Annotated in this window: 39 protein-coding genes; 29 read left to right on the top strand and 10 right to left on the bottom strand. The window is 70.7% G+C overall.

Annotation, left to right across the window (positions count from 1 at the left end; translation table 11 throughout):
- From ABZT87_RS30830 to ABZT87_RS30800, 7 genes are all read left to right on the top strand, one after another.
- The coding region (locus tag ABZT87_RS30830) for a non-reducing end alpha-L-arabinofuranosidase family hydrolase (protein ID WP_355139926.1) at positions 1-165 on the top strand (165 nt) is incomplete at its 5' end.
- A gap of 134 nt (positions 166-299) precedes the next feature.
- Entirely contained in the window at positions 300-659 is a 360-nt protein-coding gene (locus ABZT87_RS30825) for a VOC family protein (RefSeq protein ID WP_355139920.1), read from the top strand.
- 285 nt (positions 660-944) lie between these two features.
- A complete protein-coding gene (locus ABZT87_RS30820; protein ID WP_354856230.1) occupies positions 945-2,765 on the top strand; it encodes an ABC transporter ATP-binding protein in 1,821 nt (606 codons plus the stop codon).
- Positions 2,766-2,770: 5 nt separating this feature from the next.
- On the top strand, positions 2,771-4,543 hold the full coding sequence (locus ABZT87_RS30815) for an ABC transporter ATP-binding protein (RefSeq protein ID WP_355139924.1): 1,773 nt from the start codon (positions 2,771-2,773) through the stop codon (positions 4,541-4,543).
- A 23-nt stretch (positions 4,544-4,566) separates the two neighbouring features.
- Positions 4,567-5,802 carry a glycosyltransferase gene (locus ABZT87_RS30810; RefSeq protein ID WP_354856229.1) on the top strand — a complete coding sequence of 412 codons (1,236 nt, stop codon included), beginning with the start codon at positions 4,567-4,569 and terminating at the stop codon, positions 5,800-5,802.
- A gap of 48 nt (positions 5,803-5,850) precedes the next feature.
- Positions 5,851-7,128: a glycosyltransferase gene (locus ABZT87_RS30805; protein ID WP_355139918.1), complete on the top strand. Its 1,278-nt coding sequence runs from the start codon at positions 5,851-5,853 to the stop codon at positions 7,126-7,128.
- Positions 7,125-7,946: a PIG-L family deacetylase gene (locus tag ABZT87_RS30800; protein ID WP_355139916.1), complete on the top strand. Its 822-nt coding sequence runs from the start codon at positions 7,125-7,127 to the stop codon at positions 7,944-7,946. Before ABZT87_RS30805 ends, ABZT87_RS30800 begins: the two co-directional genes overlap by 4 nt.
- Here the strand turns inward: ABZT87_RS30800 and ABZT87_RS30795 are convergent.
- The 3 genes from ABZT87_RS30795 to ABZT87_RS30785 form a co-directional block, all read right to left on the bottom strand.
- Entirely contained in the window at positions 7,909-9,141 is a 1,233-nt protein-coding gene (locus ABZT87_RS30795; protein WP_355139914.1) for a sigma-70 family RNA polymerase sigma factor, read from the bottom strand. The two genes, ABZT87_RS30800 and ABZT87_RS30795, sit on opposite strands and share 38 nt — an antisense overlap.
- A gap of 16 nt (positions 9,142-9,157) precedes the next feature.
- Positions 9,158-9,514 (bottom strand): YciI family protein, encoded by a 357-nt coding sequence (locus ABZT87_RS30790; RefSeq protein ID WP_354856225.1) that lies wholly within the window; start codon positions 9,512-9,514, stop codon positions 9,158-9,160.
- Positions 9,515-9,660: 146 nt separating this feature from the next.
- Positions 9,661-10,419, bottom strand: coding sequence for an LLM class F420-dependent oxidoreductase (locus tag ABZT87_RS30785; RefSeq protein ID WP_354856224.1), 759 nt, complete (start codon positions 10,417-10,419; stop codon positions 9,661-9,663).
- Between the two features lie 235 nt (positions 10,420-10,654).
- Between ABZT87_RS30785 and ABZT87_RS30780 the strand changes: the two genes are divergently transcribed.
- The gene (locus ABZT87_RS30780; protein ID WP_355139912.1) at positions 10,655-11,893 is read left to right on the top strand and encodes a cytochrome P450; all 1,239 of its coding nucleotides are present in this window, start codon (positions 10,655-10,657) and stop codon (positions 11,891-11,893) included.
- A 91-nt stretch (positions 11,894-11,984) separates the two neighbouring features.
- On the opposite strand, the gene ABZT87_RS30775 is transcribed toward ABZT87_RS30780, so the two are convergent.
- Positions 11,985-12,725: an SDR family oxidoreductase gene (locus ABZT87_RS30775; RefSeq protein WP_355139910.1), complete on the bottom strand. Its 741-nt coding sequence runs from the start codon at positions 12,723-12,725 to the stop codon at positions 11,985-11,987.
- A gap of 248 nt (positions 12,726-12,973) precedes the next feature.
- Between ABZT87_RS30775 and ABZT87_RS30770 the strand changes: the two genes are divergently transcribed.
- Complete coding sequence (locus tag ABZT87_RS30770; RefSeq protein ID WP_355139908.1) at positions 12,974-14,155, top strand: acyl-CoA dehydrogenase; 1,182 nt, start codon at positions 12,974-12,976, stop codon at positions 14,153-14,155.
- A gap of 248 nt (positions 14,156-14,403) precedes the next feature.
- Positions 14,404-14,826 (top strand): SgcJ/EcaC family oxidoreductase, encoded by a 423-nt coding sequence (locus ABZT87_RS30765; RefSeq protein WP_354856220.1) that lies wholly within the window; start codon positions 14,404-14,406, stop codon positions 14,824-14,826.
- A gap of 181 nt (positions 14,827-15,007) precedes the next feature.
- On the opposite strand, the gene ABZT87_RS30760 is transcribed toward ABZT87_RS30765, so the two are convergent.
- Complete coding sequence (locus ABZT87_RS30760; protein WP_354856219.1) at positions 15,008-15,673, bottom strand: MerR family transcriptional regulator; 666 nt, start codon at positions 15,671-15,673, stop codon at positions 15,008-15,010.
- Positions 15,674-16,561: 888 nt separating this feature from the next.
- Between ABZT87_RS30760 and ABZT87_RS30755 the strand changes: the two genes are divergently transcribed.
- The 4 genes from ABZT87_RS30755 to ABZT87_RS30740 all read left to right on the top strand — a co-directional run bounded on the left by ABZT87_RS30755 (position 16,562) and on the right by ABZT87_RS30740 (position 19,847).
- Positions 16,562-17,401, top strand: coding sequence for a helix-turn-helix transcriptional regulator (locus tag ABZT87_RS30755; RefSeq protein WP_355068990.1), 840 nt, complete (start codon positions 16,562-16,564; stop codon positions 17,399-17,401).
- Positions 17,402-17,528: 127 nt separating this feature from the next.
- A complete protein-coding gene (locus ABZT87_RS30750) occupies positions 17,529-18,644 on the top strand; it encodes a carboxymuconolactone decarboxylase family protein (protein ID WP_355139906.1) in 1,116 nt (371 codons plus the stop codon).
- 109 nt (positions 18,645-18,753) lie between these two features.
- Positions 18,754-19,311 (top strand): hypothetical protein, encoded by a 558-nt coding sequence (locus tag ABZT87_RS30745; RefSeq protein WP_354856217.1) that lies wholly within the window; start codon positions 18,754-18,756, stop codon positions 19,309-19,311.
- A gap of 2 nt (positions 19,312-19,313) precedes the next feature.
- Positions 19,314-19,847 carry a copper resistance CopC family protein gene (locus ABZT87_RS30740; protein ID WP_355068975.1) on the top strand — a complete coding sequence of 178 codons (534 nt, stop codon included), beginning with the start codon at positions 19,314-19,316 and terminating at the stop codon, positions 19,845-19,847.
- Positions 19,848-19,915: 68 nt separating this feature from the next.
- On the opposite strand, the gene ABZT87_RS30735 is transcribed toward ABZT87_RS30740, so the two are convergent.
- Complete coding sequence (locus tag ABZT87_RS30735; RefSeq protein WP_355139904.1) at positions 19,916-21,076, bottom strand: epoxide hydrolase family protein; 1,161 nt, start codon at positions 21,074-21,076, stop codon at positions 19,916-19,918.
- A 218-nt stretch (positions 21,077-21,294) separates the two neighbouring features.
- Here ABZT87_RS30735 and ABZT87_RS30730 point away from each other — a divergent pair, with 218 nt between their 5' ends.
- The 5 genes from ABZT87_RS30730 to ABZT87_RS30710 all read left to right on the top strand — a co-directional run bounded on the left by ABZT87_RS30730 (position 21,295) and on the right by ABZT87_RS30710 (position 26,596).
- On the top strand, positions 21,295-22,620 hold the full coding sequence (locus tag ABZT87_RS30730) for an FAD-binding monooxygenase (RefSeq protein WP_355139902.1): 1,326 nt from the start codon (positions 21,295-21,297) through the stop codon (positions 22,618-22,620).
- Between the two features lie 33 nt (positions 22,621-22,653).
- Positions 22,654-24,090, top strand: a complete 1,437-nt coding sequence (locus ABZT87_RS30725) for an MFS transporter (protein WP_355139900.1) — start codon at positions 22,654-22,656, stop codon at positions 24,088-24,090.
- A gap of 40 nt (positions 24,091-24,130) precedes the next feature.
- On the top strand, positions 24,131-24,931 hold the full coding sequence (locus tag ABZT87_RS30720; RefSeq protein ID WP_354856212.1) for a TIGR03084 family metal-binding protein: 801 nt from the start codon (positions 24,131-24,133) through the stop codon (positions 24,929-24,931).
- 195 nt (positions 24,932-25,126) lie between these two features.
- Complete coding sequence (locus tag ABZT87_RS30715; protein ID WP_355139898.1) at positions 25,127-26,110, top strand: DUF1702 family protein; 984 nt, start codon at positions 25,127-25,129, stop codon at positions 26,108-26,110.
- Positions 26,111-26,146: 36 nt separating this feature from the next.
- Complete coding sequence (locus tag ABZT87_RS30710; RefSeq protein ID WP_355139896.1) at positions 26,147-26,596, top strand: SCP2 sterol-binding domain-containing protein; 450 nt, start codon at positions 26,147-26,149, stop codon at positions 26,594-26,596.
- Between the two features lie 57 nt (positions 26,597-26,653).
- On the opposite strand, the gene ABZT87_RS30705 is transcribed toward ABZT87_RS30710, so the two are convergent.
- The 3 genes from ABZT87_RS30705 to ABZT87_RS30695 are packed head-to-tail and all read right to left on the bottom strand — an operon-like array spanning position 26,654 to position 29,804.
- Positions 26,654-27,643: a carboxymuconolactone decarboxylase family protein gene (locus ABZT87_RS30705; RefSeq protein ID WP_355068032.1), complete on the bottom strand. Its 990-nt coding sequence runs from the start codon at positions 27,641-27,643 to the stop codon at positions 26,654-26,656.
- On the bottom strand, positions 27,640-29,277 hold the full coding sequence (locus ABZT87_RS30700) for a GMC family oxidoreductase (RefSeq protein ID WP_355139894.1): 1,638 nt from the start codon (positions 29,275-29,277) through the stop codon (positions 27,640-27,642). Before ABZT87_RS30700 ends, ABZT87_RS30705 begins: the two co-directional genes overlap by 4 nt.
- Positions 29,274-29,804, bottom strand: a complete 531-nt coding sequence (locus ABZT87_RS30695) for a DUF5987 family protein (RefSeq protein WP_355139922.1) — start codon at positions 29,802-29,804, stop codon at positions 29,274-29,276. Before ABZT87_RS30695 ends, ABZT87_RS30700 begins: the two co-directional genes overlap by 4 nt.
- Before the next feature lie 323 nt (positions 29,805-30,127).
- Between ABZT87_RS30695 and ABZT87_RS30690 the strand changes: the two genes are divergently transcribed.
- From ABZT87_RS30690 to ABZT87_RS30655, 8 genes are all read left to right on the top strand, one after another.
- Positions 30,128-31,111, top strand: coding sequence for a DUF1702 family protein (locus ABZT87_RS30690; protein WP_354856207.1), 984 nt, complete (start codon positions 30,128-30,130; stop codon positions 31,109-31,111).
- The gene (locus ABZT87_RS30685; protein WP_355139892.1) at positions 31,108-36,894 is read left to right on the top strand and encodes a type I polyketide synthase; all 5,787 of its coding nucleotides are present in this window, start codon (positions 31,108-31,110) and stop codon (positions 36,892-36,894) included. Before ABZT87_RS30690 ends, ABZT87_RS30685 begins: the two co-directional genes overlap by 4 nt.
- Positions 36,895-36,896: 2 nt before the next feature.
- Positions 36,897-37,337, top strand: a complete 441-nt coding sequence (locus ABZT87_RS30680; protein ID WP_039905788.1) for an acyl-CoA thioesterase — start codon at positions 36,897-36,899, stop codon at positions 37,335-37,337.
- Complete coding sequence (locus ABZT87_RS30675; RefSeq protein WP_355068024.1) at positions 37,334-37,873, top strand: flavin reductase family protein; 540 nt, start codon at positions 37,334-37,336, stop codon at positions 37,871-37,873. Before ABZT87_RS30680 ends, ABZT87_RS30675 begins: the two co-directional genes overlap by 4 nt.
- Positions 37,870-39,228 (top strand): cytochrome P450, encoded by a 1,359-nt coding sequence (locus tag ABZT87_RS30670; RefSeq protein WP_355139890.1) that lies wholly within the window; start codon positions 37,870-37,872, stop codon positions 39,226-39,228. The genes ABZT87_RS30675 and ABZT87_RS30670 overlap by 4 nt, the downstream gene beginning before the upstream one ends.
- 94 nt (positions 39,229-39,322) lie before the next feature.
- Positions 39,323-41,293 (top strand): CRTAC1 family protein, encoded by a 1,971-nt coding sequence (locus tag ABZT87_RS30665; protein WP_355139888.1) that lies wholly within the window; start codon positions 39,323-39,325, stop codon positions 41,291-41,293.
- Positions 41,290-42,345 carry an enediyne biosynthesis protein gene (locus tag ABZT87_RS30660; protein WP_355139886.1) on the top strand — a complete coding sequence of 352 codons (1,056 nt, stop codon included), beginning with the start codon at positions 41,290-41,292 and terminating at the stop codon, positions 42,343-42,345. Before ABZT87_RS30665 ends, ABZT87_RS30660 begins: the two co-directional genes overlap by 4 nt.
- 132 nt (positions 42,346-42,477) lie before the next feature.
- Positions 42,478-43,419 (top strand): hypothetical protein, encoded by a 942-nt coding sequence (locus ABZT87_RS30655; protein ID WP_354856201.1) that lies wholly within the window; start codon positions 42,478-42,480, stop codon positions 43,417-43,419.
- Here the strand turns inward: ABZT87_RS30655 and rph are convergent.
- A complete protein-coding gene (rph, locus tag ABZT87_RS30650; protein WP_355139884.1) occupies positions 43,410-46,040 on the bottom strand; it encodes a rifamycin-inactivating phosphotransferase in 2,631 nt (876 codons plus the stop codon). The two genes, ABZT87_RS30655 and rph, sit on opposite strands and share 10 nt — an antisense overlap.
- A 339-nt stretch (positions 46,041-46,379) precedes the next feature.
- Here rph and ABZT87_RS30645 point away from each other — a divergent pair, with 339 nt between their 5' ends.
- Together ABZT87_RS30645 and ABZT87_RS30640 are read left to right on the top strand one after the other, a co-directional pair.
- Positions 46,380-46,943, top strand: coding sequence for an alpha/beta fold hydrolase (locus ABZT87_RS30645; RefSeq protein ID WP_355139882.1), 564 nt, complete (start codon positions 46,380-46,382; stop codon positions 46,941-46,943).
- A gap of 47 nt (positions 46,944-46,990) precedes the next feature.
- Positions 46,991-47,827, top strand: coding sequence for an alpha/beta hydrolase (locus ABZT87_RS30640; protein ID WP_355139880.1), 837 nt, complete (start codon positions 46,991-46,993; stop codon positions 47,825-47,827).
- Positions 47,828-47,935 lie beyond the last annotated feature (108 nt).

Genomic DNA, 47,935 nt, shown 5'->3' with positions numbered 1-47,935 from the left:
ACCAACGACATCAGCCACGGCGAACTGATCCGCACCACCGCCGACCAAACCTTCACCATCGACCCCTGCAACCTCCAACTCCTCTACCAAGGCCGATCCCCCAACTCCGGCGGCGACTACGGCCTCCTGCCCTACCGCCCCGGCCTACTCACCCTGCAACGCTGACCCTCCACCACCTGACGACCCGGGGCGGGCTCGGCACCACGCCGAGCCCGCCCCGCGTCGCGTGCCAGGGCCGCCCGTCCGTGCCAGGGTGGGTCATGCCATTGAATGCACACCACCTGAGAACATCGGTCGCCGTGTCCGACATCGCGAGGGCCGTCGCGTTCTACGAAGGCAAGCTGGGCCTGGTGGCGTTGTGGTCCGCGCCCAGCGCCACCATCGCCGACGGCAGCCGCATCTACGCCTCCGGTGGCGCTCCGGCCCTCAACGTGTACCAGTCGGTCACCGCCGGGAAGACCCAGGCGACGCTGGCGACGTGGTACGTCGACGACATCGACGAGATCGTCGACGAGCTGACCACGTCCGGCGTCGAGTTCGCCCGCTACGAGCAGATCGAACACGACTCGAAGGGGATCACCGAGCGGGCCGGCGGTGGTCGTATCGCGTGGTTCCAGGACCCGGACGGCAACACCTTCGCCATCGAGGCCGACGTCTGACCGACCGCGGGGTGCCGCCGCGCGGGGATCCGGCCCGCTGAACTCTGCCGGGGCGCAGAGGGCGACGGATCGACATGCCGCGAGCTCTTCTCCCACATTGCCGCGTTGTTGCCGGGTCGGTGCGATCCGACCATCTTCCGCGAGGGAATTCGGCCCTCGTGTCGATCTCGACCGCTCGACGTTCGTCGGAGCAGTGACAGCACCGGCGGTCGAGTAGGGAGATCGATGACCATGCGCAGCAGCCTGTGGGGACTGATATCCGCGCGTGCGAGCATCCTCCGCCTGATGCCCAGAGCGGGCTTCGGCCTCCTCGGCGCGCTCCTCCTGCTCAACCTGCTCCTCGCCGCGCTGCCCATCGCGTTCGTCATCACGTCCAGCGTGGTGCTCGGCAAGGTGCCGGGGGCGGTGGACGGCGGCCTCGATTCGACGGCCTGGCGGGAGCTGGTGCCGGTCTTCGCGGCGGCGGCCGGCATCTTCGTGTTGCAACAGGTGTTGGCTCCGGCCCAGCTCTCGCTGGGCGAGCTGCTGGCGCGGCGGATCGACGGCACCGTGGTGGACGACGTGATGCGGGCGTCCACGCGCAGCACCGGGGTCGGGCCGATGGAGGACCAGTCCGTCCTCGCCGACCTGCGCTACGCCGCCCGCGAGCTGGAACACGGCCTGCAGATGTGGGGGCCGGGCAGCGCCTGCGCCGGCACTCTCGCGCTGATCGCGCGGTACGGCCAACTGGTCGGCTACACGGCCATCATCGGCGTCGTCTATTCCTGGTGGGCGGCCCTGGCGGTGGCCGTGACCGTGCTGTGGTTCCGCAACGTGCAGCGCGGCGGCCTGCGCCGCTACGCCCACGCCCGCTTCAGCCTCATGCCCCAGCAGAACAAGGTGGAGTACGTCCGCAACCTAGCCGTGCAGGCGCCGGCGGGCAAGGAGATCCGGGTCTTCGGGCTGGCGAACTGGATGGACGGCGAGATGCGCTCGTCCTACCGCGCGTGGTTCACACCGCTGTGGGCGGCGCGGCGGCGCGTCTACCTGTGGCCCGGTGTGTGGTCCACCGGGTTCAGCCTGCTCGCCTGCGGAGCGATCTTCGCGACGATCGGCGCCACCGCGATCAGCACGCTGACGCTTACGGAGTTCGTCCTGATCATGCAGGCGGCACTGGGCGCCATCCGGCTGTCGGTGTTCTACCCGGAAGCCGACCTGGAGACCGCGATCGGCACCGAGACCCACCGGGCGGTGCGACGGTTCTCCGATCACATCGACCGGTACACCGTGCTGGAGCCGACCGGCTCCGGGAGCCCGGCACCCGAGCCGGTCAGTGAGATCCACTTCGACGACGTGTCGTTCCACTATCCCGGTCAGGACCGGCCGGTGCTCGACGGCCTGGACCTGCGAATCCCGGTCGGCAGCTGCACCGCGATCGTCGGGCTCAACGGCGCGGGCAAGACCACCCTGGTGAAGCTGCTCGCACGGCTCTACGAGCCCGACCGCGGCGCCGTACGTCTCGACGGGGTCGACATCCGCACGTTCGAGCTGTCGCAGTGGCGGGCCCGGCTCGCCGTGATCTTCCAGGACTATCTGCGCTACGAGTTCTCCGCCGCGGACAACGTGGCGTTCGGCGCGGTGGGCTCGGCGGACGATCGGGACGGCGTCCGGGAGGCCGTGGCCGCGATGGGCCTGACCGACGTGCTGAACTCGCTGCCCCGCGGCCTGGACACGCCGCTGGCCGCGCATGTCACCGGCGGCGCCGAGCTGTCGGGCGGCCAGTGGCAGCGGCTGGCGCTGGCGCGGGCCTTGTTCGCGCTGCGCCACGGCGCGTCGGTCGTCGTGCTCGACGAACCGACAGCGAGCCTCGACGTACGCGCCGAGGCGCAGTTCTTCGATCAGTTCGCGGCGCTCACCCAGGGTGCCACCACGCTGCTCATCTCCCATCGTTTCTCGACGGTCCGGCACGCCGACAAGATCGTGGTGCTGCACGACGGCCGGGTCAGCGAGGAGGGCTCACACGACCAGCTGCTGGCCCGCAACGGGCGCTACGCCGAGCTGTTCAGGTTGCAGGCCAACCGCTTCGCCGACAACACCGACTCGGACCGGGACGAGGTGCTGCTGTGAGGGAGATGTTCTCCGGCGTCGGCAAGCTGCTGTCCGCGGCATGGCGGACCGACGCGCGCAAGACCGTGGTCGCCACCTTCCTCATGCTGGCCCTGGCCGCGTCGGCCGCCCTGCTCGCCGTCGCGCTCGGCATGATGACCGACGCGGTCATCGGCGGGGACGCGACCGAGGCCGCCGTGTTGGGCGCGGTGGTGGCCCTGCTCGCCATCCTGGCGCAGTCCTCCGGCCAGTTCGCCATGGTCGCGTACTTCGAGCTGTCCGAACTGATCGAGCTGGACCTGCACCGGGAGTTGCTGGCGGTCTCCAACGGATCTGAGGGGATCGGCCATCACGAGCGCCCCGAACAGGCCGACGAGCTCACCGTCCTGGTCCAGGACAGCGGGCAGTTCCGCAGCAGCATGGAGTCGCTGTTCCAGGCGGCGACGATGGTGCTGGCGGTCGTCCTGGGCGCGGCGATCCTGGCGTGGCAGAGCCCGTTGCTGCTGTTGCTCCCGGTGGCCGCGGCCGTGCCGTTGTTCACCGGTCGGCTGGCGGAGAGCGCCCTGGAGCGGGCCAAGACGGCGGTCGCCGAGCCGACCCGTGTCGCGCTCAACCTCTTCCAGGCCACGACCACCGCCCGCTACGCCGGCGAGCTGCGGGTGTTCGGCGTGGAGAAGGAACTCCGGCAGCGGTACGCGAGCCTGTGGCGAACCGCCACCCGTGGTCTCTACGGCGCGCACCTCAAGGCCATGGCGCTACGCGCGGCGGGTCAGGTCGTCTTCGGCCTCGCGTACGTCGGAGCGGTGTTGCTCGTCGTGCGCAACGCGATAGTCGGGCAGCAGAGCGTCGGCGAGGTGGTCCTGGTCATCGTGCTGGCCACCCAGGTCAACCAGCAGGTGACCGGCGCCGTCACGCAGCTGCAACAACTGCAACGTCTCGCCAACACCTATCTACGGCTGGATCGGTTGCGCGACGCGGTCGCCGGCGCCGGGTCCCTGGCCGACCAGCCCGTCCCGGACCGGCTGGTCACCGGGATCGCCTTCGAGAACGTGAGCTTCAGCTACCCGAGCGCCGAACGGCCGACGCTGCGCGATGTCAACCTGACGCTGGCCGCCGGCAGCACGGTGGCGATCGTCGGTGAGAACGGCGCCGGCAAGACGACCCTGGTCAAGCTGCTGTGCGGCTTCTACCAGCCCACGGCCGGCCGGATCCTCGTCGACGGTGTCGACCTGCGACGGCTGCCCGTCGAGCGGTGGCGCGAGCGGATGGCCGCCGGCTTCCAGGACTTCGTGCGGTACGAGATCCGGGCGCTCGAGGCGGTCGGTGTCGGTGACGTGGCGCGGGTGTCGGACGAGGCCGCGGTCAACGACGCGTTGGTGAAGGCACATTCCACCGACGTCCTGCGCGCCCTGCCGGACGGGTTGTCCACCCAGCTCGGCACGTCGTACGCCGATGGCGCCGAGTTGTCCGGCGGGCAGTGGCAGAAGCTCGCCCTGGGTCGGGCGCTCATGCGGGACAACCCGATGCTGCTGCTGCTCGACGAACCCACGTCGGCCCTCGACCCGCAGGCCGAACACGAGCTGTTCGAGCGCTACGCCGAACACGCGAGGCGCACCAGCGCGCGGACCGGGGCGATCACGGTGTTGATCTCGCATCGCTTCTCCACGGCACGGATGGCAGACAAGATCATCGTGGTCGGCGACGGGCAACTGCTCGAGGTCGGAGACCACGACACCCTGATGCGCGCCGGCGGCTCCTACGCCGAGATGTTCGCCATCCAGGCCAAGGCCTACAGCTGACCGACCACACGAGGGAGAGAGAAATGGGCCATCGGATCCGGGTATCCGTCATCATCGCGACCTACAACTCGGCCGACCTGCTGGCCGACACACTGCGTTACCTCGTCCGGCAGACGATTCCCACCAACGAGTTCGAGGTGATCGTCGGCGATGACGGTTCGACCGATCACACCGCCGAGGTGGTGCGGTCCTTCGCCGGCACCCTCCAGGTCAAGTACGTCTTTCAGGAGGACCGGGGATTCCGTGCCGCCGCCGCGCGCAACGCCGCCGCCCGGCTCGCCGTCGGCTCGCTGCTGATCACTCTCGACACCGGCTCGATGGTCGGCCCGGAGTTCCTCGCCGCGCACCTGGCCGCCCACGAGGGCGGCGAGTCGCGGCGGGCGGTGATCGGCCTCAGCTACGGCTACAACCCCGAGGTGCCGATGGCGGGGGTGGACGAGCTTCTCGCGCAGATGTCCCCGGAGACGGCGGTGGAGCAGTTCCGCGACCTACCCGACTTCCAGGACATCCGCCAGTCCTACTTCGCCGACTGCGAGATGGACCTGAGCCGGCGACTGGTGGCCTGGCAGGCATTCTGGACCTTGAACTCCTCTGTGCGGACCGACGACTTCCGCCGGGTCGGCGGCTTCGAGGAGAAGTTCGAGGGCTGGGGCGGCGAGGACATGGAGTTGGCGCTTCGGCTGCAACGGGCCGGTCTGACGATCGAGATCGCGCCCGACGCCTGGGTCGTGGTGGCGCCGCACGACCGCGATCACAAGGCGAACTACGACGCGCTCTTCGCGAACATGCGGATGTTTCTGAGCAAGTTCCCGGAGCCCGTGGTCGAGATGGGCTTGGGCGTGATGCTCGACAAGGGGGAGTTCTGGGCCTGGGAGCAGACGTACCGGGAGCTTCTGGACTGGCGGCAGCAGACCGGCGGCCTGAGCGTCTCCGACGAGATCGCCAGGGCCCTGGCGGACGTGCCGGCCGACGAGTCGGTCGCCATCATCGGATGCGGCGCCGAGCTGCCCGCGACGGTGACCAGCGCGATCCTCGTCGACTTCGACGACCAGCTCCTCGACCGTGCCGTGCGTTCGGGGGACCACAGCGGCTACCACGCCGTCGGGCTGCACACGCTGCTGGCCGACGACAGCGTCGACACGGTCGTCATCACCTCCCGGATGGCCGGCCTCTGGGGCACCTGGGGTGCGGAGATCCTGGCCGAGGCCGACCGGATCGGCCGGCGCACCATCTCGTACGCCGGCCCGGCAACCTCGTGAACCCGTAGGCCAGTTCGAAGAGCTGGACCGACCATGCGAAGGAGCACCATGGGCCACCGGCGGCGGGTATCCGTCATCATCGCGACCTACAACTCAGCTGACCTGCTGTCGGAGACCCTTCGGCAGCTCGCCCGGCAGACGATTCCCACCGACGATTTCGAGGTGATCGTCGGCGATGACGGTTCGACCGATCACACCGCCGACGTCGTGCGGTCCTACGCCGACCTGTTGCACATCACGTACTTCCATCAGGAGGACCGCGGGTTCCGGGTCGCGTCCGCGCGCAACGGCGCGGCCCGGATGGCGGTCGGCGGGCTGCTGGTCATTCTCGACACCGGGTCGATGGTGGGCCCGGAGTTCCTCGCCGCGCACCTGGCCGCCCACGAGGGCGGCGAGTCGCGGCGGGCGGTGGTGGGGCCCAGCTACGGCTACAACCCCGATTCGCCGATGGTGGGGGTGGACGAGCTCCTCGCGCAGCTGTCGCCCGAGTTGGTGGTGGAGCGCTACCGCCACCTACCGGAGTTCCAGGACGTGCGCCAGCCCTACTTCGCCGGCTGCGGCATGGACCTGAGGAAACGGTCGATCCCCTGGAAGGCCTTCTGGACCGGAAACTGTTCGATCCGGATGGACGACTTCCGCCGCGTCGGCGCCTTCGAGGAGCGATTCCAGGGCTGGGGTGGCGAGGACATGGAGCTGGGTTTCCGGCTGCACCGCGCCGGCCTGACGATCGAGCTCGCGGCGGATGCGTGGGCGGTTGTCGCGCCGCACGACCGCGACCACAAGGCCAATTTCGACGAGCTGTTCGCCAACATGCGGCTGTTCCTGAGCAAGTTCCCCGAGCCCGCGATCGAGATGGGTCTGGCCGTGATGGTGGAGAAGGGGGAGTTCTGGCAGTGGGAGCCGACGTACCTGGAGCTCCTCGACTGGCAGCAGCGGGCGCGGGGCCTGAGCGTCTCAGCCGAGATAGCCGACGCCCTGGCGGATGTGCCCGACGATGAGGCGGTCACCATCATCGGGTGCGGCGGCGAGCTGCCCGCGTCGGTGACCGGCGCGACCCTCGTCGACTTCGATCACGAACTCCTCGACCGGGCCGTGCGTTCGGGGGACCACAGCGGTTACCACGCTCTTGGGCTGTCCACGCCGCTGAGCGACGACAGTGCCGGCACGGTCGTCATCACCTCGCGGATGGCCGGCGTCTGGGACACCTGGGGAATGCAGATCCTCGCGGAGGCCGGCCGGATCGGCCGCCGGACGATCTCGTACGCCGACCCGATGCTGCCGACCGCACATTCGCAGGAACCCCACTTCGAAGGGAGAGCCGCATGACAACCCTGGTGGTGTCGCCGCATCTCGACGACGCGGTGCTGTCCTACGGCGGCCACCTCGTCCAGTTGGCCGACGCTGGCGAACACGTCGTCGTCTACACGGTGTTCGCCGGGAGTCCCGCGCCGCCGTACTCGCCGATCGCGACCACCTTCCACGACCAGTGGGCGATCGTCGGTGATCCCGTGGCGGCGCGGCGCGACGAGAACGTCGCGGCCCTCGCCACGCTCGGCGTCGACCCGCCGTATCTGTGCGGCCCGTTCCTCGACGCGATCTACCGCAGGAACGCGCAGGGCGGCTGGGTGATCGACGACGAGAACCCGATGGACCACCATGCCGACGACGAGGACGATCTGGTCGCCGCCGTAGCCGCCGACATCGAGCGGGTGATCGGTGAGTTCTCCGTCGACCGGGTCGTCACGTGCGCGGCGGTCGGCAATCACGTCGACCACCGGCGCACCCGCGACGCCGTCCTCGCCGCGGTCGCCAGGACCGACTCGCCGCTGTCGCTCTGGGACGACTTCCCCTACCTCGCGTGGCCGGGAGTCAACGTCGTGCCCGCGCTGCCGGCGGGCGTACGCGTGTCGGAGCCGGTGGCCGTCGCGATCAGTGACAGCCAGTGGGCCCGCAAACTTCGCGCGGTCGGCGCCTACGCGAGCCAGATCGCGATGCTGGAGAGCGGCGGCCAGACCATGAGCGAGCAGTACGCCGAGGACTGCGCGAACCGCCGCGACCTCCACGGTGTCGACGGTTTCTACGAGACCGTCCGCGAGGTGCTGGCACTCACAGATTCCGCTGGACTTCGGTCAGGCGCTCATTGAGGAACGCGCGCTCGACGTCGTTGTCGGTGCGGGTCAGCGCCTCCTCGTAGGCCGTCCGGGCCTGCGACCACTGCCCCAGTTGGCGCAGGAAGTCGGCCCGGGCGGCACTGAGGTACCCGTACGTGGCCAGGGCCGGATTGGCGAGCAGGGGATTCAGCGCGTCGAGGCCGGCCCGGGGGCCGTCGCGGAGCCCGATCGCGACGGCCCGGTTGAGATCCACCACGGGCGAGGGCCAGAGCCGGAACAGGGCGTCGTAGAGCGCGACGATCTGGGCCCAGTCGGTGTCCCGCCAGCTCGCCGCCTCGGCGTGCAGGGCGGCTATCGCGGCCTCCAGGGCGTACCGCGTCGGTGGCCGGCGGCGCAGCGCGTCGGTCACCAACGACCGGCCCTCGGCGATGAGCTGCCGGTCCCAGCGGGAGCGATCCTGCTCGGACAGCAGCACCAGGCGCCCGTCCGCGGACATTCGGGTGTCCTGGCGCGAGGCGTTGAGCAGCAGCAGCGCGAGAAGCGCGCTGATCTCGGCGTTGGTCGGCATGAGCAGATGCAGCATGCGGGCCAGGCTGATCGCGCTGTCCACCAGATCCTGGCGAACCAGGTGGGCGCCGAGCGGCGCCGTGTGCCCGGTGGTGAAGATCAGATGGACGACCTCCAGGACGGCGCTCACCCGCTCCTCGAGCTGGTCCGGGCCCGGCACCCGGTACGGGATGCGGGCCGCAGCGATCTTCTTCTTGGCCCGGGTGATCCGGGCTGCCATCGTCGCCGGCTGCACCAGGAACGCGCGGGCCACCTCGGGTGTGGACAGCCCGCAGACCAGGCGCAGGGTCAGGGCGACCTGTGCCTCCCGGGCCAGGGCGGGGTGCGAGCAGGTGAAGATGAGGCGCAGCCGGTCGTCGACCAGGCCGTCCTCGGGCCCCGGCGTGGTCTCGTCGGCGACGAGCAGCGGCATCTTGCGACGGAACACCGATTCGCGGCGCAGGACGTCGCGGGCCCGGTTGCGCGCGATGGTGGTCAACCAGGCGCCCGGTCGGTCGGGGATACCGGTCTCCGTCCAGGTCTCCAGAGCCTGTGCGAACGCGTCCTGCGTGCACTCCTCGGCGAGGTCGAGGTCCCGGGTCAGATGGGCCGTGGTGCTGAACACCTGGGCCCAGTCGCGGCGGTGCGCCTGGGCGACCGCCGCGACAACCTCGTCTTTCATCCGTGGGTCGGCCACGTCAGCCGTGGTCGACCACCGGGCGGATCTCCACACCGCTGTGCGAAGCGTGCACCTCGGGAAGCAGCGTCGCCATCGACAGAACCTCGTCCAGGTCGGTCGCCTCGATCAGGTAGTAGCCGCCGAGTGCCTCCTTGGTCTCCAGGAACGGGCCGTCGGTCGTCTGGATCTGACCCACCGAGTCCGAGCGCAGCGTGGTGGCCGTGGGCGCCAGCTCCAGCTGCTGACCGTCGATGATCTGCGTGCCGGCCTTGGCGACGAACGCCTCGTGCGCCGCGTCGTGCGCCTTCCACTGCTCGTCGGTCATCGCGTCCCACTGCTGGGCGTCGCCGTAGATGAGGATCATGTACTTGGCCATCTCTCATGTCCCGTCGTGTGCCGGCCCCCTCGGTGGTGGCCTCTACATTACGACGGGTCGCGCGGGCGGTAGATCGACAGCAGCGCCGAAAATCTGGGCCTCGCTGGCCCGGTACGTGCCCCGCGGCGACCGGTGGGCTGACGTGTTCAGTCCCTCGCGTGTGCGAGCAGGCGGTCCAGGGGTTCGAGGTCGAACGGGGTGTCCAGGCCGAGGATGACGTGGGTGGCGCCGGCCTTGAGGTAGGCGTCGACCTCGTCCACCTCCGCCGTCTCGATCATCGTGGTGCGCTCGATCTCGGCGGGGTCGCGGCCCAGCTCGGCGCACCAGCGGTCGAGGACGGCGCTCTTGTGGGCGAAGCGCTCCGCCGAACCGAAGTCGTTCCACATGTCCGCGTACCGGGCCACGATGCGCAGGGTCACCTTCTCACCGCCGCCGCCGATCAGCAGTGGCACCCGTGCTGCCGACGGGACCAGCGCGGCCAGGCGGGACCGTACGGTCCGCACGCCGTCCTCCAGCGCCCGCAGCCGTTCGCCGGCGCCGCCGAACCGGTAGCCGAACTCGGTGTAGTCCCGCTCGAACCAACCGGCGCCCAGGCCCAGGATCAGGCGACCGTCGCTGATCTGGTCGACCGTGCCCGCCATGGCCGCGAGCAGGTTGGGGTTGCGGTAGCTGTTGCACGTCACCAGCGAGCCGAACCGGACGCGCCGGGTGTCGGCGGCGAGCGCGGCCAGCGTGGTCCAGCACTCGTAGTTCGCGCCGTCCGGGTCGCCGTAGAGCGGATAGAAGTGGTCCCAGGTCCAGACGGTGTCCACACCGAGCTCGTCCGCCGCACGCCAACCCTCGCGTAGCTGAGCCATCTCGCAGTGCTGCGGCTTGAAGAGCACCCCGACCTTGAATCGAGCCATGACCGTCTCCTCTGGATTTACGCGTTATCGAGTCGAGGATGCCCGCCACGGCCCCGCAAAACCTCTTCACAATTGCTGTTCCGACGTCATGAAGGCACACGCGGAGTGGATTTCCGCGCTCGGCAATCGAGAAGAAATATGGAGCCGGGGAGGTCATTAGGTTCAGCGGCAGATACCGCTCTTCGCACCACCGGATCCCTGCCCGGTGCCGTGCACCGAACCATGGAGGCCCGCGATGGGTAAATGCCCGATCATGCTCGATCCTGAGGGGCGTGACATTCATGCCGAAGCTGCCCGGATCCGCGCCGAGGGCCCGGTCACCCTCGTCGAGGTTCCCGGTGGCTACCACGCCTGGTGCGTCACGTCGTACGACGATGGCAGGAAGCTGCTCGCCGGTGACCAGCTCTCCAAGAACGCGAAGGAGGACTGGCCCCCGTTCGTGCGCGGCGAGGTGCCGCACGACTGGGAGCTCATCACCTGGGTGGCGATGGACAACCTGACCGTTCGTGACGGCGCCGACCACGACCGGCTGCGCAAGCTGGTGTCGCACGCCTTCACGCCGCGCGAGGTCGAGAAGGCCCGACCCCGCGTCGAGTCGATCGTGCAGCGGCTGCTGGACGACATGGAGGCCAGCACGCGGCCGGGCGAGACGGTCGACATCAAGGGGCAGTTCACGTACGCACTGACCGCCACGCTCATCTGCGACCTCTTCGGCGTGCCGGAGGAGGTGCGGGAGGAAGCGCTCAAGGGCACCAAGCAGAACAGCCTGACCAACCACACCGGCGAGATGGCCGCGGCGAACCTCGACCAGTGGCACGACGCCATGTCCAAGCTCGCCGCCCGCCGCCGTCAGGACCCGGGAGACGACCTGACCAGCGTCCTGATCGCCGCGAACGAGGACGGCGAGACGCTCTCCAACGAGGAGCTGATCGGTAGCCTGCACGTCCTGCTCGGCGCGGGATCGGAGACGTTGAGCAACGTGCTGGCCCACTGCATCATCGACCTGAGCACCCACCGCGACCAGCTGGAGCTGATCCGCACCGGGCAGTACACCTGGATGGACGCCTTCGACGAGGCGGTCCGTAAGGACGCCGCCGTCGCCCAGCTGCCCTTCCGCTACGCGAAGGAGGACATCGACGTCGCCGGCGTCCACATCGCCAAGGGCGACCTGGTCCTCATCGCGTACGCCGGGATCGGCCGGGACCCGGCGCTGCACGGCGACACCGCCAACGACTTCGACATCACCCGCCCGGACAAGACGAACCTGTCCTTCGGGCACGGCGAGCACTACTGCCTGGGGCGGCCGCTGGCCACGATGCAGTCGATGGTGGCGCTGCCGGCCCTCTTCGAGCGCTTTCCCGACCTGACCCTGGCCGTGCCGCGCGAGGAACTGCCCCCGCAGGGCTCGTTCATCATGAACGGCTACGACCGCGTGCCGATGTACCTCACCGCCGCGGTCCCCGCGGTCGCCTGAGCCCGTGCCGACCGTCATGGCGGTGGCCACCATCGTGGTGGCCACCGCCATGCGTACGTCCTGGGTTTCTCTGAGACGGTCTGGCGCGGGCTCAGGGCAGTCGCGTCAGGCCGGCGCCGGACAGCAGGTGCACGGTGCCGGGCGGGGTCGGGTCGCCGCCGAGCCGCAGGAAGGCCGCACCCGCCGCCTCCGGCGTCAGCACCGGGCGCATGGGCTCGACGAACGTCTCGGGCGGGACGCCGGCGCGCTCGGCGTACGCGTCGACCGCCGCCCGGCCGAGGCCGGTTTCCGGAGTGAGCTGCGGCAGCACCGTGTGGAACGTGATGTCCAGTCCGGCACGTGCGGCCTCCTGGGCCGCGTAGTCGGCGAGGAAGCGTACTGTCGCTTTGCCTCCGGCGTAGCCGCCGCTGAGCACGGAGCCCTTCAACGCGGCGCCGCTGCTGGTCACGATGACCCGGCTGCCGGGCGCCAGGGGCTGCCGCAACACCTGACGCAGCCAGAGGAACGCGATGCGCACGTCGGTGTTCCAGGGGGTGGAGAACGACTCCCAGGTCTGCTCGGTCAGCGGACGCAGCTCGGGTGAGGCGCCGGCCACCAGGGCGAGGACGTCCGGCGGGTTCCGGCGGAGGACGTCGAGGCTGGCCGGGTCGGTTGCGTCCGCGTCGACCAGGCTCAGGTTGCCGTGCGCGTCGGCCAGGGCGGCCAGCGGTGCGGTATCCCGCGACAGGGCGGTCACCGTCGCGCCAGCCGCCAGGAACGCCTCGGTCACCCCACGGCCGAGGCCACGGCTCGCGCCGACCACGAGCACCTTCCGATCGGACCAGTAACTCATCTCGTCCACCATTCATGATGCCGTCGGTCAATTGGTCACCGTAAAACTACGATCCTGGTCGAGCCCGATCTTCTTTCAGAATGCGCGGTTCCGCGCGACGCTCTGATGTGTCTTTTCCGGCCGACGCCCAGGGGTTAACGTGACTTCCTGAATTCCCGGCAACGACCTTCAGCGCTTCATGCAGCCGCCCGTTTGCGCCATCCGCTTCCCCGCGGGGGCACGATGGGGCCGTACCAGGAGGAGACCCCGTGCAGACAACCGAGACGTCACACCGAACCGATCTGACGAAGAGGGCGGCCGACATTGTCCCGGTGCTCCGGAAGAATTCGTTGTGGCAGGAGGAGAACCGCCGGCTCGCCGACGAGAGTGTCGAGGCGATGACGGCCGCCGGAATCTTCCGCATGCGTACCGCGGCGCGCTTCGGCGGGTACGAGGTGGACGCCCACACCCTGCTGGACGTCGGCATCGAGCTGGGTCGCGGCGACGGCGCCGCGGCGTTCGACGTCGCCGCCTGGTGGATCACCTCGTGGAACGTCGGCCTGTTCCCGGACGAGGTGCAGGACGAGATCTTCGCCGACCCAGACGCCCGGATCAGTGGGACGCTGGCGCTCAACGGCACCGGAGTCGCCAAGGACGGCGGCATCGTGGTCAACGGTGAGTGGGCGTTCAACAGTGGCGCCGCGCACAGCGGGTGGAAGCTGCTCTCCACCCTGCTCATCCCGTCCGAGGGCGAGCCCGAGCCGGTGATGGCAGTGGTGCCGATGAGTGCGCTGCGCATCGTGGACGACTGGCACGTGTCCGCGCTCTCCGGGACCGGCAGCGTCAGGGCCGTCGCGGAGGACGTCTTCGTGCCCGGCGCCAACATCATGCGGATCGCCGCGTTCACCGCCGGCGAGTACGCGTCCGAGCGCAACCGGGACCTGCCGATGTTCCAGTCGCCGCTGGTCGCGGCGGTCGCGGCGTCTACCTCCGGCAAGATGATCGGCATGGCGCGTGCTGCCGAGGAGCAGTTCTACGCCCGGATCAACGAACGCCCCATCTCCAACACCAACTACGAGCGCCAGGCGGACGCGCCGATCACGCATCTGCAGGCGGCCGACGCCGCCCTCAAGATCGACGAGGCCGAGGGGCACGCGCGCAGGCTCGCCACGTTGGTGGACGAGCGCGGTCTGACGCGGGAGCCGTGGACGGTCCGCGACCGCGCGTACGCCAGGGCCGTGGCGGGTCGTGTGCCGCAGCTGACCGCCGAGGCGGTCGACATCCTGGCCGGCGCGTGTGGCGCATCGTCGATCTACACGCGGGAGCCGATCCAGCGGATCCGGCGCGACGTCCGCGCGGTCACCCTGCACGCTCTGCATCTGCCGACGACCACGATGGAGCTCTACGGCCGGGTGCTGTGCGGCCTGGAGCCCAACACGTTCTTCATCTGATCGGTCCACCAGCTCGCGGATGTCCACCGATACGTCGGTGGGCATCCGCGCGCGCGTACACGGATGCGTCCGGCGACCCGCTCCGAGCCGGCACCGACTTCCATCGCCGGCGGGACCAGGCGGCCGGCATTTCTCGGACGTTGCGCCCTGCCGACCCGGCGCACGCTGGAAGACGCCAGGACGGCGCGGCTCCGGCCACGATGGTCATCAGTTGCCATCGATGGACGGCCGACGGAAGTGGGTAGCAGATGACCACCAACACACAAGCTCCGGTCCTGGACGGATCGGACCAGGCGGCGATCGGCGCCGTGTCGGCCCGGATGGTGAAGGCCTGGGCGGCCCATGACGCCGACGCCTTCGCCGACCTGTTCGCCGAGGACGGCACGCTCATCCTGCCGGGCGTGTACGTGAAGGGCCGCACGGCCATTCGCGACTACATGGCGGATGCCTACCAGGGCGTGTACGCCGGCACGACCGTCACCGGGAAGCCGATCGACGTCAAGCCCCTTGGGCCCGGCGCGGTCGCGTTGTTGACCGTCGGAGGGGTGATCGCGGCCGGGAGCACCGACCTGGCCTCCGCGGACGCCATCCGGGCCTCGTGGATCCTCGTCAAGCGGGACGACGCCTGGGTGCTCTCGGTCTACCAGAACTGCCCGCGTGACCCAGCCTGAGTAGCACGTTCTGAGGGCCGGCCAGCTGGCCGGCCCTCACGCGTCAGCTTCGCCGGGCGTCACCGGCACAGTCACCTGGCTCTGCCGCGGGCGACCGTGCCGAATGGCCGGGCGCGTCAGCCCGCCCGCGGCCCGTCCCGGTCCGGTCGACCCGTGTGCCTCGGCGCCTCGGCTTCGGGTGTCAGGCGCGGTCGCCGTCGTCGGCCGTCCCCTGGTTCGCCGGCACGAGGCCGAATCGGCGGGACAGGTGATGCTGCTGCCCGAGCTGGCGCATTGCCGCGAACGCCTGGTGTAGCAGGACGTTGCGCGCGAGGGCCTCGATGCGCGCGGTGCGGTCGTTCGCGATCCGACCGACCTCGTGCCGGGCGAGCCGGTCCGCTGCCTCCCGGTAGACGTCGAGAAAGTCCGGATCGCAGTCGCAGCCCAGGCGCCGCATCGCGGCGAGCGCGAGGGTGAGGTGTGAGCGGGCGGCGGCGTCCGGGTTGACCTGCCAGCCGGACGACTCGATGATGCGGTTCGCGTCGGCACGGGCGAGATCGAGGCTCTCGTCCTCCTCGGCGGCGGTGTCCTTGCCCGCCATCGACACCTGGTTGAGCACCTCGAACAGCTCGATCGACGACAGGTGCTCGTCCTCGGCGGCGATCAGGAGCCGCCGTACCGACGTGAGGTCGAGTTCACCGATGGAGGTGAATATCTTGATCAGCCGAAGGCGTCGTAGGTGATTCTTATTGTAAAGTGCCTGGTTGCGTCCCGTGGGTTCGCCGGGTGGGAGCAGGCGTTCGCGCAGGTAGAACTTGATCGTCCCGACCGGCACCCCGGACTGCCGACTCAGGTCAGATATTCGCATCGTGGCTCCCGGTGATCAACGTTTCAGGCCCGTGGATCGCGACCGCTCGTGCTAGCTGTGGCTGCGCCGCGGAAATAACGCTGTCGTTGCGGCGTCGCTGCCGGCGGAGGTCGTCGTGGCTGTCCTGGGCTGGTGTGGACCGAGAAGCACGGGTGATCGGCTCCTTCCGGGTGGTGCCGGATGCGCAATCGAGGTGGCTGATGGTTGCGCCGTCCGATAGGAGACTAGGAGACTCGGACATACTTCGGCAACCCTTAATTACCACACAAACACTGTTAGTAACCAGAGCTGGCCTCCCAATCATGCCCGTCAGTGGCCGGTGAACGGATCGGCGTGACCCGCGTTCCGCGAGCCACGCCCGTTGTCGCGGTTGACCGCACAAATAGAACTGTCCACCATGAAAGCCCTGGCTGAGACACGTATCTGAGGCCCCGCCGGCATGCTGATCACGTATCTGGCCGGTGTTACCGGCGGGTATCGTCGCAGGGGCGGCCGATGACGGCAGGAGGCCGGCCCGACCTGCTGGCACGCCGTCCAGAGTCCGTCACCGCCAATCCGCCACGACCGGCTGCGTGCACTCCGAGCAGTGCCAATGGTGATCAATTCCAGTCATGCGCCGACGGATCAAGGCCGCCCGGCCGACCTGGACCGCTTCGGCCACGAGGTGTGCATATATCGGTGATTCACGCTATCCATATCCAGTAGCGCCAATACCCGCTGCTTCTCCACGATTGCGTCGCGCGCTCACCCAGGGTTGATTGCCGACGTGCCGTCCGATAGTGTTGCGATAAGTCGAGAGATCATTCGACGTAATTGACCGCACTGTTCCGGCTTTTATATTCAATTGTCAGGTGGGCGCGCACATATCTGACTGCCACGAGTTGAATGATGCAGCGGAACAGCACCTGGGGGAGTGCCATGAAAGACGTTTCTGAGCAGGCGGTGCTGCGGGCAGTCGCAGCGATGCACGACCGCATGGGTGAACAGTTGACTGTCGATGACATGGCCCGTGCTGCAATGTTCAGCAAATTCCACTTCACTCGCATCTTCCGGCGGGTGACCGGTGTGTCGCCGGCCCGCTTCCTCTCGGCGCTGCGCCTGCAGCGGGCGAAGGACCTGCTCATCACCACATCGATGAACGTCGCGGACATCAGCGTCCGCGTGGGTTACAACAGCGTCGGTACGTTCAGTTGGCGGTTCAGCCGCAGCGTCGGTATGTCGCCCACCGCGTTCCGTCGACACGCCGGCTACACGCAGTCTATCCACCCGCACTTCGAGTGGCGCTCCGGCCGATCGCCGAGCGGCCAGGTGTCGTGCCAGGTCCGTCTCGCCGAGGACGATGACCACCCGCTTATTTTCGTCGGTCTGTTCAGCGGCCGTATCCCGGAAGGACGTCCGGCGCGGTGCGCCGTTCTGCAGCAACCCGGCTGGGTCCACTTCGACGCGGTTCCCCTGGGCTCGTGGTACCTGTTGGCCCAGTCGGTGTCGGCCGATCCGGACGGTGCCGAGCAGCGCGCCGACGTGGCCGATCGTGCCGTGTCGGTGGCGACGTACGGCCCGCTCACGGTCCGCGCCGACTCGAAGGTCACCGCGAACATGGTGCTGCGGCGCAGCAGCGCACTGGATCCGCCGGTGCTGCTCGCCCTGCTCGACGCGCGCAAGTACGCGCTGAGCCAGGCCCAGCACGGCAGTACCGCGGTGCGGGACCGGGTGGGCGCGGCCGCCTGAGGACGTCACCCCGCAGGGCAGGAGGCGGCCGAGTCCGGCCGTGGGTGTGCCGATGCGCGAGGCGTGTGGTCACCGGCGGGCCCGCAAACAGCGGGAGCAATCGGGGGATCTGACGCGGGAGGTTCTGATGGTCGCGAGACGGGTTGCTTCCTCGGTCGCTCAGAAGCACGTCAGGTTCCTGACCGTCGTGCCCGCCGCGACGGCGCGTGGACTCGTCGCGGCGGTGTATCGCCAGGTCGCCGAGGAATTCCAGATCGTGGTGCCACCGGCGTTGTTGCACTCGCCGTCCGACGATGTCCTGGCCGCCTACTGGACCCTCACCCGGGAGCCGCTGTTGCCGGCCGGAGTGGTGGACCGCGCTGTCAAGGAAGCGGTCGCGGCAACGGTGTCGGTGGCCAACACCTGTCCCTACTGCGCCGATCTGCACGTGGCGGGCCTCTTCGAACTCTCCGACGAGCGCGACGCCGAGGCGATCGCCGCGGACCGGCCTGACGAGATCGCCGACATCCGAATACGGCGCTTCGTGCAATGGGCCCGCGGCGCACACCGTGCCGACGGGCCGCCCCTGCCAGCCGAAGTGTCCGAAGTGGAGCGAGCGGAGCTGGTCGGGGTCGTGGTGGGCTTCCATTACCTGAGCCGCGTGGTCAACGTCTTCCTTGCCAACTCGCTGCTGCCGCAGGGCCTCGGCCCACGCGCGCGGCGCCGGCTCAATCAGGGGCTCGGCCGGGTGCTCCGGCCCACCCTCCGAGGACAGCACCTCGCCGGCCGAGCCACCCGCCTGCTCGACGCCGCGCCGCCGACCTCGGACGTCAGCTGGGCCTCGGGCAGCCCACGCATCGCAGACGCGATGGCGCGCTCCTACCGCGTCTTCGAGGTCGCCGGCGAGCGCTCGCTCGACCCCGCGGTCCGCAGCCTCGTGGTGACCCGGCTCGACGGGTGGGCCGGGGAGGACGCCGGCCTCAGCACCCGCTGGTGCGAGGAGCTGATCGAGCCGCTGACCGCACCGCAGCGGGCGGCGGCACGTCTCGCGCTGCTCACCGCGTTCGCCTCCTACCGGGTCGGCCCCGAGGTCGTCGAGGATTTCCGCCGCCACCATCCGGCGGACGCCACGCTGGTCGACGTGGCCGCCTGGGCCAGCTTCGCCGCAGCCCGTCGGATCGGGGTCCGGCAGAGCGCACACGAGGAGAAGAACGGCGGACGCCCGCGGCGTGACAATGGCGCTGTCGTGCCTCGCGAGTCGTGAAAGGCGCGTACGAAGAGCCAACGCCGGTGGGAACCAGTGTCGTTTCTCGTTGGCCCCGTGCTGTGGCGATGCGGCGCGTGAATCGAACCCCACGGAATAGGAGAACCGAATGGTTGTCGCACCGGTTCGCACACTCAACCATGCCTATCACCGGGCAGCGCTCGGTGGCTTCCTGGTGATCACGCTCGCGCACTGGGCCGAACACCTGGTCCAGGCTTACCAGATCTGGGTGCTCGGCTGGGCCCGTCCCCAGGCACGCGGTGTGCTCGGGCAGTTCCTCCCGTGGCTGGTGACCTCGGAATGGATGCACTACGGGTACGCGCTGGTCATGTTGGTCGGCCTGTTCCTGCTCCGCCCCGGCTTCGTCGGCCGGGCTCGGACCTGGTGGACGGTCGCCCTGGTGATCCAGTTCTGGCACCACATCGAGCACTTCCTGCTGCTGTTGCAGGCGCAGCTGCACACCAACTTCTTCGGCGCGGCGGTGCCGACCAGCGTCCTGCAACTGATCTACCCGCGGGTCGAACTGCACCTGTTCTACAACTCGGTCGTGTTCCTGCCGATGATCATCGGGATGTATCTGCACCTGCGCCCGAACGATCGGGAACTGGAGCAGACGCGCTGCAACTGCGTGCAGACGCAGCCGCACCCGAGCGTCGTAGCGGCCTGACCGTGTCCCGTCGGACCCGCCTGCTCATCGCCGCCGTGCTGGTCCTGCTGCCACTGGGTTTGCTCGTCGCGGTCACCGACCGCGCGCCGGCGGTACGCCTGATGGGCAGCTCGCCCGCCGACGCGCAGAGCCTGACGACGGCGCCGGGCGAGGCACGACTGAACCTGTCGGCGGCCGCCGACCCCGCGCTGTCGCACCTCTCGGTCGTCGACAGCGCGGGGCGGCGGGTGGACTCCGGTGCCGTGACCGCCGGGCCGGGCGACATCCTGCGGGTGCCCGTCCGGATCGAGGCCAACGGCACATACACGGTCGTCTACCACGTCATCGGCGTCGCTGGCGGACAGACCAGCGGCGTCATCCGCTTCGCCGTCGGCACGCAGGCGTCCGGCGCCACGGCCGCCGACGCCGACGCGGGGCACGAGCACGGCGTCGACGGTCTCAGCGCGGTACTGCTCCTGGTCAATCTCGTCACGGTCGTCGTCCTGGCGATCCTGCTCGTCCGCCGACCAGCGCCACGCCGCGTACCTCCGCGGTAGCGCCCTTGACGAGCCGCACGGTGAAGGGCCCCGGATGCCGAGACATCCGGGGCCCTTCACCGTGCGGCTCAGCTCCGCAGGGCCGCGACGAACGAGCGCAGGTCACCGACCAGCAGGTCCGGCTGCTCCATGGCGGCGAAGTGGCCACCCCGCTCGAACTCGGTCCACTGCACGATGTTCGGGAAGCCACGCTCGGCGAAGCGCCGGACCGGCTGGCCGGGGTCGCGGGGGAAGATCGCCACGCCCAGGGGCACCGGCAGGGGCGGGGGAGGCGGCGGGGGAGTCTTGGCGATGGGCAGCAGCTCGGCGTTGTCGTAGTAGAAGTGGGCCGACGACGCGCCGGCGCCGGTCAGCCAGTACAGCATCACGTTGGTGAGGATCCGGTCGCGGTCGATCGCCTCTTCGGGGGCCTTGGTCGAGTCGCTCCACTCGTGCAGCTTCTCGACGATCCAGGCGAGCTGGCCCACCGGCGAGTCGTTCAGGGCGTACGCCAGCGTCTGCGGCCGGGTGGCCTGGATCTTCATGTACCCGGACTGGTCGTCGACGTAGTTCATCAACAGCCCCAGCCGTCCCCCCTCGACCTCGGTCAGCCCGGCCAGGTCGGCGGGGTCGCCCGAGGGTGGCGTCGGCAGGAAGTTCACGTGCGCGCCGATGACGTGCTCGTGATCGAGGCCCGCCAACACCAGGCTGATCCAGGCGCCGAAGTCGCCGCCCTGGACGACGTACCGCTCGTAGCCCAGGCCGGCCATCAGCTCGGCCCAGGCGGCGGCGACCCGCGGCATGGTCCAGCCCGGACCGCTGGGGGGCCCGGAGAACCCGAAACCGGGAATGGTGGGAATGACCAAGTGGCAGGCGGTCGCGGGGTCGCCACCGTGCGCGCGCGGATCGGTGAGCGGCCCGATGATGTCGGTGAACTCGGCGAAGGAACCGGGCCAGCCGTGCGTGATGATCATCGGGGTGGCGTCCGGCTCGGGGGAGCGCACGTGCAGGAAGTGCACGGTGGTGCCGCCGACCTCGGTGGTGAACTGCGGGAAGGAGTTGAGCCGGGTCTCGGCGGCACGCCAGTCGTAACCGGTTCGCCAGTACTCCACCAATTCGCGCAGGTAGGCCGCCGGTACGCCCCGGCTCCAGTCCTCGGCGGGCGAGTCGGCAGGCCAGCGCGTGTCGGCGAGACGGCGGCGCAGGTCGTCCACGGCGGCTTGCGGAATGTCGATCCGGAACGGTTTCATGCGGCAATCCTCACTCGATGAGGGAACGGAACGCCATTCCTCGCGACAAGAGACATCGCGGCGGCGCCCGCGGACCATGTTAGCGATGCGAAGGTGGGCCGGAAAGGCTTCCAGAATCCCTTTCCGGACAGAGCATTCTGGAAGAAGAAATGGCGCTTCCGGTCGATACCATAACTGGCAACAATTGATTCTTATCCCAATCCAGGAGGCTGACGGTAATGGGCGTTCCGCTGATTGCGCATGCGGTGGTCCTCGGCGGCAGCGTCGCCGGATCACTGGCGGCCCGGGTGCTGTCCCCGGCCTGCGAGAGGGTCACCGTCGTCGACCGCGACGACCTCTTCGGGCCGGTGGAGCCCCGCCAGGCGGCGCCACAGGGCCACCACATCCACGCTCTGCTCGCCCGCGGCCAGCAGATCCTGGAGGAGCTGTTCCCGGGTTTCACCGACGAGCTGGTGGCCGGCGGGGTGCCGATCGGCGACTTCGGCACCAGCCTCAGCTGGTACTTCAACGGCCAGATGATCCGTAAGGCCGAGACCGGGCTGGTCTGCGTCGCAAGTGGTCGGCCGCTGCTCGAGTCGCGCGTACGGGCCCGGGTTCGGGCCCTCGGCAACGTCACCTATCGAGAGCGCACCGACATCGTGGGTCTGGTCGCGTCGCCGGACCGGCAGCGGATAGCCGGCGTCCGCGTGCAGGGACGGGCACCGGGCGCACCCGAGGAGGTCCTCGACGCCGATCTGGTCGTCGACACCACCGGACGCGGCTCGCGGACGCCGCTCTGGCTGGAGGAGCTGGGCTACCAGCGGGTGCCGGAGGAACGGGTGAAGATGGACCTGACGTACACCACTATGGACTTTCACGGCCCGCTGTCGTTCGACCCGATCGGCGAGGACATCGCGCTGCTCCCGGTCGCCACCCCGGCGCAGCCGCGCGGCGCGATCTTCGCCCGGATGCCCGACCGGTACGCCGTCTCGCTGACCGGCATCCTGGGCGACCGGCCGCCGACCGACCACGAGGGCTTCCTGGCGTACGTGCAGTCCCTGCCCGTACCGGAGATCTACAAGGCGGTCCGCGACGCCGAGCCGATGGGGCCGGCGGCTTCTTTCCGGTTCCCGGCGAGCATCCGTCGACGCTACGATCGGCTGGCGCGGACGCCGGATGGGCTGATCGTCCTCGGCGACGCCGCGTGCGTCTTCAACCCCGTCTACGGCCAGGGCATGACGGTGGCGGCGATGTCCGCCCGATTGCTTGGTGAACACGTGCTCTCCGGTCCGCCGGCGCCGCGGGCCTTCTTCCGCGACCTGTCCCGGCTCATCGACGCGCCCTGGGACATGTCAGCCGGAGCCGACCTCGGCTTCCCCGGTGTCGTGGGCCGACGGACGGCGAAGGTGCGGATGGGCAATCTGTACATCCCCCGCCTGCAGGCGGCAGCGGCTCACGACGGCGTGCTGACGACTGCCTTCCTGCGCTCCGCGGGCCTCATCGACCCGCCGCAGGCTCTCATGCGCCCCGCGATCATCTCCCGCGTGCTGCGCTCGCGGCGCTGACCCGCTTCAGCCATCGAGACGAAGGACAGCGACATGGACACAGCTCAGCTCGCCGGCACCGCAGCGCCGCCGGACTCGCGCCGATGGTGGGCGCTCGTCCTGCTGTGCACCGCGAACTTCATGGTCATCCTCGACACGCAGATCGTCATCCTGGCGCTGCCGACGATCGGCGCCGACCTGCGACTGGCGCCCAGCGCGGCCCAGTGGGTGCTCAGCGCCAACCTTGTCACCTTCGGTGGCCTGCTGCTGCTCGGTGGCCGAGCCGCCGACCTGCTCGGGCGTCGCCGGATGTTCTTCGCCGGCACGGTGCTGTTCCTGCTGGTCTCGCTGGCCTCGGGCTTCGCGTGGAACGGCGAGGTGCTGATCGCCGCCCGGGCCGTGCACGGCCTCTCGGCGGCTCTGATGGCGCCGACCGCGCTCTCGATCCTCACCAGCATGTTCCCGGAGGGCCGCGAGCGGCATCTCGCCCTGGCCGGCTGGGCCGGCATCGCCGGTGTCGGCGCGACCGTGGGTCTGCTCATCGGCGGCTGGCTCACCAGCAGCTTCGGCTGGCCCGCCGTCTTCTTCGTCAACGTGCCGGTGGCGCTTCTGATGCTGGCCCTGATCCCGGTCCTGCTGCGCGAGAGCCGGGACCTGAACGCCACGCGCACGTACGACGTCGCGGGCGCCGTGACGAGCACCGCGGCGCTGGTGCTCGTGATCTACGCCCTCGTGACCGCGCCGGCGGAGGGCTGGCTCAGCGTCCAGACCCTGAGCACCGCCGCCGCCGCGATCGTGCTGGCCCTGGTGTTCGTCGCCATCGAGGCCCGGTCCAGCGTGCCCCTGCTGCCGCTGCGGCTGCTGCGCTCGGCGTCTCTGGTCGGCGGCAACCTGGTCATGGTCACCATGATCATGTGTGCCTTCGGGATGTCGCTGGCGATCGCCCAGTACACCCAGGGCCCGCTCGGGGACACCCCGCTGGAGTCCGGCATCCGGCAGTCGATCATGCCACTGATGGCGTTGGTCGGTTCGTACGCCGGGCAGTCGTTCATCACGCGGTACGGCTTCCGGCCGGTGGCGGCGATCTGCCTCGTTCTGCTCGGTGCCGGCAGCCTGCTGCTGGCGCAGGCGGTGGCGGCCGGTGGCTCGTCCGTCGGGCTGTTCATCGGGCTGTTCGTCTTCGGCACCGGCCTGGGGCTCGGCACGGTAGCGGCCTCGGCGGCTGCTCTCGCCGGCGTCGCCGAGACCGATCTCGGCCTCGCGTCGGGGATGAACACCGCTTCCCAGCAGATCGGCGGCGGTCTGGGGATCGCCATCGTGTCGACCGTGCTCGTCTCCTTCTCGGCCGACGCCGGGCCCGCGGCGGGCTTCCGCCCCGCGTTCATCACCTGCGCGATCTTCACCGCCCTCGGGCTCGTCATCGCCGTCGCCCTGCTGGGCGGACGCCGGCAGGTCGCCCCCGCCGAACTCGCGACCGTCCCCCGGCACTGACCGAGCTGTCCCGGACGCCATCGAACTGAGAGGCAGAACAGTGACCGAACACCAGTATCCCAAGGTGATCGCCGACCTGGCCGCCGACGGCGACGACCTCGACCGCCTGGTCAGCGACCTCGACGTGGCCGCGTGGGCGCTGCCGACCCCCGCGCCCGGCTGGACCGTCGCCCACCAGATCGCCCACCTCGCGGCCACCTTCCGCATGGCCGGACTCGCGGCGGCCGACCCCGACCAGTTCGTCGCCATGACGGGACGGCTGGGCGCCGACTTCAACGCCAACGTGACCGCGGCACTGTCCGGCTACCTCGCCGAGGAACCCGCCGAGTTGTTGCGGCGCTGGCGTGAGGAGCGGGCGTGGGCCGAGAAGGCGCTGGGCGCCCTGCCGATGAACCAGCTCGTCCCGTGGTTGGTGCGCCCGCTGCCGGCGGCGGTGCTGGCCATGGCCGGGATGATGGAACTCTTCGCCCACGGCCAGGACATCGCCGACGCCCTCGGCGTCCGGCGCACGTTCACCGACCGGATCGGGCAGATCGTGGGATTCGCGGTCCGGACCTGGGACTTCGGTTACCAGGCGCGCGGCCTCGAAACCCCGGACGTCGAGTTCCGCTTCGAGATCACCGCGCCGTCCGGCGCGCTGTGGGAGTTCGGCCCAGCCGAGTCGCCGGAGCGCGTCACCGGGCCCGCTGAGGACTTCTGCCTCCTGGTCACCCGCCGCCGGCACCGCGACGATCTCGCGGTCCGTGCCCAGGGGGACGTCGCCACGCACTGGTTGGAGATCGCCCAGGCCTATCGGGGCCCCGCCGGCCCCGGCCGGGAGCCGGGTCAGTTCGCCAACTGATCTGAGGCGTCGTCGCCGGGTGGACACACCCGGCGGCGACGCCGGTCCCACCCGACCATGCGGGACCACGCCGAAAGCCCAGCGCAGGGCCGGGAACCGACCGGGCACGCTCGGAGACGCGCGGCTCCTCAAACCCGGCCAGGATGAAATCGTCGCGGTGACCGCCGCCGTGGCACCGAACGAAGGGTGGCCGGTATGTCGAGAGTGTTCGGGTCGATGCGCCGCATGGTTCTCGCGCCTTCGCTAAAGCAGGTCTCCTTCGCCGCGCTCGGATTCCCGGTCACGGCCTCCGCCACCACAGTCCACCTGGAGGCGATCCCGCAGGCGGTGGTCTGCGGCTTCGAGTGGGGGATCGAGGGTCCGAGCGTCGCCGAGCTGGAACGCCGGCTCGCTCTCGTGGACCCGGAACGTCGTGGCTTCGCCTACGAGGGCGCGACGATGGCCTACACCGTGCTCGATGCGACGGCAGGCGGTTCCCGTACCCGTGAGTTGCTGGAAGGGCCGGGGCGCCCGCACTACTTCCTCGCCTGCATCGGCATCGGCTTCGCGATGGCCCGGCTGCCGCGCGTGTTGTGGCGCAAGGTGCTGCCGGACCTCACCGGGATCCCCTACCACCCGACGATGAGCTGGCTGGCCGTCGACGGCTACGGCTTCGACAAGGCGTACTTCGACCAGGCCACCTGGATCGTCGGGCAGCGACGGCCGCGGCCGTACCCGTGGCAGGGGCACGCCGACTACTTCCCGCGGGCGTTCGACCAGGGCGTCGGCCGGGCGCTGTGGTTCCGGCACGCGGCCGATCCGGCGGCGGTGGCCGCGACCGTCGACGGCTTCGCGGCCCCGCGCCGCGCGGACCTGTGGAGCGGTGTGGGACTGGCTGCGACGTTCGCCGGCGGGTGCGACACCGCGGGCTTCGAGTCGTTGCGGTCGCTGGCCGGCGAGTACGGCCCGCACCTCGCCCAGGGCGCGGTCTTCGCGGCCAAGGCGCGGACGTGGGCGGGCTACTGCCCGGAGCACACCGACGCGGCGGCGCGGGCGCTGACCGGCCTGTCGTCGGAGGCCGCCGCCGAGCTGGCCGATGCCGCGGCGGTCGACGCGCCCGCCGACGGCCTGGCCTACGAGGAGTGGCGGCGGGTGATCCGTGAGCGGGTCATTCAGCCCGCCGGCGTCAGCGACAGCTAGGCCCCGCGCGCAAGACGACGACCAGAGGAGCCTTCGATGACCACCAACAACGCCGATCCGGCGGCGCTGGCGCCCCGTGATCTCGCCATCTTCGTCAAGAGCACCCCGATGCCGGACGTCCGCGCGCTGATGAGTGGGGAACGCCGGGACGCCCTGTTGCAGGAGGTCTTTCGGCGGATGCCGGACGTGTTCCGGGCCGACCGGGCCGCCGGTCTCGACGCGGTCATCCACTGGGTGATCGGTGACCGGCCCGACGGCGGTGTCGACCGCTACCAGCTGGAGATCGCGGACGGGGTGTGCCGGGTGTCGCCCGTCGCCGATCGCGAGCCGAAGCTGACGCTGACGATCGGCGGCGCCGACTTCCTGCTGGTGGTGACCGGCAACGCGCATCCGGTCGTGCTGACGATGAAGGGCCGACTGCGAACCCGGGGCGACCTCGCGCTGATCGCGAAGTTCCCCTCCCTGTTCGACGTGCCGAAGGTCTGACAGGGCCGGCTCGGCCGGCTCGGCCGGCCCCGGCCGAGGCCGGCCGACGTTCGCCGGTCAACCCGCCGTTTCGTACGCCGTGGCGAGCGCGTCGCCGTGCCGGCGTGCCGCGGTCAGGGCGGCCCAGGCCGCCAGGCCGAGCAACGCCGCGTCGTCGTGGCCCTCGGCACGGACCGCGGCCACCGCCGAGTCGGGCACCCGGTACGAGGCGAAGGCGACGAGCATCGCCAGTCGTCCGGTTGCCCGGTCCGCAGAGGACAGACCCGCCAGCCGTGAGTCGAGCCAGTCCGCCACCCCCGCCAGGTCGTCCGGAGCGTCGTCGTCGACGAGGCACTCGCGTACCAGCAGGCGTACGGCAGGAGGCACCGACCGCTGCCCGGCGTCCTCGATCACCGCCGCCGCTCCCGTCATGGCGGCGGCGACGTGTGGCAGCCCCGCCGCCCAGCGGAGGTCGTCCGGCAGGCGCCGCACCGTGCCGGCCGTGCCGGGCAGCAATGGCAGGGACTGCCCGGCCACCGCCTCCCGGCCGGCCAGCCGACCCATCAACCGTGCCGCGACGCTCCGGGCGCCACCGAGCAGGGGAGCGGGAACCGCCGCCAGCGGTGAGTCCCGCAGGAAGACGTTCACCATGCGGTTGAGGTAGTGGAAGTCGACGGCCACGCCGATCAGCTCCGGCGACAGGACCGTCGGAAGCGGCGGCGGCGAGGCGCCCCGGCGCCCGAGCCCGCGTACGGCTGCCTGGTGGACGTCCACGCAGTAGGGACAGGTGTTGGCAGCCGACACCGCGGCCGCCACCGCCTCGCGCTCCCGACGGCTCGTCGTGCCCGAGACGAGCAGGGTCTCCCGCAGGATGCACCAGGCCGCGGCGAGCAGTCCCGGCGCGGCGGCGTGCAGGGCGATGGGCGGCGCGAGCAGGCCGAAGTCGCGTTCGACCTGCTCGTACACCTGACGGACCCGCACCGGCGCGGCCTCCGGAGGTACCGGGGAGACGTGTCGCAGGTGCGCGAAGGTGGCCCGCCGCGTGAGCCCGGCGACCGTGAAACTCATGACCGCAGGCGGGCGACCGCACGCCGTCCGGCGGTCTCGCCGTCCGGCGACGGCGCACCGTAGGTCACCTCGACACCGCGGTCCCGCGCGGCCCGCACGATGCCCGGCATGGCGCGTTCGGCGAGGGCCGCGATCGTCGAGGCCGGGTTGACCGTCAACGCGCCGGGCACCGCGGAACCGTCGGTCACGAAGATGCCCGGGTGCCCGCGCAGCTCGTGGCGGTCGTCCAGCGCCGAGGTCGCCGGGTCGTCGCCGATGCGGCACGAGGCGAGGGGATGCACGGTGTACGCGCCCACCAGGTCGTTCGTCCACGGCATCACGCGGGACAGCCCGTCGCGCTCAAGGATGTCCTTTACGTCGGCGTCGGCCAGCGACCATCCGCGCCACGTGTTCGCCGTGGGCCGGTACCGCAGCGGGCCGTGGCCCAGCATCTGCTGGGAGAAGCGGTGGGCGTTGCCGGTCTCCGGTGGCGGGCCGAAGACGCCCTCGTTGTCGTCCTCCGACATCGTGAAGATCGTCAGCCACGACTGCCAGCGGCGCAGCATCTCCTTCTTGTCCCGGCCGAACCAGCTGGGGCTCGCGTCGGGCACTTGCGCCAGGATCGTGCCCAGCGCGGGCGGGAAGTAGAGCTGTTCGAGGGAGTAGCGCTCGAACTCGGGCAGGGCGCCGTCGAGCCGGTCCCAGCTGGCGACCGTCGGACCTCGCCCGATCTGGTACGCCTCGTAGGCCCGTCCGTCCGGCCGCGACAGCTTCAGCACCTCGCGGACCCGATCCTCGTCGAACACGGCCGTGTTGAGGCGCTCACCGTTGCCGGAGAAGTACCGCCCGACCGCGTACGGCATCCGGCCCAGGTGCGGCTCCGAGCGTTGCAGGATCACCGGTGTGGCGCCCGCGCCGGCGGCGATCACGACGATCTTCGCGTCGATCGTCCCCTCGCCGTGCAGGATCCGGTAGTCCTCCTCGTCGACGACGCGATAGTGGACCCGGTAGCTGCCGTCGGCGTTACGGACCAGGTGCTGCACCTCGTGCAGCGGCCGGATCTCGGCGCCGTGCGCCAGGGCGGCCGGCAGGTAGTTGAGCAGCAGCGAGCGTTTGGCGTCGAAGCGGCAGCCGGCCATCATCCAGTTGCAGTTCGTGCACATGTCCACGTCGATGGCCGACGGCGCCGGGTTGGCGGTACGTCCGGCGTGGTGGCAGGCGGCGGCGAACAGGCCACCGGCGTACGGGACCCGGTCCCACGTCTGCTGGGTCACCGGCAGCGCCTCGGCCACCCGGTCGTACCAGGGCTCCAGGGTGTCGCGGCTGATGGCGGCGGGCCACATGCGTCGCCCGATGCTGCCGTGGCGCTCGAAGACGAAGCGTGGCGCCCGCGGCATCGTGGCGAAGTAGACCACGCTGCCGCCGCCCACGCAGTTGCCGCCCAGCACGCTCATGCCGTCGCCGATGACGAAGTCGAAGACCCGGGTGTACGACGCGCCCAGCTTGAAGTCGTGCTCGAAGTCGTCGGCCTTGAGCCACGGGCCACGCTCGAAGACCTTCACCCGGGCCCCGCCTGCGGCGAGGTGGTACGCGGCGATGGCGCCGCCGAAGCCGCTGCCGATGACCAGGACGTCGGTGGACTCGGTGGCCGTCATGCCGGGCTCCCCGTGGCGGTGGTGGACGGGTGTGGGTTGGCGAGCTGCCGGCCGTACGAGAACGTGGGGAACCGCCAGAGCCCGTCCGGGTCGGGCGTCTCGTACCCCATTGCCAGCAGGCCCGGATGCCCGGCGGCCAACGCGTCCACGGTGTGCAGGTGTGGCGCGCTGTCGAAGGCCATGTTGCAGAAGAGCGCCAGCCCCACCCACATCTGCTTGTCCGGGTGATCGGGGCTGGTCAGCTTCTCGATCAGCGCGGTCCGGGCCTCGAACGGCAGGCCCACGAAGGGCGGCAGGTCCGGGTTCAGGTCGAGGCCCGTGGCGGCGGCGTGCTCCCGGGCGTACTCGTCGAGTTCCACGCAGATCGTGTCGAGCGCCGGCGCCAGCCCTCCGGCGGGGTCTTCGAGCAGTTCGATCGCGCCGCCCGTGACGGCGCCGCCGCCGACGTCGACGCCGGCGATCGCCGCATCGTCAGGGCCGCGTTTCTCGCCCGGGATGATGGTGTCGGCGAATGCCTCCAGAATCATCGTGCGCACCCGGTGTTCGGCCGCTTCGTCGGATTCCACGGCACGCTCCTTTGCGGAAGTCCGGACGTCAATTCCGGAGGTGTCGTTCGGATGCCAGTCATCGTGGTATGGGCCACCCCCCGCGTTCATCTCCTGTGTTGCGCTAACCGGCCCGTAATGGTCATTCCCGCTGTCCACTATCCACTCGACCATTGACCGATCCAGGTGAGCAGCGGAAATATGCCGATCCCCAGACGCCGCCGGCGACCGCCGCAATGCAGGAGAAGTTTCGCTCCACATAGTCGCGTAACAATGAGGTCTCAGCGGGAGGGCCGGAGCATACGATGAGTTCATTGACCAGACTTCGACGCCGTATTATGACCCCCGACGTGGGGCAGACCAAAGTCAGCACGCGCGGATTCCATCTCAAGAACGAGCAGGCCCGCGAGCGCCTCGAAACAGTCGGTAGCTCGTTCCTGCACGGATTCGGGGCGGCCGCGGAGGCGAATGGCCCGGCAGATGCGGCACCCACGGTCGAGGCCACGCCGGCCGCGTACCGGGGCTTCGCCTACGAGGGTGCGGCGATGGCCTTCGCCATCCGCGACGCCCTGCCCGGGCGTCCGCGGCACGTCGCGCGGTTCCTCGCCGACCACGACGAGCACGTCTACATGGCGTACGTCGGAGTGGGCTGGGCGATGGCCCGCCTGCCGCGTCTGCTGTGGCCCCGGCTGTACGCCCCGGACCCGCTGCTGCGCTGGCTCGTCCTCGACGGGTACGGGTTCCACGAGGCGTACTTCAGGACCGACCGGTACGTGCGCCAGCGGCGTCGGCCGTCCACCTTCGCGTGGCCTGCCGACGGCCCCCGGGACTACTCGGTGCGCGCCATCGACCAGGGCATCGGCCGGGCCTGCTGGTTCGTCGCCGGAACGGACCCGGAGCAGCTCGTCCGCCTCCTCGACGCGTTCCCCGCCGACCGCCGGCGCGACCTGTACGCCGGGGCCGGCCTCGCCGTCTGCTACGCGGGCGGCGCGAGTGAGCGGGAACTGACCTGGCTCGCCGAGTGCGCGGGGACGTACCGGCCGGACCTCGCGCAGGGCGCGTCGTTCGGCGCCGCGGCCCGGCTGCGTGCCGATCTCGTCACGCCGCACAACGAGCTGGCGACCCGTGTCCTTTGCGGCATGACGGTGAGCGACGCGACACGGGTGACCGACGAGGCGCGGGTCGGGCTGCCCCCGGACGACGTCCTGCCCGCCTACGAGGTGTGGCGCCAGCGCATCAGGAACGCCTTCGACCCGTCGCCAGCGACACGAAAGCTGAGTGAGCAATGACCAGTATCGCCGTGGTGGGGATGGCGTGCCGCTACCCCGACGCCCGTTCACCGCAGGAACTGTGGGAGAACGCGATCGCGGGCCGCCGGGCGTTCCGGCGGCTCCCCGACGTCCGGATGAACGCCGACGACTACTTCGACGCCGACCCGGCCGCCCCGGACCGCTTCTACGCCCGCAACGCCGCCGTCATCGAGGGCTACGAGTTCGACCGGGTCGGCTACAAGGTCGCCGGGAGCACGTACCGGTCGACCGATCTGGCCCACTGGCTGGCCCTGGAGACCGCCGCCACGGCACTGGCCGACGCGGGTTTCCCGGCGGGGGAGGGGCTGCCCCAGGAGCGCACGGGCGTCATCGTGGGCAACACGCTGACCGGCGAGTTCTCCCGGGCCAACCAGATGCGGCTGCGCTGGCCGTACGTGCGGCGGACCGTGGCCGCTGCGTTGCGGGCAGAGGGCTGGGACGACGAGAAGCTGTCCGCCTTCCTCGCCACCTACGAGGAGGCGTACAAGAGCCCGTTCCCGCCGGTGAACGAGGACACGCTCGCCGGCGCCCTGTCGAACACGATCGCCGGACGCATCTGCAACCACTTCGATCTCAAGGGTGGCGGCTACACCGTCGACGGCGCCTGCTCGTCCTCGCTGCTGTCCGTGGTGACCGCGTGCCGGGCACTGCTCGACGGAGAACTGGACGTCGCGATCGCCGGCGGTGTCGACCTGTCCATCGACCCGTTCGAGGTCATCGGCTTCGCGAAGACCGGCGCCCTGGCCAGCGGCGAGATGCGGGTCTACGACCGCGCCTCCAACGGGTTCTGGCCGGGTGAGGGCTGCGGCATGCTGGTCCTGATGCGCGCCGACGAGGCCGCCGAGGCAGGTCACCGGATCTATGCCTCGGTGGCCGGCTGGGGCGTCTCGTCCGACGGCCGCGGTGGCATCACCCGGCCCGAGGTCGACGGCTACCAGCTCGCCCTGCACCGCGCGTACGGCCGGGCCGGTTTCGGCATCGACACCGTCGGGCTGTTCGAGGGTCACGGCACCGGCACGAAGGTCGGGGACACCACCGAGCTCACCGCGCTGTCCAGCGCTCGCGAGACGGCGAATCCCGACGCGCCGCCGGCCGTCATCGGCTCGGTCAAGGGGATGATCGGTCACACCAAGGCCGCCGCCGGGGTGGCCGGTTTCATCCGCGCCGCCATGGCCGTGCACCACGAGGTGCTTCCCCCGAGCGTCGGCTCCGTCGACCCCCACGAGCTTCTCACCGCCGACGGCGCCCGGCTGCGCACCCTGCGCAAGGCCGAAGCGTGGCCGAGCGCGGTCCCGGTGCGGGCCGGCATCACCGCCATGGGCTTCGGCGGCATCAACACGCACGTCGTGCTCGAACGCCACGGCCCGCGCCGGCCCGTGCCGGATCGCCGCGTCCGTACCCTGGCCGCCTCCGCCCAGGACGCGGAGCTGCTGCTGGTGGACGCGGCCTCCGCGCCGGAACTGGCTGTTCGGCTCGCCGAGCTGGGCACCTTCGTGTCCGCGATCTCGTACGCGGAGTTGGGCGATCTCGCGGCGACGCTCCACCGCGACCTGCAGGACCGGCCGTTCCGGGCCGCGGTCGTGGCCTCGTCACCCGAGGAGGCGCAGCGGCTGCTGACCGCGGCGGGTGAGGCCGTCGAATCCGGCGAGACGACACTGATCCGCCCCGACGGCCGGTTCCTGCTCGGACACGTCAGCGGCCCGGCCCGGATCAGCTTCCTCTTCCCGGGGCAGGGTTCCGGACGCGGCATCAGCGGTGGCGCGCTGCGGCGGCGGTTCGCCGAGGTCGAGGACGTCTACCTGCGCGCCGCGCTGCCCACCGGCAGCGACGTCGTCGCGACCGAGGTCGCCCAGCCGCGCATCGTCGCCGGATCACTGGCCGGGCAGCACGCCCTGGCGCTGCTCGGCATCGAGGCGTCCACCGCGATCGGGCACAGCCTCGGCGAGATCGTGGCCCTGCAGTGGGCCGGCGTCATGGACGAGGACACGCTCCTGCGCGTCGCCGGCGTCCGGGGCCGGACCATGGCCGGGCACAGCCAGGCCGGCACGATGGCAGACATCGGGGCGCCCCCCGAGACGGTAGACGGGATCATCGCGGGGCTGCCGGTGGTCGTGGCCGCCTACAACGGGCCCCAGCACACCGTCGTCTCCGGGTCGGTCGACGCGATCGAGGCGGTCTGCCACAAGGCTCGGGCCGCCGGCCTGAGCGCGACGCGGCTGCGGGTCTCGCACGCCTTCCACTCCCCGCTGGTCGCACCGGCCGCGGACACGTTCGCCGACGCCCTCGCGGGCGAGACCTTCCACCAGGTCGGCGCCCGGGTCGTCTCCACAGTCACCGGTGAGGTGCTGCCCGCCGGCACCGACGTGCGCGGCCTCCTGCGCCGCCAGATCACCGACCCGGTCCTGTTCAACCAGGCCGTCGCGTTCGCCGCCAAGAACACCGACCTGTTCGTCGAGGTCGGGCCCGGGCGGGTGCTCACGGGGCTGGCCACGACGGTCACGGACGTCCCGGCGGTCGCCGTGGACACCGACAACGACTCGCTCGCGAGTCTGCTGCGGGTCGCCGGCGCCGCGTACGTCGTCGGCGCGGCCCCGGCCCCGGCGGCGCTGTTCGACGGGCGGTTCGTGCGGCCGCTGGAGGTCGGCGCCGCGTTCTCCTTCCTGACCAGCCCCTGCGAGCAGGCGCCGGAGCTCAGCGCGGCGATCGAGCGCGGGCCGGCCGTGGCGCCGCCGTCCACCACCACCGTCGATGCGGTCGGGGTGGGGGAGGAGTCCACCGAGGACCTCATGCGGCGGCTCACCGCCGAGCGCGCCGAGCTGCCGATCGAACTCGTCCGGCCGGACAGCCGCCTGCTCGACGACCTGCACCTGAGTTCGATCACGATCGGTCAGGTGGCCAACCAGCTCGCACAGCGTCTGGAGCTGCCACCGGCGCAGATGCCGCTCAACTTCGCGACCGCCACCGTCCGGGAACTCGCGGCGACGATGGAGACCCTCGCGCGTACGGCCCGGGACAGCGACGCCACCGCCACGCCTGTGGTGGCGGGTGTGGCCGGCTGGGCGCGGCCCTGGCGGCTCGACCTCGACGAGGTGCCGTTGCCGGCGGTTCCCGGCGACGCCACCGCCGCGAACGGTCCGTGGCACGTGCACGCGTCAGCGGAGCACCCGTTCGCCGCGACCCTCGCCGCGGCGCTCGAACAGGCCGGGCTCGGCGGCGGCGTTCTGGTCTGCCTGCCACCGGACTGCACCGAGGAGCAACTGGAGCCGGCCCTGCGGGGAGCGCAGCAGGCCCTCGCCGCCGGCAGCACCCGCTTCGTCCTGGTCGGGCATGGTCGGGGCGCGGCGGCCATCGCCCGGACGTTGCATCTTGAGGCGTCGTCCGTGCTGGTCACCGTCGTGCACCTGCCGGCCACCACTGACTCGGCTGTGGAGCTGGTGGTGCGGGAGGTCGCCGCGACGACCAGCTTCACCGAGGTGCACTACGACGACGGGGTGCGGCGCGTCCCGACGCTCCGCGCGCTGCCGGTACGCCCCGCGACGGCGGAGGCCCCGCTCGGCGCGGACGACGTGCTGCTGGTGACCGGTGGGGGCAAGGGCATCACTGCCGAGTGCGCCCTCGCCCTGGCCACCGACAGTGGCGCAAGCCTGGCGGTGCTGGGCCGTTCCGACCCCGCCGAGGACGCCGAACTGGCCGCGAACCTGGCCCGGATCGCCACCGCCGGCGTCACCGTGCGGTACGCCCGCGCCGACGTCACCGATGCCGCCGCCGTCCGGCAGGCGGTGCGGGACCTCTCCGCCGAACTCGGGCCGATCACCGGTGTTCTGCACGGCGCCGGCCGCAACGAACCCGCCGGACTGGCGAGCCTGGACCCGGCCGCGTTCCGTCACACCCTGGCACCGAAGGTCGACGGCCTGCGGGCGGTGCTCGACGCGGTCGAGAAGCCCCGGCTCCGGCTGCTCGTGACGCTCGGCAGCATCATCGGCCGGGCGGGGCTGCGGGGCGAAGCGCACTACGCCACCGCCAACGACTGGCTGGCCGAGGAGACCACGGCCTTCTCCCGGGCGTACCCCGAGTGCCGCACCCGATGCCTGGAGTGGTCGGTCTGGTCGGGCGTCGGCATGGGGGAGCGGCTGTCGGTCGTCGAGTCGCTCAGCCGCGAGGGCGTCACGCCCATCACCCCCGACCAGGGCGTCGCGATCCTGCGGCGTCTGGTCGCGGACACCACCGCGCCGGTCGTGGTGGTGATCAGCGGCCGCACCGAGGGCATCCACACGGTCCGGTACCACCAGCCGGCGCTGCCGTTGCTGCGCTTCGTCGACCGCGCGCTGATCCGCTACCACCAGGTCGAACTCGTGGTGGAGACGGAACTCAACGTCGGCACCGACCGCTACCTCGAAGATCATGACCTGGACGGCAACCTGCTGTTCCCCGCGGTCTTCGGGATGGAGGCCATGGCGCAGGTGGCCGCGGCCCTCTCCGGCGCCGACGTCCTCCCGGTCATCGAGCGGGCGGAGTTCCTGCGGCCCATCATCGTGGCGCCCCACGGGCACACGAGGATCCGGGTGGCTGCCCTGGTCACCGACGACGACGTCGTCGAGGTGGCGATCCGCAGCGAGGAGACCGGCTTCACCGCCGATCACTTCACCGCCCGGCTGCGCCTCGGCGCCGACACGGTGCCCGACGGCCCTCCGGACCAGGTGCCGGACGGTCTCGCGCCGGCCTCGATCGCCCCGCTCGACGACCTGTACGGCGGCACCCTGTTCCAGGGAGGCCGGTTCCAGCGGATCCGGCAGTACCACCGGGCCGCCGCCCGTCACGTGGACGCGATCGTGGAGGCCGACGACTCGACGGCGTGGTTCGCCCCGTACGTCTCCGCGACGCTGCTGCTGGGCGACCCCGGCGTCCGCGACGCGCTCATGCACGGCAACCAGGTGTGCGTGCCGGACGCCACGCTGCTGCCCGTCGGTGTGGAACGCATCCACCCCGGCGGGGAGAAGCTGTCGTCCGCCCGCGAGCTGCGGTACTGCGCCACCGAACGCGAGCGCGACGGCGACACGTACGTCTACGACATCGCCCTGCGCACGGAGTCCGGGATGACCGTCGAGCGGTGGGAGGGACTGCGGCTGCGCGCGGTCCGCAAGCAGGACGGCGCCGGCCCGTGGGTGGCGCCGCTGCTCGGCCCCTACCTGGAGCGTGGGCTGGGAGACCTCGGGCTCACCGGCGTCGCCGTCGCCATCGAGCCCGACGCCCCGGCACCCGAGCCCGGCGAGCGCTCCGCCACGCGCCGACGTGACAGCGCCCGCGCCGTCGGGCAGGCGCTCGGGCGGCCGGTCGAGATCACCTACCGGCCGGACGGTCGGCCCGAGGTCGCCGGGGAGCACACCGTCTCGATCGCGCACGGCGCCGGGGTGACGCTGGCCGTCGCCGGGGCGGGCGTCCTGGGCTGCGACCTCGAGAGCGTGGCGCGGCGCAGCCCCGAGGAGTGGAAGGGCCTGCTCGGCCCCCACGCCGGGCTCGCCGAGCAGTTGGCCGGCGACTCGGGCGAGGACGCCGACACCGCCTCGACCCGGGTCTGGACCGCGGTCGAGGCGATGCAGAAGGCCGGCCTGCCGATGCGCGGCCCACTCGTCCTGGGCGGTACGGCCCGTCCCGGCTGGGTGCTCTTCGCCGCCGGCGGCGCTCGGGCCGCCTCGTTCGTCACGAGCCTGCGCGGCAGCGACGGACGAGTCGTCATCACTGTTCTGGCCGGTGCGGAGGGATGAGCATGGAGAGCTACTACGAGCTGCGGCACACCGTCGGGTTCGAGGAGACGAACATCGTCGGCAACGTCTACTACGTCAACTACCTGCGGTGGCAGGGCCGCTGCCGGGAGATGTTCCTGAAGGACCGGGCTCCGACAGTCCTCGCCGACCTGCAGGACGACCTCAAGCTGTTCACGCTCAAGGTCGAGTGTGAGTTCTTCGCCGAGATCACCGCGTTCGACGAGATCGCCGTCCGGATGCGACTGCTCGAACTGGCCCAGACGCAGCTCGAATTCGGCTTCGACTATGTGCGTACCGGACCGGCGGGCGAGACACTCGTCGCCCGCGGCGCCCAGCGCGTCGCCTGCATGCGCGGCCCGAACAACCGGACCGTTCCCACCCGGGTCCCGGAAGCGCTCGAACGCGCTCTCGAACCCTACGCCGCCGCCGGGGTCCGGCGATGACGACCTTCGGTACGGAAGAGTTGACGGACCCGGTGCTGATGCGCCGCGTCTGCGGGACCTTCGCCACCGGTGTCACGGTGGTCAGCGTCGGCGGGGACGAGCCGCACGCCATGACCGCGAACTCGTTCAGCGCGGTGTCCCTCGATCCGCCGCTGATCCTGGTGTGTGTCGGCCGGGACGCCCTCATGCACCAGGCGCTCAGCCGGGCCGGCGCGTTCGGCGTCTCCGTGCTGGCCGCCGATCAGGAGGCGGTGGCGCGCTACTACGCCGACCGACGCCGCCCGCTCGGGCAGGAGCAGTTCGAGTTCGCCGAGTGGCGGCCGGGCGCGCGGACGGCGGCGCCGTTGCTCGGCGGCGCCGCCGCCCACATCGAGTGCGAGCTCTGGCGGTCGTACGACGGGGGAGATCACACGATCTTCCTGGGCCGTCCGTGCGGGATGCGCCGGCACGACGACGGCGACGGCGAGGCCCTCGTGTTCCTCGGTGGCCGGTTCCGTCGGCTCGAGAGGACGCCGTCGGCGGTGGTGACGTCATGACCGCCGTCACCCGGTCGGCGCCGTCCCTTCCCGGTCCGTCGCGCGCGTCGGCCGTCAGCATGCTCATCACGATGGGCCGCGACCGCCTCGGCATGATGACGTCGGCGGCCGCCCGCTACGGCGACGTCGCGCTGCTGCCGGTCGGTCCGAAGGAGCTCTACTTCTTCAACCACCCCGACCACGCCAAGCACGTGCTCGCCGACAACGCGGCCAACTACCACAAGGGCATCGGTCTGGTGCACGCCCGCCGAGCGCTCGGCGACGGGTTGCTGACCAGCGAGGGTGAGCTGTGGCGCAAGCAGCGCAGGGTGGCGCAGCCGGCGTTCCAGAGCCGGCGCATCGCCCAGCAGGCCGGCATCGTCGCCGAGGAGGCGGCGGCCCTCGTCGGCCGGCTGCGGACGCTCGGCCGCCACGGCCCGGTGGACGTGCTCCAGGAGATGACGGGTCTGACTCTCGGCGTGCTCGGGCGCACGCTGCTCGACACCGACCTCGGGAGGTTCCCGTCGATCGGGCGCGACTTCGCCGTGGTGCAGGACCAGGCCATGTTCGAGCTCGCGTCGTTGAGCGCCGTGCCGCCCTGGGTGCCGCTGCCGCGTCAGGTGCGGTTCCGGCGTGCCCGCCGTCGTCTGCAGACGATCGTCGACCAGCTCGTCGCCGAGCGCGGGAGCCACACCGGTGACCGCGACGACGTGCTGTCGCGGCTCATCGTGTCGGCCCGGGCCGAGCCCGACCCCCGGGTCGGACGGCAGCGGCTGCGCGACGAGCTCGTGACCCTGCTGCTCGCCGGGCACGAGACCACCGCCAGCACGCTGAGCTGGGCGCTCTACCTGCTCGACAGGCATCCCGAAGTGCGCCGCCGGCTGCGGGAAGAGGCGATCGCGGTGCTGGGCGACCGGCTGCCGACCTTCGACGACCTGGGCCGGCTGCGGTACACCGCGATGGTCATCGACGAGGTGGTGCGGCTGTACCCGCCGGTGTGGATCCTGCCCCGCAAGGCGCTCGCCGCCGACGTGGTGGGCGGGTACGCGGTGCCGGCGGGCGCCGACGTGCTGGTCTGCCCCTACACGCTGCACCGGCACCCGGACTTCTGGGACCAGCCCGAACGCTTCGATCCGGAGCGCTTCGACCCGGCCCGCACCACCGACCGCCCGCGGTACGCCTACATCCCGTTCGGCGCGGGGCCGCGGTTCTGCGTCGGGAACCACCTGGGCCTGATGGAGGCCGCATTCGTCCTCGCCGTACTGGCCCGGGACCTGACGCTCACGACGGTCGCCACGCACAACGTCGTACCCGAGCCGATGTTGTCGCTGCGCATACGCGGCGGCCTGCCGATGACCGTGCGTCCGGCGGACTGAGGACACCGCCGGGTGACCGCGGACCGCTGTCACCCACGACCGCACCACCCGAACGCCCGACCCGGCCGGGTCGGGCACCACCCGAGGGGGATCGTTGCCACCGAAACCAGTGGGTCCGCTGCGCAGACTCATTCCCGTCGTCTTCGTCCTGGTACTCGTCGCGGGGCTGTTCACGATCTCGCGGCTGCCGTCCGCATCCGCGGCGGACCGGCGCGCGATGGCGTCGCAGTTCGCGTTCACCGAACTGCCCATCGCCCTGCCGCCGGGTCTGCCGCAGCGCACGATCCGGACGGTGAACCCGAAATACGAGCACATCCGGTCCTGGATCTCGTCGGTCGGCGCCGGAGTGGCGGTCAACGACCTCGACGGGCAGGGCGGCGCCAACGACCTCTGCCTCGTCGACCCCCGCAGCGACAGCGCCATCGTGACTCCGGCGCCCGGCGGTGGCGCCCGCTACGCGCCGTTCGTGCTGGACCCGGCGCCGTTGCCGATGGGACCGGCGATCGCCCCGATGGGCTGCACACCCGGCGACTTCAACGTCGACGGCCGGACGGATCTGCTGGTTGTCTACTGGGGACGGACTCCGGTCGTGTTCCTACAGACCGGAAACGCGGCGAGCCTGAGCCTCGCGTCGTACCACCCGGTCGAGCTGATCCCGCAGCAGCAGACCACCGACGGCCGCTACCGGGGGCCGCTGTGGAACACCAACGCCACAGCGGTCGCGGACTTCGACGGCGACGGCCGGCCCGACATCGGGATCTTCAACTACTTCCCGGACTCCCAGGTGCTCGACGCGCAGGGCCTGCCGAACGTGCAGATGAACCACTCCATGTCCCGCGCCCAGAACGCCGGCGGGGCGCACATCCTGCGCTGGACCGCGGCCACCACCGGCGCCGAGCCGAGCGTCACCTACGAGGAGCAGAGCGCGATCGACCCCCGGTACGCCACCGGATGGACGCTCGCGTCGGCCTCCGCCGACCTCGACGGGGATCTGCTGCCCGAGCTGTACCTCGCCAACGACTTCGGCAACGACCGCTTCTTCCACAACGTGTCGGCCCCCGGCCGGATCAGGTTCGCCCTGGCGGAGGGGCGTCGCGGCCCGCTGGACCCCAAGTCGCTGGTCGTGGGCCACGACTCGTTCAAGGGGATGGCCGTCGACTTCGCCGATCTGCGCGGCAGCGGCCGGTTCGACGCCTTCGTCAGCAACATCACCGAGTCGTGGGGGCTGGAGGAGAGCAACTTCGTCTGGCAGAACACCGCGGCCAACCCCCAGGAGGCGCGGGAACGGCTGTCGAAGGGCATCGCTCCCTTCGAGAACAAGGCATCGGCGAAGAACCTCGCCTGGGTCGGCTGGGGCTGGGACGTCAAGATGGCCGACTTCGACAACAGCGGACGGCTCGTCGTGGTGCAGTCCTGCGGCTTCGTCAAGGGCACGGTCAACCGGTTCAACTGGCTGCAGGAGTTGGCCGCCAGCAACGACCTGATGCTGCGGGAGCCGGACATGTGGCCCAACGCGCAGCCGGGCGACGACATCGCCGGCTCCAACGCGCTGGCGTTCTGGGCACCGGAGGACAACGGCCGCTACGTCGACCTGAGCCCGCAGCTCGGACTCGACGACCGTACCCCGACCCGCGGTGTCGCCGTGGGTGACACCGACGGCGACGGCCGCCAGGACTTCGCGGTGGCACGCCAGTGGGGGCCGCCCGCCTACTACCACAACACCAAGGCGCAGGTCGGCGACTTCCTCGGGCTGCGGCTGCACCGGCCCGCGCTCGGCGCCGCCACGGGCAACGATGCCCGCACCCCGGCGTACGGCGCGCAGGCTCGGGTGACCACAGCCGACGGCCGCACCCAGCTCGCCCAACTCGACGGCGGCGGCGGGCACTCGGGCAAGCGCAGCTTCGACCTGTTCTTCGGCCTCGGTGACCAGGGCAGCACGCCCGTCACCGTCGAACTGAGCTGGCGCGACCTCGACGGTGTCCAGCATCAGCAGACCCTGCCCCTCTCCGCCGGATGGCACGACCTCACGCTCACCGACCGAGCCCAGGAGCTGACCACACCATGACGGACGTCAAACGCGCCCCGGTGGGCGTGACCACCACGGCCGAGGTCGCCGACGCGACCCGCAACGGCAGCGGGCCGGACCGGGCCCGGGCCGGCGTCGACCGGCGACCGCCCGTACCCCGGGTCGACAAGCGCGACCCCCGCTACCTGGCCCTGCGGAACTTCGCCATCTCCATGTCCATCCTCAACGTGCTCGGCTACACGGTGCTCGGGTTCGAGCAGCCCTGGACCTGGCCGCTGTTCGCCCTGGCGATCGGGTACACGGTCGAGCTCGCGATCGAGGCGGTCGCCGCCCGTTCCCTGGGTCGCCGACCGGCCTACAGCGGCAACGGCGCGTGGGGCGTCTACACGTTCCTGCTGCCGACCCACATCACCGCGCTCGCCGCGAACATGCTGCTGTACGCCAACGACCTGTTCTGGCCGATCGCCTTCGCCGTGGTCGTGGCCGTCGGGCAGAAGGCGGTGCTGCAGGCCCCGATCGCCGGACGCATGCGGCACTTCATGAACCCGTCGAACTTCGGCATCACCATCACGCTGCTCGCGTTCTCCTGGGTCAACGTCGCGCCGCCGTACCACTTCACGGAGAACGTGCCCGACGTCTTCCGGATGTTCATCCCGATGGTGGTGCTCACCGCGGGCACGATCCTCAACGCGATGCTCACGAAGAAGGTCGCGCTGATCGTGGGCTGGGTCGGCGGCTTCGTCATCCAGGCCCTGATCCGGCACTTCGTCTGGGACGTACAGCTCTGGTCGGCGCTGAGCATCATGACCGGGGTGGCGTTCGTGCTGTTCACCAACTACATGATCACCGATCCGGGCACCACGCCCTCCAAGCCCCGCTTCCAGTTCATGTTCGGCGCCTCGGTGGCCATGGTGTACGGCGTCCTGATGCTGTTCAACGTCGTCTACACCCTGTTCTTCGCGGTCACGATCGTGTGCCTGGCACGGGGTCTGTTCTGGTGGGGCAGGTGGCTCGCCGAGCGGCGGGGCACCCGCACCGCGGTGCAGCCGGTGCCACCGCCAGCGGCGGTGGAGCTGCCGATCGCCCGCTGACCCTGTCGATCCGCGTGGCCCGGCCGGCAGTCCTCCCAGGCGGAGATCCGCAGTGCGAGGACGGCCCGGCCGGGCCACGGACGGAGAGCCAGTCAGCGCATCCTGCCGTCGCAGAATTCGAGAGAGGCTGTCATGACCGCCACCCAACGACCTGCCGTGCCGAACGCGGCCACCCCGACGCCGGCACGCTCGGACCGGCGCGGCGCGCTGATCGTGGGCAGTGTGCTCGCGGGAATCGCGCTGTCCCTGCTCTGGTCGTACCAGTTCGTCGACCAGACGATCGGCGACAACGTCGCCAACACCCTGCTGGGCCACGACGCGAAGGCGACCGCGATCGGCGGCACCGCGGCGGGCCTGCTGTTCGCGTTCGTCTCGGGCCTGGCGGGCACGTTCACGGCCTGCAACATCGCCATGGCCGCCTCGATCGGGCCGATGACACACGCCGGCGCCGGCGGCACACCGGCGGCGGGGCTGCGCTTCATGCTCCGGCCGGTGGGCCTGCTGGCGCTGGGCATGGTCGTCGTCTCCGCCACGTACGGCTTCGTCGGAGTCCTGCTCGGCGACTCGCTGCCGCAGCTGTCGACGGCGACGACCGCCGGTGGCATGCCCGTACGACTCGTGCAGTCGGTGGTGGTCTTCGGTCTGATCGGTCTCGCGTTCATCTACCTCGGTCTCGCGGCCCTCGACAAGGTCCCCGATCCGTTCGCGCGCCGCCCGTTCGCCCGCGTCTTCGTGCTCGGCATGCTGGTCGGCGCCTTCCTGATCGGCCGGCCGTACCCGTTGTTCCACAAGCTCTTCCAGTGGGCCGCCGACAACGGAAACCCCCTGTACGGGTCGGCCGCCTTCGTGTTGCAGTCGCTGGGCAACATCGCGATCGTGGGCATCCTGTTCGCACTCGTCGTCCTCGCCACCCGCGGAGGGCTGATCCGCTGGCTGTCCGCGCGACCGGCACGCACCCTCGCGGTCACCGGGTCGCTGCTGCTCGCGCTGGGCGTCTTCACCCTCGTCTACTGGACCGTCCGGGTGCCGGCGATGTTCGGCTACGGCTGGTTCCCGACGATGCCCTACAACTGAGCGCGGGTGTCGGCGTCGTTCGGCGGTGACAGGATCTCGATGTACCCGTCGGTGCCGTGCACCCGGATCCGCTGCCCGTCGCGGATCAGCCTGGTCGCGTCCGCCACCCCGACGACGGCGGGCAGGCCGTACTCCCGGGCGATGACCGCCCCGTGGGTCATGAGGCCGCCCACCTCGGTCACCAGGCCCTGGACCGCGACGAACAGGGGTGACCAGCTCGGGTCCGTGTAGGAGGTGACCAGGATGTCGCCGGGTTCCAGCTCGGCCTCGGCGATGTCCAGCAGGACGCGGGCTCGGCCCTCGACGATCCCGCCGGAGACCGGGAGGCCGGCCAGCGCGCCGGCCGGCACATTGTCGCGCCGGTACGCCCCGGCGATGGCCTCACCCTCGGAGGTGAGCACCCGGGGCGGCGTGAGCGTCCGGTGCCAGCGGAACGCGTCCCTCCGCCGCTGGATGAGGTGGTCGTCGACCTGGTGCGTCCGCACGACGTCGCGCAGCTCGGAGAAGGTGAGATAGAAGATGTCGTCCCTCTCGCGGAGCACGCCGGCCCGCACGAGGCGCTCGGCCTCCGGAAGCAGGGCCTGCTTGTAGACGAAGTAGCGGCTGATGATGGCGTACTTCGGATACTCCCGGTACCCGATGAAGGTGCGGACCCGGTCGATCATCCGCGTGGTCTCGTCGGCCTTCCGGTCCCCGTCCGGCAGGGCCCGCAGCCGCTCCAGCAGCGCCTCGCGCTTCTGCTGCGCCTCCTGAAGCCCCTGCTCGAACCGCCGCCCGGCGGCGCCCGGTTCGAGGAGCCTGATGTTGTCGAGGATCAGGGGTACGAGCGTGGTGGGGCGTTCGCTCCAACGCGGTCTGGTGATGTCGATCTCGCCAACGCAGCGCATGCCGTACCGGTCGAGGTAGGCCCGGATGGCGTCGCGCACCTCGGTCCCGCCCGCGAGCCTCGGCAGCTCGTCGAGGAAGCCGTCGTCCTCGACGTCCCGCAGGAAGGCCACCACCTCCGGATGCGGTCGGATGACGTCCGCGACGTCGAGCAGTGCCAGGCCCATCTCCGACGTGATGTTGCCCGGGGCGGACAGCGTGAGGGTGTCGGCGGCGTTCTTCTCGCCCAGCCATTCGGACAGCTGCTCGTTGAGCCACCAGGTGGCCTCCATCCCCGCCATGATCGCCTGCATGCTCAAGGGATCACTGAGGATCCGCTTGTGCTCCCCGAACGCCTTCGGCAGGAAGTCGAACAGCGCCGGGCCCGTCACCGTCGCGATGTCGCGTCGCAGGGCGGCGAGAGACGCCTCGCTGCGCTCGATCAGCTCGGTGACGATCGCCGGATCGTTCTCGATCGGGGCGGGCGTGCCGCCGACGGGCGGGCCGCTGGGATTCTCGTCCGGGAGCGTCGGAACGAAGTCGGGGCGGGCGAGGACGGTCTCCAGCGCGTCCCTGGTCAACGGATCGGACCTCTCCGCCATCCGGAGGAAGCCGGCACGGCTCGCGGGCGCTGCCAGAAGCCGGGTGGCGTCGACGAACAACCTCCCGCCGGCCTCGTGCATCGGCGCCATGGCCGTCAGCTGCCACATGGAGAGCCCCAACGGCTTCATGGCGTCGGTCATCATCTGCTGATGCCCGACGGAGAGGTAGACGTGGTTCTCCCGGTCCTGGGCCGCCGGGACGGGGAACAGCGTCGTGATCGGCCGGCTCTGCACGATCGCGACGTCACCGTCGACCAGGCACCATTCGATGTCCTGCGGGTGGCCGAAGTGCGCTTCGATCCGCCGGCCCACGTCCACCAGCCGCAGGACCTGCGCGTCCGTCAGCGCCGGCTGCTCCTGTCGTTCTGGGCTGATCGCCTGCCTCGTGGTCCCGCCGGCGGGCAGCGCCTCGATGGCGAGACGCTTGCTGGCGATCGTCCGGTCGATGATCGCGCCGTCGCGCACCCGGTAGGAGTCCGGGTTCACCAGCCCGGAGACCAGGGCTTCGCCGAGGCCGAAGCTGGCCTCCACGGACGCGACCTTCCGGTTGGACGTGACGGGGTCGGCCGTGAAGAGGACGCCGGCCGCCTGCGGAAACACCATCTTCTGCACGACAACGGCCAGGTGGACCGCGCGGTGGTCGATGCCGTTGCGCTGACGGTAGGTGACCGCCCGCTCGGTGAAGAGCGAGGCCCAGCACCGGCTGACGTGCGTGCGAATCGCCGCCGGACCCCTGACGTTCAGGTACGTGTCCTGCTGGCCCGCGAAGGAGGCCGTCGCCAGGTCCTCCGCCGTGGCGCTGGATCGGACGGCGTAGGCAGCTTCCTCGCCGTGCTGGCTGAGCGCCCGGCTGATGGCCGCCGCCACGTCGTCGGGCAGGGCAACCCCTTCGATGGCCCGGCGGATCTGGGCGCTGAGGTCGCGGACCGCCTCCCGGTCGTCGGGCTTCAGGCGCGACAGGTGGTCGAGCTGATCGTCGATCGAGGGCACCTCGGCCATGACCCGTCGGAAGGCGTCCGTCGTCACGCAGAAGCCAGCCGGTACGCGGATGCCGGCGATCCGCGACAACGCCCCCAGACGGGCGCCCTTGCCGCCGACGATCGCGACCTGCGTCTCGTCGACCTCGTCGAGATCTCGCACATACTGGTCGATCATCGCGCCCCGTTTCTTCGTCCATTCCGGTGTCCGGCGGACGATTCTGCGGCAAGACCCGGGTCTTGCGGCAAGACCCCCGTTGCGATATACGTTAAAGTGGGAGCGGATGGCAGTGGTGTTCTTCCCGCTGTGAATGAAATCGTTCCGCTGATTCGTGCCTGATTCCGCCCTCGCGGCAGGCCGTCCGGCACGTCCCCGTCGGCCCTGCACGCGCCGCACGATCCCCGTCGAAGCGCCCCGCGGCAGCGCGGCACACACCGTTGCCGGCGCACGGCGCCGCGTCGACGCTGCACCGGGTGTCGAACCCGACCCGGGGCGAGCACGCGAGAGGAGATCGTCATGGCAGCGACCGCGCAGATCCTGTTCGTTCAGGGCGCTGGCGCCGGCACGCACGACGAGTGGGACAACAGGTTGGTCGACAGTTTGCGGCGCGGGCTCGGGGACTCGTACGAGGTTCGTTACCCGCGGATGCCCGACGAGGGCGACCCGAGCTACGCCACCTGGAGCGCCGCCATCCGGCGGGAGATCGCGGCGCTGGACGACGGCGCCGTCGTCGTGGGCCATTCGGTGGGCGGGGCGATCCTCGTCCACGCGCTCGCCGAGCGGCCACCCGAGCGGGAGCTCGCGATGATCGTGCTGATCGCCGCCCCGTTCGTCGGCGCGGGCGGCTGGCCCGGCGACGAGTTCGAGCTGCCGCACGACCTCGGTGCCCGGCTGCCGCGGGGCGTACCGGTGCGGGTGTTTCACGGGCTCCAGGACGAGACGGCGCCGCCGTCGCACGCGGACCTGTACGCGGGCGTGCTCCCGCAGGCGCGGGTGTACCGGCTGCCGGGGCGCGATCACCAACTGAACGACGACCTCGGTGACGTGGCGAAGGTGATCAGGCTTGACACGTCTGGCTAATTGCATTAGCTTGAAGCTAACGCAATTAGCCGAGCATGGAGGATCCCATGACCGAGTACCTGACCGTCGATGGCGGCACCCTGGCGTACGAGGTGACCGGTGCCTCCGGGCCGCTCGTCGTTCTCGCCCACGGCATGGGTGACAGCCGCGAGGCGTACCGCTTCGTCGTGCCGCGCCTGGTGGCCGCCGGCTACCGGGTGGCCGCCGTCGACCTGCGGGGTTGCGGCGAGTCGAGCGCGCAGTGGCCCTCCTACAGCCGCACCGACATCGCCGGCGATCTGCTCGCGGTGATCCGCCACCTCGGCGGTCCGGCCGTGTTGGTCGGCCACTCGATCTCCGGCGGGGCCGCCACCATCGCCGCCGCCCAGGCGCCCGAGCTGATCACCGGCATCGTCGAACTGACCCCCTTCACCCGCAAGCAGTCGATCAAGCTGGGTGACCTGCGGGTCGCCCGCTACCGCAAGGGCATGGCCCGGCTGCTCGGCACCGGCCTGCTGGGCAGCGTGCCGCTCTGGCGCAGTTACCTCGACATCGCCTACCCGGCGAAAAAGCCGGCCGACTGGGCTGCCCGCACGGCCCGGATCGACGCCATGATGCGCGAGCCCGGCCGGATGGCGGCGATGCGCAAGATGGGCCAGTCGGCGCCGGTCGACGCCGGGGCGCAGCTGGGTAACGTCCGCTGCCCGGCCCTGATCGTCGAGGGATCGCTCGACCCGGACTGGGCCGACCCGCGAGCCGAGGGGGAGGCGATCGTGGCAGCGCTGCCGGACGGGTTGGGTCGCCTCGAGGTCATCGAGGGCGCGGGTCACTACCCGCACGTGCAGTACCCCGACGAGACGGCGGCCCTGCTGCTCGCCTTCCTGGCCACGAACGCCCGCGCCTAGGGTCAACGCCCGCCTAGGCCGTGTTTCGTAGGGCCTCGATATTGGGCGTGGCGGTGGTCGCTAATTGAAGAGGTCTCCGGTAGTTGGTTCAGCGACCAAGCTAGAACT

This window comes from Micromonospora sp. NPDC005237 (assembly GCF_040607775.1).
Taxonomy (GTDB): domain Bacteria; phylum Actinomycetota; class Actinomycetes; order Mycobacteriales; family Micromonosporaceae; genus Micromonospora.
This window is presented reverse-complemented; position numbering and strand designations above follow the sequence as displayed.

What these genes read in the sequence shown, in the direction of transcription:
- ABZT87_RS30820 (WP_354856230.1), top strand. Translation starts at nt 945, where the DNA reads ATGCCCAGAGCGGGCTTCGGCCTCCTCGGCGCGCTCCTCCTGCTCAAC.
- ABZT87_RS30815 (WP_355139924.1), top strand. Translation starts at nt 2,771, where the DNA reads ATGTTCTCCGGCGTCGGCAAGCTGCTGTCCGCGGCATGGCGGACCGAC.
- ABZT87_RS30810 (WP_354856229.1), top strand. Translation starts at nt 4,567, where the DNA reads ATGGGCCATCGGATCCGGGTATCCGTCATCATCGCGACCTACAACTCG.
- ABZT87_RS30805 (WP_355139918.1), top strand. Translation starts at nt 5,851, where the DNA reads ATGGGCCACCGGCGGCGGGTATCCGTCATCATCGCGACCTACAACTCA.
- ABZT87_RS30800 (WP_355139916.1), top strand. Translation starts at nt 7,125, where the DNA reads ATGACAACCCTGGTGGTGTCGCCGCATCTCGACGACGCGGTGCTGTCC.
- ABZT87_RS30795 (WP_355139914.1), bottom strand. Translation starts at nt 9,141, where the DNA reads ATGAAAGACGAGGTTGTCGCGGCGGTCGCCCAGGCGCACCGCCGCGAC.
- ABZT87_RS30790 (WP_354856225.1), bottom strand. Translation starts at nt 9,514, where the DNA reads ATGGCCAAGTACATGATCCTCATCTACGGCGACGCCCAGCAGTGGGAC.
- ABZT87_RS30785 (WP_354856224.1), bottom strand. Translation starts at nt 10,419, where the DNA reads ATGGCTCGATTCAAGGTCGGGGTGCTCTTCAAGCCGCAGCACTGCGAG.
- ABZT87_RS30780 (WP_355139912.1), top strand. Translation starts at nt 10,655, where the DNA reads ATGGGTAAATGCCCGATCATGCTCGATCCTGAGGGGCGTGACATTCAT.
- ABZT87_RS30775 (WP_355139910.1), bottom strand. Translation starts at nt 12,725, where the DNA reads ATGAGTTACTGGTCCGATCGGAAGGTGCTCGTGGTCGGCGCGAGCCGT.
- ABZT87_RS30765 (WP_354856220.1), top strand. Translation starts at nt 14,404, where the DNA reads ATGACCACCAACACACAAGCTCCGGTCCTGGACGGATCGGACCAGGCG.
- ABZT87_RS30760 (WP_354856219.1), bottom strand. Translation starts at nt 15,673, where the DNA reads ATGCGAATATCTGACCTGAGTCGGCAGTCCGGGGTGCCGGTCGGGACG.
- ABZT87_RS30755 (WP_355068990.1), top strand. Translation starts at nt 16,562, where the DNA reads ATGCAGCGGAACAGCACCTGGGGGAGTGCCATGAAAGACGTTTCTGAG.
- ABZT87_RS30750 (WP_355139906.1), top strand. Translation starts at nt 17,529, where the DNA reads ATGGTCGCGAGACGGGTTGCTTCCTCGGTCGCTCAGAAGCACGTCAGG.
- ABZT87_RS30745 (WP_354856217.1), top strand. Translation starts at nt 18,754, where the DNA reads ATGGTTGTCGCACCGGTTCGCACACTCAACCATGCCTATCACCGGGCA.
- ABZT87_RS30735 (WP_355139904.1), bottom strand. Translation starts at nt 21,076, where the DNA reads ATGAAACCGTTCCGGATCGACATTCCGCAAGCCGCCGTGGACGACCTG.
- ABZT87_RS30730 (WP_355139902.1), top strand. Translation starts at nt 21,295, where the DNA reads ATGGGCGTTCCGCTGATTGCGCATGCGGTGGTCCTCGGCGGCAGCGTC.
- ABZT87_RS30725 (WP_355139900.1), top strand. Translation starts at nt 22,654, where the DNA reads ATGGACACAGCTCAGCTCGCCGGCACCGCAGCGCCGCCGGACTCGCGC.
- ABZT87_RS30715 (WP_355139898.1), top strand. Translation starts at nt 25,127, where the DNA reads ATGTCGAGAGTGTTCGGGTCGATGCGCCGCATGGTTCTCGCGCCTTCG.
- ABZT87_RS30710 (WP_355139896.1), top strand. Translation starts at nt 26,147, where the DNA reads ATGACCACCAACAACGCCGATCCGGCGGCGCTGGCGCCCCGTGATCTC.
- ABZT87_RS30705 (WP_355068032.1), bottom strand. Translation starts at nt 27,643, where the DNA reads ATGAGTTTCACGGTCGCCGGGCTCACGCGGCGGGCCACCTTCGCGCAC.
- ABZT87_RS30700 (WP_355139894.1), bottom strand. Translation starts at nt 29,277, where the DNA reads ATGACGGCCACCGAGTCCACCGACGTCCTGGTCATCGGCAGCGGCTTC.
- ABZT87_RS30695 (WP_355139922.1), bottom strand. Translation starts at nt 29,804, where the DNA reads ATGATTCTGGAGGCATTCGCCGACACCATCATCCCGGGCGAGAAACGC.
- ABZT87_RS30690 (WP_354856207.1), top strand. Translation starts at nt 30,128, where the DNA reads ATGAGTTCATTGACCAGACTTCGACGCCGTATTATGACCCCCGACGTG.
- ABZT87_RS30685 (WP_355139892.1), top strand. Translation starts at nt 31,108, where the DNA reads ATGACCAGTATCGCCGTGGTGGGGATGGCGTGCCGCTACCCCGACGCC.
- ABZT87_RS30680 (WP_039905788.1), top strand. Translation starts at nt 36,897, where the DNA reads ATGGAGAGCTACTACGAGCTGCGGCACACCGTCGGGTTCGAGGAGACG.
- ABZT87_RS30675 (WP_355068024.1), top strand. Translation starts at nt 37,334, where the DNA reads ATGACGACCTTCGGTACGGAAGAGTTGACGGACCCGGTGCTGATGCGC.
- ABZT87_RS30670 (WP_355139890.1), top strand. Translation starts at nt 37,870, where the DNA reads ATGACCGCCGTCACCCGGTCGGCGCCGTCCCTTCCCGGTCCGTCGCGC.
- ABZT87_RS30660 (WP_355139886.1), top strand. Translation starts at nt 41,290, where the DNA reads ATGACGGACGTCAAACGCGCCCCGGTGGGCGTGACCACCACGGCCGAG.
- ABZT87_RS30655 (WP_354856201.1), top strand. Translation starts at nt 42,478, where the DNA reads ATGACCGCCACCCAACGACCTGCCGTGCCGAACGCGGCCACCCCGACG.
- rph (WP_355139884.1), bottom strand. Translation starts at nt 46,040, where the DNA reads ATGATCGACCAGTATGTGCGAGATCTCGACGAGGTCGACGAGACGCAG.
- ABZT87_RS30645 (WP_355139882.1), top strand. Translation starts at nt 46,380, where the DNA reads ATGGCAGCGACCGCGCAGATCCTGTTCGTTCAGGGCGCTGGCGCCGGC.
- ABZT87_RS30640 (WP_355139880.1), top strand. Translation starts at nt 46,991, where the DNA reads ATGACCGAGTACCTGACCGTCGATGGCGGCACCCTGGCGTACGAGGTG.